The sequence below is a fragment of the Arthrobacter sp. P1_C12_2 genome, assembly GCF_056406415.1.
Map to the genome: position 1 here is coordinate 1 of NZ_JBFUAF010000027.1, position 52,172 is coordinate 52,172.

Here is a 52,172-nt window from a genome sequence, read left to right on the forward strand (position 1 = left end):
GCTGCGGAACTGCTGGGCCGCTGCCAGTCCAAAGGCCTCTCGATCGGCGAGATCATGTTCGTCAACGAGCGCGCCTCCCGCACCGAAGAAGAGATCCGCGAAGGCCTGCTGCACATCTACTCCGTGATGGGCTGCGGAACTGCTGGGCCGCTGCCAGTCCAAAGGCCTCTCGATCGGCGAGATCATGTTCGTCAACGAGCGCGCCTCCCGCACCGAAGAAGAGATCCGCGAAGGCCTGCTGCACATCTACTCCGTGATGGAAGGCTGCGTCGAGGTCAGCCTCAAACGCACCGGGCTGCTGCCCGGCGGACTCAAGGTCCGCCGCCGTGCGCCCGACTGGCACGAACGCCTCATGAAAGAGGACAAGGACCGGGACCCGAAGTACTGGCAGGAATGGGTCAACCTGATCGCGCTGGCCGTGAACGAGGAAAACGCCTCCGGCGGCCGCGTGGTCACCGCCCCCACCAACGGTGCCGCCGGGATCATCCCCGCCGTGCTCTACTACGCCCTGCACTTCGCCCCCGGCATGGACAAGGCGACCCAGGCCGACCGCGACGACGTCGTGGTCAAGTTCCTGCTGACCGCGGCCGCGATCGGGGTGCTCTACAAGGAGCAGGCCTCGATCTCCGGCGCTGAAGTCGGCTGCCAGGGCGAGGTCGGCTCGGCGTCCTCGATGGCCGCCGCAGCCCTGGCCGAAGTCATGGGCGGCACGCCCCAGCAGGTGGAGAACGCCGCGGAAATCGCGATGGAGCACAACCTCGGGCTGACCTGCGATCCGATCGGCGGGCTCGTCCAGGTTCCGTGCATCGAACGCAACGCGATCGCCGCCGCCAAGGCCATCAACGCCGCCAAAATGGCGCTCTGGGGCGACGGCACGCACCGCGTGTCCCTCGACGAAGTCATCGTGACCATGCGGGAGACCGGCAGGGACATGTCCTCCAAATACAAGGAAACCGCAATGGGCGGCCTCGCCGTCAACGTCGTGGAGTGCTGACGTCAGCCGTCGGCAGGCGCCGCGGATTGCCTTGCAGGTCCATGGCTTCATGGATCTGCAGGGCAAACCAGAGTTGCGCCAGCGTGGAGGTTTCGGTCATATCGAGGCCTGTCAGCTCACTGATTTTCCGGATGCGATAGATGATGGTCTGCCGATGCGCGAACAGGGCGGCCGCCGTTTTCTGCCAGGACCGTTGCATGTCAAGGAACGTCTTTAGCGTGACGATGAGGTCCCCGTTTTCGCTCTGTTCGTATTCGAAAATGGGTCCGAGGAGCCGCTGGACCAGTGCGTTGCCTTCCTCATAGCTGGTGAGCCCCAGCCACGAGGGTCCCTCGGCATAGCGGACCAACCGCTCGCCGGTGCTCGATGCCGTCCCAAGCGCCCACATCGATTCCTGCAAAGCTCGCTGCGTTCCAGCGGCTGCGGAAGGCCGGCTGATCCCGATCTTCACGTCCATGGGGACGGCATGCCGCAGAAGATCGTCGGTGCAGTCTGAAGCGACAGCCAAGTGCAGTGTATTGAACCTGCGCTGGCACGCCGTCGGATAGCCGTGTCGCCAAAGATCAACGTGGATCCCCGCCAGGCGCTCACCGTCCTCGCTCGACATGGAGATGATGAGGAATTCCCGTGTCGAAATCCCGAACTCAGGGAGCCGGCTTTCGATGTCGGCGATGCCCAGGCGCCCGTCGAAGGCCTGCAAAAGGAACTCCGCCCCCAGCCGGCGCTGGTTCTCGAGGGACAGCACCGTCCGCGACAGCTCCAGTCCAAGGACTGTGGCCGCATGGAGCAGTACCACCGCATCCGGGTGCGGTTCGGATTTCGGCAGCACCACCAGAAGCGCATTGGCGTGAGTCGGAATATCCATCATGAGAAGGTGGCTGTCCCCCAAACGGTGCCACTGGAACTTCTTGCTGGCGACCGGTGACTTGCTGGTCAGCGGTTCAAGATGCTGCCTTAGGTCCGGCGGCAGCGACTGGCCTCCGTGATGCCAGGCATGCAGGCACCGTCGATCAACCACGAAGAGGCTGGCGTCGAGTTCGGCTTCGATGCCCAGGATCAGGCTTAGCCATTGGTTCTCAGATGGCCCCGCCAGCCGCAGCAGGTCATAGATACGGGCCGTCTGGCGCAGCCTGCGGGACTCCTCAAGCAATGAAGACTCAGCGACCGAACGTGCAATGGCGATGAACGGCAGCGGGTAGGGGATGTTGATGACCGGCAACGGCAGGCGGTCACAGGCTTCCAGGAACTGGGGCAGGAGCTCAGGGGCATGCATCTGCGCGCCGATCGCCAGGGCACTGGCACCTGCATTGACCAGTGCCTCGGCCAGCTCAACCTGCCCGTCGGGATCCGCCGGAATGGAGAGCCCGTTGGTCATCATGAGCTCGCCGCCGGTGATCCATTCCCACAAGCGCGGGAGGTCGGAGGTGTGGGCCCAGGTGACCCGGTTGCCCAGGCCTGCGGAGCCCGCCAGAAGGGTCAGGCCCAGCTGGGGTTCGGCCAGCAGTTCGGCCACGGTGATCGCCATGTGTGGTTCCTGTTCATAAGTCCGGAGGCAACCCCCAAGCCGCTTATACACATGTATAAGCCCCTCGGTTATTTGTAGTCAATCGGCGCATGTACCGCGTGACGCCGATCACTAATAGTTAAGGCATAGACCTCAACCGGCGCAGAAGCACAGCTCAGAGAAGAACCTGCCAGGCCGGCTGAACCCAAGCAACTGGAGGATCCCTGTCATGACCACGCACAAGCCAATCGGCCCCGTCGACGCAACAAAAGTCCCTCGCTACGCGGGCCTGGGCACCTTCGCCCGGCTTCCTCAAATCGACCGTGTCCCGGACTATGACATTGCGATTGTCGGTGTCCCGTTCGACGGCGGTACCTCCTTCCGCCCCGGCGCCCGCTTCGGTCCGGCCGCTGTCCGTGAAGCGTCGCGGCTCCTGCGCCCCGGCTACCACCCGGAGCTCGACGTCGAGCCTGTATACGAAGCCCAGGTTGTCGACGCCGGCGACATCGCCTGCACCCCCTACGACATCTCCCGCGCAGTCCGCGAAATCGAGGAGCAGGCCCTCCCGCTCCTCGGCGAGGCAGGCTCCGGCAAGAGGCTCATCTCCATCGGCGGCGACCACACCATCGCGCTCCCGATGCTGCGGGCCTTGAACAAGGTCCACGGCCCGGTGGCCCTGCTCCACTTCGACGCACACCTGGACACCTGGGACACCTACTTCGACCAGCCGGTCACGCACGGAACCATCTTCCGCCGGGCCTTCGAAGAGGGCCTCCTCGTCGAGGACAAGTCGATGCACGTGGGCATCCGCGGCCCGGTTTATGACCGCAACGACTTCCTCCGCGACCACGAGTTCGGCTTCCAGATCATCCGCTGCTCGGACCTGGACGTCATCGGGGTTCCGGCCGCGATCCAGCGCGTCAAGGAGCGGCTGGGCGACACTCCCGTCTATGTCTCCATCGACATCGATGTCCTCGACCCGTCCTACGCGCCGGGCACCGGCACCCCGGAAATGGGCGGGCTCCACTCCCGCGAACTGCTGGCCCTGCTCCGCGGACTGGACGGCATCAATATCGTTGGCGCCGACGTCGTCGAGGTCGCTCCGGCCTACGACCACGCAGACATCACCACACTCGCCGCGGCGACCCTGGTCTTCGACCTGCTCGCCCTGATGGTGAACCGCAGCAAGGCCTCCGCCAACGTCGCCCAAGAGCTGCAAGCCGCCACCGTTTGACCCGCAAGGGCTGGGCATCGCGCCTGCTTTGTACATATGTATGAACAGGTCTACGGCGTCTATTCAATCGCCGGATTTCCACTGTGACAAAAGTCACGAATGATTGATACATCAGATCCCGTGCCCGACGAAGCGCCGGGACAGAACAAAGAGGTTCCCATGAACTCCCGGAACGCATCATGAGCACGCACCCCACTCACGCCGTCGCGGCCGAGGTGCCCCGGCTCGAAGACAAGACCATTCAGCCCATCCCCGCCGACGAACGCCACGGCAAAGCACGGGACCTTTTCACCATCTGGTTCGGTTCCAACATCATGATCATGACCATCGTGACCGGGGGACTCGCGACCACGGTGTTCGGGCTCAGCTTTGTGCCCGCCGTCGTCGGAATCATCATTGGAAACCTTGTCGGTGGCATCTTCATGGCACTTCATTCGGCCCAAGGTCCGCAGCTGGGTGTGGCGCAGATGATTCAGACCCGCGGCCAGTTCGGTTCGTACGGGGCGCTGCTGATCGTGGTCATCGTGGTGGTCATGTACGTCGGGTTCTTTGCGGCGAACCTCGTCTTTGGCGGCCAAGCGCTGGCCGCAGTCACCCCTGGCATCAGTGTTGATGCAGGCATCATTGTCATTGGCGTCGTGAGCGTCGTGGCCACCATTTTCGGCTACCGGCTCATCCACGCCTATGCACGCTTCTTGAGCATCGTGGCCGGTCTGGCGCTGGTGCTGGCCTTCGTCTGGATCCTGGCCGTCCACGGATTGCCGGCCAGCTTCCTGGACCAGGGAACCTTCAACTGGGTCGGCTTCATGGCCACGATCTCCGTCTCCGCCCTCTGGCAGCTCGCCTACGCTCCCTACGTCTCGGACTACTCCCGCTACATGCCTCAGGGCACCGGCTCGGCCCCGGCGTTCTGGGCATCCTACTCAGGCTGCGTCCTGGGAACACTCTTCCCGATGGTCTTGGGTGCCCTGGTGGGAACGCTCGCATTGGCACTGATCAACGATGGCAGCAATGTCGAAATAGTCGGGAGCCTGGGAGCCATGCTCGGGCCATGGACCATGGTGATCATCGGAATCTTCTGCCTCGGCGTTGCGGCGTCGAACGCCATGAACCTCTACTGCGGGGTCCTGTGCACCCTCACCATTGGGCAGACGTTCAGGCCGGCCTGGTTGCCCCACGCCAAGACCCGGACCATTGCGGCGATCCTCCTCTTCACCCTCGCCCTCTCGATCGCACTGTTCGCCCGCGACAATTTCATCTTCTTCTACACGAACTTCCTCTCCTTCCTGATGTACGTCCTGGTTCCCTGGACGGCCATCAACCTGGTCGACTACTACCTCCTGCGGCACGGCGACTACAAGGTCGAAGACTTCTTCAAGCGCGATGGCGGGATGTACGGAAGGTTCAACTGGGTTGCAATCGGAGCCTATGTTGCCGGCGCACTGATCCAGGTTCCGTTCTCCGCAACAGCGATGTTCACCGGCCCTATTGCCGCCGCGATGAACGGCGTGGACCTCTCCTGGATTGCTGGCCTGGTGGTCGTTGCACCCCTGTACTACTTTGCGGCGCGGGTGTTCCGGAAGAAGGCAGCAGCAGCAGCCCCCTTTCAGTCGCCTGCCTTCGCAACTGACCTGATTGAGGCGCCGCGGGCATAACGCCCGCCCCGGGCATGCACCGCCCACCGCGGGCATACCGCCCGCCCCCAACACAAACTCCCGACGCCGAGACCGGCGCAGAAAGCAAAGGCTAAATACCATGACCCTCACCAACCTCGAGCAGTTCACCGTCCGACGCTCTTCCGCGGAGCAAAGCTGCGCCAGCGTCTTGCCTCCGACGGGGCACTTCATCGGTGGAGCATTTGTTCCCGGTTCCTCGACCCGGCTCATCGACGTCGTAGATCCCACCACGGAGCAGGTCATCGCGTCGGTGCAGGCAGGCACAGCCTCGGATGTGGACGTTGCGGTTGAGGCGGCCGTGGCGGCCCAGAAGTCCTGGGGCGCCACGACACCGAAGGAACGGTCCGAGGTGCTCTCCCTGATCGCCAACATCATTGAAGCCAACCGTGAAGCGTTCGAAATCATCGAGTCCGCCAACACCGGTAAACCGCGGACCGTCGCGGAGGACGATGTCTCCAGCACCATCGACACCTTCCGATTCATGGCCGGAGCTTCCCGCACACTGACTTCCATGGCTGGTGGCGATTACGCCACCGGACACACCTCGGTCATCCTCAGGGAACCCGTCGGCGTCGTAGGCGTCATCACTCCCTGGAACTACCCGCTGCTGATGGCGGCGTGGAAGATCGCGCCCATCCTGGCCGCCGGAAACAGCATCGTCCTCAAGCCCTCGGAACAGACTCCGCTGTCGACGCTGAAGCTGGCAGAACTTGTCGCCGGACGCATCCCCGACGGCATTCTCAACGTCGTGACCGGAAAAGGCCGAACCGTCGGGCAGCGGCTCTCCGAACACCCTGATGTCGCCCTCGTTGCGTTGACGGGGAGCGTCGTCAGCGGACAGGCAGTGGCGGAGACCGCGGCCAGGTCCGTCAAGCGCGTGCATCTGGAACTCGGCGGCAAGGCCCCGGTTGTTGTCTTCCCCGACGCCGACCTCCGCGCGGCCGCCGCCGGCGTGCGAAACGCCGGCTTCTGGAATGCCGGCCAGGACTGCGGCGCCGCCTGCCGCGTGCTGGTCCACGAGTCCGTGGCCGAGGAGTTCACCGAGCACCTGGTACGTGAAGTCGGCACGCTCGTCGTCGGCGCCCCGGGTGCAGGGGACGACGTCGAAATCGGTCCCATGATTTCGCGCCCGCACTTCGAACGCGTGAAGGAATCGCTTGAGGAGGCAAAGGCTGCCGGTCTTCAGGTGGCCATCGGCGGCTCTGCCCTGGAAGGCCCCGGCTACTTCATCGAACCCACAGTGATCAGCAACGTGCCGGCCGGGGCGCATATTGCTACCCACGAAATCTTTGGCCCCGTCGTCACCGTCGAGTCCTTCAGCTCCACCGACGAGGCCATTACCCGGGCCAATGAGAGCCCCTACGGCCTTTCCGCCTCGGTATGGACCCGGGATTCGAGCCTCTCGCTCAGGGTTCCGAAGCAGCTCGATTTCGGCACCGTCTGGGTCAATTCACACCTGGTGTTGGCCTGTGAGGTTCCGTGGGGCGGATTCAAGGGATCCGGCTACGGCCGCGACCTGTCGCTGTATGCCTTGGACGATTACTCCCGGACCAAGCACGTCATGATCAACCACGGCGCATGAGCCTTAAGACCAGGATCGGAGCTCAGCAATGACCACCACGAATCATCCCAACCCCGCGTCGTCGGCGCGCGCCGCTACCCCGTCCGCTCCCTTCGGGACAGACGTAACCTGGACCAACTGGGGCGGCAACCAGAGCGCCACGCCGGCCTTCACCGTCCGGCCGCGGAACGAACAGGAGGCGCTCGACGCCGTCCGGTTCGCCATCCGCGAAGGCCTGCCCGTACGCGCAGTCGGCTCAGGGCACTCGTCCTCTCCGCTTGTCCAGACGGGCGGCGTCCTGATGGACATGTCCGCGCTCTCGGCCATCACCGGAACCGACCTCATGCGGCGCCGTGCCAGGGCCCTGGCCGGCACCACCATCAACGCCTTTGGCGATCCGCTGTGGGACCAGGGGCTGGCACTGGGCAACCAGGGCGACATCGACAAACAGCAGATCGCCGGGGCACTAGCGACCAGCACCCACGGCTCCGGAAAGAACCTCGGCAGCTTCTCATCAGCACTGCGTTGGGTCCGGCTGATCAACGGCTACGGCGAAATCGTCGAAATCGGTGAAGGGCAGCTCCGCGAACTCCGGGCCGCCCAGGTCGCCCTGGGGACGCTCGGAATCTTCCTGGAGGTCGAACTGGCTGTCGAGGACCGCTATTACCTGCAGGAGGAGATTACCTACCCCACGTGGGCCGAGACCGCGGCAACCTGGCAGGCCGACATCGACGGGAACCGGCACTACTCGTTCCTCTGGTGCCCGGATGACGATTCATGCGAGCTCCTGGACCTGCCCGGATCGCCCGGCCAGAGCATGGCAAACCGCAGCTACACCAAGCGCTACAACATCGCCCAGGTCACGGACGAGCGTGAAATTTCCCGCACGGAAGGTGCCCGGCTGGACCGCTCGTACCGCATCTACCCGGGCGGATTCACCACACCGTTCCATGAACTCGAGTACTTCGTTCCCAGCCAACACGGCCTGGCGGCCGTCGAGGCTGTCCAGGAGCTGATCCGCACCAGGCATTCCGACCAAAAGTACCCCGTTGAGGTCCGCTGGGTGAAAGCCGACGAAGGCTACATGTCCCAGTTCCAAGGACGCGACACCACCGTCATTACCCTGACCACCGAACCTGGGACCGACTACTGGCCCTTCTTCCGGGACGCGGATGCGGTGCTGCAGGAATTCGAGCCACGCGCACACTGGGGCAAGATCCACTTCATGACGAGGAGCCGGCTGGAGCGTCTCTACCCGGAGCTCGACACCTTCATCCAGGTCCGCCGGGAGTTCGACCCCCGCGGCATGTTCCTCAACGACCACACGCGGGCCCTCGTCGGCTAAATCAGCTGTCCAGGCTAAACCGGCAATTCCGGCGTACGCCCCCAACTCGTGACCGGGGGCATACTGCCCGCCCTGCCACAACCAATGCTGGAAGAGAAGATATGAGCCATTTTCAGGACAAGGCCTACCTCGTCACCGGAGCCAGCTCCGGCATCGGTCTCGCGACCACTCGAGCCCTTCTGGCGCAAGGGGCGAAGGTCGCCGCCGTCGGGCTCCCGGACCGGTTGCTTGAAGACGCACGACGCCAACTGTCGGGTGCTGTGATCTTCCTCGAAGCCGACGTGTCGGAGTCCCTGCAGGTCGACAACGCATTCGCCCAGGCGGAAGCAGAACTTGGACCACTGAGAGGAGCCTTCAACGCCGCAGGAATCTCCAGTGTTGCGCCCATCGCCGAAACGTCCGACGAGCTGTGGCAGAGGTTGATCCGGGTGAACCTGACCGGTACTTTCCACTTCGCCCGGGCAGCGGCCCGAACGCTCACATCCAACGGCGGCGGCTCGCTCGTGTGCACTGCCAGCGAGCTATCACTCGTCGGCCAGGCAGGCTACACGGCATACACCGCGACCAAGGGCGGCGTGCTTTCAATGATGCGGTCTTTGGCCGCCGAACTCGCACCGGCCGGCGTCCGGGTCAACGCACTGTCGCCGGGCACGACAGATACCCCGATGCTTGCGGCCGAGTTCGCGAACGAAGAAGAACGCGCCAGAGACGAAGCTTCCGTACCACTTGGCCGATTCGCCCTGCCGGAGGAGATTGCAGCCGCTGCGCTGTGGCTACTGGGGCCTGAATCCTCATATGTCACGGGAACAAACCTTGTTGTCGACGGTGGTCGAACGACGACCTTCCCCCTTGGGCATTGAAGCCCACATCCAACGCATGCACTGAAAGGCAAAATCACATGAGCTCTGTACTGGTCACAGGTGGTGCCGGATTCACCGGACGCCACATAGTCAACGAACTCGCCGACGCCGGCCATCAAACGGTCAGCTACAACCGGGATTTCATCGACGCGCCACGCCCCGATGTCGTTTCCGTCCAGGGTGAACTGTTCGATATCCCTCGTCTCCTTGAGGTATTCAAGGAGCACGACGTCGACACCATCGTCCATACCGCCGCCATATCCCACCCGACCTATTCCCTGAGCTTTCCCCTGGCGACGTTTGCCGCCAACGTCGAGGGAACGGTGGCGGTTTTCGAGGCGGCCCGACTCCACGGCGTCAAACGGATCATCAACTTCTCTTCGGAGTGCGTGTACGGCAAGACCTCAGCACCGGTAGTTCTCGAATCGGAGCCAGTAAATCCGACGACGCCTTACGCCGTGACGAAGGTTACCGGGGAATGGCTCGGACAGGTCTACGGCGACAGGTATGGAATCGACGTCATCTCCCTGCGCATCGGCCAGGTTTACGGACCCGGAAACCGCATGGATGAAGTCATGCGGGATATTATGCGCGGCGTCGTCCGCGACGGTTCATTCTCACAGGACCACGGGGCCGACCACCGCTACAACCTGGTCTACGTCCGCGACGTCGCACTAGCCATACTGGCGGCAGTCCAGGCACCAGAAACGGCCTCGGCCAGGCCCCTGGCCTACAACATCTCCGGCAGCGAGTACTGGACACTCAGCGACGTCGTCAAAGAAGTTCGAATCGCATTCCCGGACGCCACCGTGGAGATCGGGCCCGGGACGGATCCAACCCTGGACTTGCAGGGACACTTCAGCATCGCTTCCGCAGCCGCGGATCTCGGCTACGAATCGGCTTGGCCGCTGCAGCGGGCCCTCGGCGATTATGCCGACTGGCTCTCCACCCATGACTTCTGAGCCATTCCTTCGGACCCATAGGGGCGAACATGACCTTCGATAAAAGCGGCTGGAGGCAGGGGGCGGCGTGCGTTGCCGCGTTGACCTTCGACGTCGACGCCGAGTCCCCCATCCTGGCCGCCGGCCGCCGCTATGCCGACAATGCGATGGCGATGACTCACCAGGCGTTCGGACCCAAGGTGGGTGTTCCCCGGATTCTGCAGATGTTGAAGGATGTGCAGCAGCCGGCGACATTCTTCATTCCAGGCGTCACCGCGGAGCGATATCCCCACATGGTGGAACAGGTCCTGGAATCGGGTCATGAGATCGCACACCACTCACACACTCACCGCACGGCGGTGAACATGAGTTTCGACGACGAACGCGCTGACTTCGATCTGGCGCTTGCCGCACTCGGGCGTTTCGGCATTTCTCCAAAGGGGCATCGCGCCGCAATGTGGGAGCCCTCGTGGCAGACGCCGTCGCTGGTAGCTGAATACGGGTTGAAATACGATTCCAGCCTGATGGATGCGGACGTCCCGTATCTCATTGAAACCCCCGCAGGGACAGTCGCGGAGCTCCCTCCACATTGGAGTCTGGATGACTGGGAGCAGTATGCCTTCCTTCCGGAACCCAAGATCGGGGAAATCATCCAGTCGCCACTTGTCGTGGCGGACATGTGGATTCACGAGATCGACGCAATGCGACGGCATGGTGCTCTATTCATGCTCACCTGCCACCCGTTCCTCACTGGGCGGGCAGGACGGCTGGAGGCGCTGCGGACCGTTATCGAAACTGCGCTTGAGCGAGGCGACGTCCGCTTCTCGACGTGCGAGGCGCTCGCGGAAGCGGCACTCGGTGACCCTGCATTGATTGCCGAGCCCCTCAATCCAGTGACAGCGTCCGCGGAGCTCTATCCGGACTACTGAATCCGGACTACTGAGCCGTGCAACACGGCGAACATTGGTGATCCCAAAACACAACAGGCCAAGGGCGAAGCCCTTGGCCGCTCATCAGCCACGCCCGCCGCGCGCTGTGATGCTCCAACCCTAAGACCGTCCCAGCGAAAGAAGGCTCATTGCAATGAACTCCCCGTCCCAGCTGTTGTCGGACGTACCTGGTCCCACACAGACGCCTAATCCTGAATCCCTCCAACTCAAACGGGAGATGGGGTTCTGGTCCTCCTTCTCTTTGGCGTTTGCCTTCATGTCGCCCATCATCGGCCTGTACGGAGTATTTGGCCTGGCCCTGATGGCCGCAGGACCGGCCTTCTGGTGGGGTCTGTTGGTGGTCCTCTTGGGCCAGGCCCTGGTAGCAGCCGTCCTTGCCGAGCTCGCTTCACGTTGGCCTGTTGCCGGCGGGGTCTGCCTTTGGTCCAGGTCCCTTCTCGGGCACACCTACAGCTGGTACGCAGGATGGGCCTACATCTGGACCCTCATCATCACCGTTGCCGCTGTAGCCTTCGGTGGAGGCACATTTCTGGCCTCACTGCTTGGCATAGAACAGCCTGACACCACGACGAAAATCGTGCTGGGTGCCGTCATCCTCTTGGCGAGTACCATAGCCAACTCCGCCGGACGGAAGTGGCTGAGTCTGCTGGTGACCGTGAGCATCGTGTGCGAGGTCATCGCCAGCCTGGGAGTCGGGTTGGTGCTCATCATCTTCCATCGCCGAAATTCCCTCAGCACGATCCTGGAGTCTTTCGGAACCGCGCCGGACACCACCGCCTATGTCTTTGGGCCTTTCCTTGCCGCGGTGGCAATCATCGGATGGTCGTTCGTGGGATTTGAAAGTGCGGGCGCAATTGCCGAGGAAGTCCGATCTCCCGAACGCAAAGTGCCGCGGGCAGTGCTGACGTCCCTGATCACGGTGGCATCAGTCATTACGTTTTCTTGCCTGGCCCTGCTCCTCGCAATCCCGGATATTGGTGCCGCCATGTCGGGGGCAGACCCGGACCCGATTACCACAACCCTCACCGCCAATCTTGGCGAGGGAATCACCAAACCTCTCCTGGTGACCATCGTCCTGGGATTCATCGCCGGGACGGTGGCGCTCCAGGCAGCAGTATCGCGATCGATTTTCGCATTCGCCAGGCTGGATGCCCTGCCTGCGGCCAAGGTTCTGAAGCGTCTCAGCAAGACCGACCGGCTGCCCATCAACGCCCTCCTGGTCTCCGCGGTCGCTTCAATGATTGTTCTTGCCCTGTCGGCATCTCAGGTGTACGGCGCACTAATTGCCTTCGCAACGGCGGGCTTCTACGTGGCCTTCATATTCCCAGTGCTGGCCGCGCTGATAGTCCGGCTGAAAGGAGCGTGGAAGGCCGGACCCTTCAGCCTGGGAGTTCTTGGCCCAGTCGTGAACATGGCGGCGCTGCTGTGGTTGGGTTTTGAGATCGTCAATATCGCATGGCCGCGGCAGCCGGAAGCGCCCTGGTACCAGAACTACGCAGTGATTGTGGTTTTCGTGATCCTTGGCCTGGCGGGTTTTGCGGTGGAGAGGCATCTGCGTCGGCGCAATGGCGCGCAGTTGGCGACGGAGGCAGAGACAGCGACCGAGACCGAGACAGACCCGGAACTGCTGAACGTCGGGCCGTGAGGCCCCACGAACCCCTCCTTCCCGGTGATTTTGCGGGGGAGGAGGGGTTTTTCACGCCCGGAAATGGGGCGCGGCTGGCCGGAGCCGGGAACTCAGATGCAGGACTTGTTGTAGTCGAAGCCGCCCGAGATGTACTGGGCCATGGTGACTTTGCCGCCGCCTGTCAGCGGCGCTGCTGAACACATGCTGCTGGCGTTTTGGAGGGAGCTCGCGCCGGCGAGCCAGCTTCGCTGGGCGTAAAGGCTGCTGGTCGAGGGCACCGCGCCGACGATCTGTGCCCATTGGTAGCCGGTCGAGTAGAGCCCTGTTTTGGCGCCGATGCTGGCAAAGTAGGCGGCCATGCCCTCTAGATCGGCTCTGTTGGCGGCCTTGTTCGTTGACCAGGTGTTGTCGGTCTCGACGTCCAGCCACCAGGTGTAGGAGGCCGGGTTCTTGACCCCGCGGATGTTGGCGTCGTCGTAGGCCTTGGCGTATCCGTACATATAGGAGCACGCCGAGCCGACCGAGCCCTTGGTGCACTGGCCGTAGGGGTTGGTCACGGTCTTCCCGGCATAGGTGTTGCTGGTGGGCCACCAGGAGCCGGCGGTCCCGGGGTTTCCGGTGTTTACGTACAGGGCGACGAGGGGCTGGCCGGTCCCGCCGGTGGACGTGGCGGCCCAGGACAGCTGGGTGGCCAGGCACGAGTTGGTGTTGTTCGCCAGGCCGTTGTTCACACCGATGATCGCGAAGCTCTGACCCTTGGGCAGGGGTTTGCCGCACTGCGGCCAGGACACATCGACGCCGGGTCCCGCGGGCGTGACTGCTGCTGTGCCGGCCGAAGTCTTCGCGGCGGTGGTGTAGCCGGCCTTCGTTCCGGTGACGGTGACGGTGATGGCCTTGCCGGCCTGCGCTGCGGCCAGTTTGTAGGTGGCGGCGGTCGCTCCGACGATGACGACACCGTTGGCCCTCCACTGATACTTCAGGCTGACGGGTGCCGGCCCCCATATGCCCGGGACCGCGGTCAGTGTGTAGCCGGCTTTTGTCATGCCGGTGATCGTCGGCACCGGGGCCGGCCCGAGCGAGCCGGCGGCGATGGCTGCGGTGGGGGCGGAGGTCTTCGAGGCGGTGGTGTAGCCGGCCTTCGTTCCCGTGACGGTGACGGTGACGGCCTTGCCGGCCTGCGCTGCGGCCAGTTTGTAGGTGGCGGCGGTCGCTCCGACGATGACGACGCCGTTGGCCTTCCACTGATACGTCAGGCTGACGGGTGCCGGCCCCCATGTGCCCGGTACCGCGGTCAGGGTGTAGCCGACTTTTGTTTTGCCCGTGACCGCCGGCACCGGGGTCGTCTTCAACGGCGCGGCGGACGCTGCAAGTACCGCCGTCGTCGTACCCGGCGCGGCGGATGCTGGGGCAAGCGGTGCCAGTGAAAGCATCATGACCACAACCAGGAACAACGGAATTGATAGAGTCCGGACGCGGTCGAATAGCAGCATAAAAATTTCCCCCAAATTGCCGCGCCCGGAACAGGCTGCGCTAGAGCCCGCAGAATTGCAGACAGCGTGAATCTAGCACGGGGAGGTGTTCCTCAACGAGCAATTGCAGCTTTGCGGGCGACGGACGCACGCAAAAACCCGCCGGCTCCGGGCTCGCCCGGGCCGGCGGGTCCTTGCCGCGAGGCTACTCCGGAACCACCAGTGCGGGAGTGTCCTTCCGGATGGTCTCGCCGCGGAAGAAGCCCGGATGCAGTTTCGCGGCAACCAGCATGATCACGAGGCCGAGGGCCAGGATGCCGATGCCCAGGATGAACACCAGGCCCACCCCGAAGACCTCCGAGCCGCTGCCGAATTCCGGTGCCCAGCTGTCCACGGCGGTCTGGAAGAAGACCACGGTGAGGACCAGGCCGCCCAGCACCGGGAACAGCAGCCGCATGAAGAAGTTGCGGACGCTGGAGAACAGGCTGTGCCGGAAGTACCAGGTGCAGGCGAATGCCGTGAGGCCGTAGTAGAAGCAGATCATGAGGCCCAGGGCCATGATGGTGTCGTTGAGGACGTTCTCGCTGATCACCTTCATGACGGCATAGAAGCCGCCGGAGATCACACCGGCAATCACCGTGGCGAAACCGGGGGATCCGAAGCGCTTGCTGACGGATGCGAAGCGCGGCGGCAGGGCGCCGTAGTGGCCCATCGCCAGCAGGCTGCGGGCGGGGGAGGCCATGGTGGACTGCAGGGAGGACGCGGTGCCGGAGAGCACGGCCAAGGACATCAGGATGGCCAGCGGGCCCATGACGGGGGAGGCCAGTGCTGCAAAGATGTTCGACTGGTTGTCCGGGTTGTTCAGGCCGATGCCGTCGGTTCCGGTGCCGGCCACCATCATGGTGGCCACGATTGCGACGAGGTAGAGGGCCAGGACGGCGACCGCCGTCGTGGTTCCTGCCCGGCCGGCGGTTCCTTTGCCACCCTTTGTTTCCTCGTTTACGGTGAGGCAGACGTCCCAGCCCCAGTAGACGAAGACGGCCAGTGACATACCGGCGGTGAACTGCTCGAAGCTACCGATCTTCATCGGGTTGAACCAGTCCCAGCTGAAGGCGATCGAGGTGCCCGAGTCGCCCGACGCGGCGTGGGTGAGTGCCATGACGACGAAGATGCCCAGGACGAGTACCTGGAATCCGACCATGGTGTACTGCACGAGCTTGGTGGCGTGCAGGCCGCGGTAGCTGACCCAGACGGCGAGTGCCACGAACACCAGGCACGTGACAATGTTCAGGGCGGTGTTGGAGGTCAGGTCCGCGAGCTCGGGGTTGTTGAACACCTGGGCCAGGAAGAGGTAGAAGAAATCCACCGCGACGCCGGCCAGGTTGGACAGCACGATGATGTTGGCGGCCAGCAGCCCCCAGCCGCCCATCCAGCCGACGAACGGCCCGAACGCCTTCGTGGCCCACGTGAAGGTGGTGCCGCTGTCCGGGGAGTCGGCGTTGAGCTCGCGGTAGGCGAACGCCACCAGGATCATGGGAATGAACGCGACAATGAAGATCGCCGGCAGCTGCACGCCCACGGCGCCGACGGCGGGTCCCAGCGAACTGGTCAGGCTGTAGGCGGGCGCCACGGAGGAGATGCCCAGGACGACGACGGCGAGCAGGCCCAGCTGGCCGCCCTTGAGCCCTTTGCCCGTGATGCCGTGTTTCGAACCGGCCGGATCGACCGCGTCCTGGGTGGTGGCGCCGTTTTCGCGGCCGATTGTCTGACTCATGGCTGACCTGTCTTCTGGGGGACGGACGGTTGCTGTTGGGTGATGCAATGGATGCCGCCGCCGCGGGCGAAGAGCTCGCGGGCGTCGATGCCGACCACCTTGCGGCCGGGGTAGGCGTCGCCGAGGATGCCCAAGGCTTTTTCGTCCATCCGGTCGCCGAACGTGCAGGCGATGACCCCGCCGTTGACCACCAGGTGGTTGATGTAGCTGTAGTCGACGAAGCCGTCCTCATCCGTCAGGGTTTCCGGGGCGGGGACCTCGATGATGTTCCATTCGCGGCCGGCCGCGTCCCGGGTGGTGGCGAGGTGGCTGATGATGTCCCTGCTGACTTGGAAATCGGGGTGTGCCGGGTTCTGCTGGGAGTGGACCAGCACGGTGCCCGGGGACGGGATAGCCGCTACGATGTCGACGTGGCCGCGCGTGCCGAACCGTTCCGAGTCCCGGGTCAGCCCGCGCGGAAGCCAGACGACGTGGCTGACCCCGAGAGTCCGGGCCAGTTCGGCCTCGACGTCTGCCTTGCTGAGCCCGGGGTTGCGGCCCGGATCGAGCTGGACCGTCTCGGTGACGAGGACCGTGCCTTCGCCGTCGACGTGGATTCCGCCGCCCTCGTTCACCAGCGGCGAGACGAGGTGGCTGGCCCCCGAGCGTGCCGCGACGGCCGCTCCCACGAGCGAGTCCTTGTCCCAGGCGGCCCAGTCCTGGCCGCCCCAGCCGTTGAAGACCCAGTCGACGGCGCCGAGCCGGCCGCCGTCGTCGAGGACGAATGTGGGGCCGATGTCCCGCATCCAGGCGTCGTTCAGCGCGGCGGTGACCACCTCGATGTCCGGGTGGAGGTAGGCCGCCGCGGTCTCCGCATCCGCCGGCGCCACCAGCATGGTGACCGGTTCGAATTCCACGACGGCGTTCGCGACGGCGGCCCAGACGGAGCGGGCGGCGTGGGCTTCTGCCGCTGTTTCCCCCAGGGTGTACCCGCCGGTGGGGAACGCCATCCAGACACGGTCCTGGGGCGCCGTTTCGGACGGCATCCGCCAGGCGCTCATGCGGTGGCCTTCTGTGCGTTGAGGCCGAGCGGGGCGTCCGGGCGGACCGGTTCGGTCAGCCGCGCGTAGGTGTCCGGGCGGCGGGTGGCCAGGAAGGGGAATAGCGTGAGCCAGTCCCGTCGCTGACCGAGGTCGAGGTCCGCGACAATCACCGCGGATTCGTCCCGCGGTGCCTGGGCGAGGATCCGGCCGTAGGGATCGGAGATGAAGGACGAGCCGTAGAAGTTCAGCGTGCCTTCGCTGCCCCAGCGGTTGGGGACTACCATGAACAGCCCGTTGGCGATGCCGTTGCCCACAATGACCTGCTGCCACAACGGCTGGGTGTCGAAGTTCGGGTGGTCCGGCTCGGAGCCGATGGCGGTGGGGTAGACCAGGAGTTCTGCGCCGCCGAGGGAGTAAATCCGCGCCAGCTCGGGGAACCACTCGTCCCAGCAGGTAGGCATGCCCAAGCGTGCGCCGCCGAGTTCGGCGGGGGAATGGACCTCGTAGGCATCATCGCCGTTCGGGCCCTGGCGGAAGAACTTGTCCTCGTAGTAGCCGGCCGTGACGGGAATGTGGAGCTTGTGGGTGCGGGCCAGGAGTTCGCCCCCGGGGGAGACCAGGATGGCGGTGTTCAGGCCCAGGCCGTCGTCAGGGCCGTCGGGGTTCTCCGCCTTCTGGTACAGCGACGCATGGACACGGATTCCGTGCCTGCGGGCAGCGTCCGCCGCGAAGCGGAACGTGGGGCCGGTGAACAGGTCCTCTGCGATGTCCGAGGGCCGCGGGCGCGCGGTCCCGCCCCGGGCGGCGTCATTTTCGGGAAGCGTGTCCGCGGGGTAGCGGGACAGCGTGAGCTCGGGGAGGAAGACGACGGCGGCTCCCAGCCGGGCGGCCCGCCCGATGCCTTCGTCCAGTTCTGCGTGCAGGGCCGCGGCGTCAGCATGCCAGCGGTGCTGCACGACGCCGACCCGCAGCGCCGGCCGGCTGGACTGAGTTGTGCTGGACGGCGCGGTGCGGGCCAGGGAGGGCAGGGTGTCGAGGGACAAGATTTCGATCATGGCTACTCCAGTGAGACGGGCGTCACATAAATGAACGTTGTTCATTTAGTATTGGGGTGATGGCCGCGCGGGGCAAGGCCTAATATGAATAAAGTTCATTTATTTATTCGCGGTTTCCCGGCGCGGCCGGCAGGGGCCCCGGGGACAGGGGCTGGGCCGGCGCACCCCGCGGGCGCGGGCCGTAAGGCCCTAGACCGCGAATTGGACCCGGCAGAGTCTGGGCGTATGACTCAAACGAACCCCGCGCCGGATCCGGACATCAAGGCCGCCCAACTCAACGAACAGCCCACGGCGGTGGTGCATGAGACTGTCCCGATGAATGCGTTAGGGGACTTTTTCGGCCGCGCCTTCGGCGCCGTCATGGGTGCGGTGCAGGCGCAGCATGTCCAGCTGGCCGGACCCCCGTTCGCGCTGTACCGCGGCAAACCAACCGACGTCGTCGACGTCGAGGCGGGGTTCCCCCTCGCCGCACCTTTCACGAACCCGGGCGGCGCGGACACGGCAGTCACCGCCGGGACCCTCCCCGCAGGCCGGGCCTACGAAGCGATGCACATCGGTCCCTACGACTCACTGCAGCGGACCTACGGCGCGATCATGGCGCGGATGCGGCATGACGGCGCGAGCCCGGGGGCGGCAATGTGGGAGTACTACCTCACGGATCCCGGCGTCGAACCCGACCCGGCGAAATGGCAGACCCTTGTGGTCTGGCCGGTCGCCTGAAGTGCCGCACCTGAACTGCCCGCCCAAAGGGCGCGGCCGGGTCCGGCTGGGGGCGTTGCCCGGGTTTCCGCGCCCCGTCCGACTCATTGTGTCTGATAGGCCACACTATTCCTCAACTCCATGCATAATGTCCTAAACTGCTTCACTGAGGTGCCTGAAATGGCGCTGCGCAGCAACGAAAGTGAACCCCGATATGGCTACCGATTACGACGCCCCACGCAAGACAGAAGAAGAATCTCCCGCTGAGTCGCTGGAGGCCCTTCAGGCGTCCCGCGGCGGCGGCGCGCAGACTGCTGTGATCGACGTCGATGAGAACGACACCGCTGAAGGCATCGATCTTCCGGGTGCGGATCTGTCCGGCGAAGAGCTGACGGTCGTAGTTGTTCCGGAGCAGTCCGACGAATTCACCTGCTCCTCTTGCTTCCTGGTCCGTCACAGGTCCCAGGTGGCCCTTGAAAAAAACGGCATGAAGTACTGCCGCGACTGCGAAGGCTAAGAACCGTCCAGCAACTGCAAGGCCGAACGAAGCGCCGGACCCGCGAGGGTGCCGGCGCTTCGCCGTTTCCGGCATGGCCTTCGGCTCCGCGTGTTATCCGTTCGTGAAGGAAAGTCGCGAAATGGGTCCGTGAAATCCGTCCGTGACCGGCAACTGGCCACGCTAACGGTTGGGCGCCGAAACGGTCGGGGGCCTCGCCCGCCGGTTCGGGACCGCCTACGCTGAAAGCGTCTGACCTGCGCTGACGCTTCCGCCAGCCCACGGGCTCAGGAAGTACCAGGGGGTGGCGGGGTTGAAAATGACACAGTTGAAAATGACACAGTTGAAGAGGATCCACGCGTTGCTCGCGGCAGTGCTGATGGCCGCCGGTCTTGGGGTGCTTGCGCCGGCGCCGGCCGCTGCGGACCCATACTGCGGACAGGTCTGGGGTTCGCTGAGCAAAACGGATCCGGCCATGAGCCAGGCCAAGGTGGTGAACGTCCGGACCGGTCAGCATTACTGTTTTGACCGGCTGGTCATCGACCTCAACGGCCCCGTGGCCGGCTACACCATCCGCTACGTTCCCGAGGTGGTGCAGGACGGGTCCGGCCTGCCGGTCCCGCTGCGGGGCCAGGCCTTCATTCAGCTCACCATCAATGCGCCTGCCTATGACGACGCCGGCAATCCCACCTACAACCCGGCGAACAAGAGCGAACTGACGGACGTGACCGGCTACCAGACGTTCCGGCAGGTGGCGTGGGCGGGCAGCTTCGAAGGCTACAGCAGCCTCGGCCTGGGGGTCCGCGCGCGGCTGCCGTTCCGGGTCCAGACCGTGTCCGGGCCGGGCACCGGGTCGCGGCTCGTGGTGGACGTGGCGCACTTCTGGTGAGGCTCGTGAGGCGCTGAGCCGGGCTGCGCGCCCTGCCGGGCGGGTTGGCTAGGACAGGCGGATTGGCTAGAGCGAGTTGAGCTCGGCCCGGAGCGGGAAGTCCCGGCCGTCCAGCACCAGCTGGGTGCAGCGTCCCGTGCCGCGGTTGAGAACGATCGGCGCCATGAGGTTGACCGTCGTGGAGCCGGGGGAGTGGTTGACCACGATCAGCACCTGGGGTGCCTCCCGCTCGTCGAGTTCCAGGGCCTCCAGCGATGCTGCCGGGATCGGCGGGGCGTAGCTCGGCGCAAACACGGCGGCGTCGGCCAGGAACAGCCGCACCGGGCTGGAACCGGCCTCCAGGGCGTACAGTCCGGCCGCGCCCTCGACGCTCCGAAGCACGAAATCGTGCAGATCCTCGAAGCCCGGCATGGGTGAGGTGAAAGTGAGTGGCTGGCTGGTGACCGGGGTGTCCATGACTGGGGTGCTCACCGCAGGAAGTCCATCAGGGTGGGCTGAAGCACTTTAGCCGTGGCGGCCAGGGCCACCTGGTAGTTGGTTTCCTGCAGTTTCAGGTCCATGATCACGCTGCCAAGGTCTGCCGTCTCAATGCCGGTCTTCTGTGCGTCCAAGGTGGCCTCCAATTCTGTGTTGGCGCTGCCAGCCCGATCCAGCCGCGCCTGGCGTGTTCCAATTTCCGAACGGCCGTTGACGATGTTCTTGAATGCAGTGTCGACGGCCGCCACGCGCGGCGAAATGTCCGTGCCCGTCCGCAAATCGGCCGCCATCTTGCTGACGATATCGAAGACCGAGCCGTTACCGCTACCGAAGATCGCAGCGCCATCGGCGTCGACGCGGACGGATTCGGTGGCGCTGATGCGACGCTCCACAGGGCTCTTGGGCAGACCGTCGAGCGCGGGAGGGGTGCCGGTGAAGGCACTGGCGGCATCCGAGCTGCCGGCAAAGATGTTTCGGCCCAGATGCTTGCTGTTGGCGATCGAAACCAGGTCCTTGTTCAAGGAGTCAAGCTCGTTGGCGATTGCGTCTTTGCCGGATTGGTTGAGCGAGCCGTTGCCGGCCAGGACCGTGAGGTCTTTGATCCGGTGCATTACGTTGGTGGCCTGTTCGAGGGCGGAATCCGCCGCCGTGAGCCACGTGTTGCCATCGTCAATGTTGCGGCCGTACTGAGCGTTGGCGGCGAGGAGCGCGCGGGTTTCGAGGGCCTGCGCGATGGCGGCCGGATCGTCCGACGGGCGCGATATCTTCTTGAGCGTGGTCGCTTTTTCCTGCAGCTCTGCCAACCTGGACTGCTGGGTCTGCAGCGTACGTTGGGCGTTCGCGCTCATGGTCAGGTTAGTTACCCGGTTCAGCATGCGACTACCTTCCTACCAGTCCGGTGCGGTTGATCAGGACGTCCAGGGCTTCGTCGACGGCGGTCATTACCCGGGCCGCGGCCTGGTAGGCGTGCTGGTTGGTGAGCAGGCTGACGTTTTCCTCATCCAGGCTCACAGACGCCTGGGATGACCGGCTTGTCAGTGCTGATACCTGGGCAGCATCGGTGAGTGATTCGTGCTGCTGGGCTCCGCGGGACTGAACGCCGATGCTTGTGACAATGCCTGACCAGGCCTTGTCCGGTGAGGTCGGACCGGCGCCGAGTTGCGAGATCTTGTCCGCGATGCTGGTGTCAAGGGCGCCGCCAGTCGATGCCTTCAGGGCGATGTCGGCGGTGTTTGCGGGTCCCTTGATATTCAACGCGGCGGGGCCCGGGCCGGCGGTGGTGAAGAAACCGACGCCGGTGGCGCCGGTGGCCGTGACTCCAGTCGCGTGGATGGGGTTCACGGCCGTGACGAGGGCCATGGCGAAGTTGTTGTACTTCTCGGCGGCCTCGGCGATGGCGCCACCGGAGCCAGCAGCGGATGGCGGTGTGGCGGCGGGCGCCAGCACCGACAATGCTCCGGCGATTTCGCCGCCGTCAGGGGTTGCGACTCCAGCCGGGTTCTTCCACACCAACTGCACAGACGATCCCATCCGATCAGATGAAGAACCCGAGAGGGCGAGTGTCCGGACTGAGCCGCCGGTGACCAGGGCATTGCCGCCGACAAGGACGTCGACTGTGCCGTCGGATTGCTCGCGGACAGTGCCCCCGACGAGGCCGGCAATCTTGTCCGTGAGCTTGGCCCGTGCATCGATCAGTTCATTGGCAGATCCGCCGGCAGCGAGGGCGGAACGGATAGTTGTGTTGTACGAAGCGACCTGGGCGGCGGCCGCGTTGACGGCGTCGACGCTGTCAGAGGCCTCGGCGCGGGTTCGGCTCCACTGCGCGTCCAGGGCCTGGTACGCCGAGGAGATCTTGTCCGTCACGGAGTTGGCGGCGTTCAGCAGGAGCCCTTTCGGGCCGTCCTCCGAGGGCTGATTGGCGGCGGCCTGCCACGCGGACCAAAAACCCTGCAGCGCGGTCGAGATACCGTTCTCGCCCGGTTCCTGAAGCACGCCCTCAATGCCCTGCAGGGCCGAGGAACGAACACTCGCGTAGCCGGCCTGGGCTCCGGCCGAGCGGACGGTGCCATCGAGGAAGCTGCTGCCGAGCCGTGCAATGGCGTCCACCGAAACACCTTGCCCGGGCTGCAGTGCGCCGCCGCTGAAGAGCCCGCGGGCAGGCGCGGCCAGCGAGGACTGTTCCACACGCTGACGGGTGTAGCCTTCGGTGGCGGCGTTGGCGATGTTCTGCCCTGCCACGTTCATGCCCTGCTGGGCGGCGGTCAGCCCACGGTATGCGGTGTTCAGGGCGCCGAAGGTGCTCATGGTCGCTTCCTTAGAATTGCTGGTCGAAGATGCGGGAGCCGGCGGATTGCCCGGTCTTGCCGTGGGCGTCGTAAGTGCCAGCCGCGGCCGCGGGGTTTAGGTCGGCGAGCGACTCCTGCGTGGAGCGGACGGCAGTGCGCAGGTACTGCTCGTTGGAGTCGCGCAGTTCCTTGATCAGCGCCGTTTGGCGCGTCAGTGCCGTCAGGTGCGCGCTGAGAACCTCGGCCCAGGCGCCTTCCGGGGCGGCAGCGGCCAGTTCGGCCAGGGAAGCATCCGTAGGGAGTCCCCAGACCTCGGCGACGACGGCGGCCTCGATGGTGCGCGCCAGGCTCGCCTGGGAGAGGTGGCCCAGCACCTGCTCCACTTCCTTGGTGCCGTGGGGCAGCCAGCGGGACTTGCCCGAGGTCAGCAAGAGCTGCTCTTCCTCGAGCTTGAAAGTCAGAACGTCCAGGAGTTCACGCTCCCGCCACAGCAGGGCTGAAAGTTCGTGGATGGCCATGGTCCGGACGGCTCCCTCATGTGTGAATGGTGCAGGTGACAGGTGCGGTGGTGCCGAGGCGTCTATTTCATCGTGCGGACGATGCAGCCATCAGCTGGGTTCGTAGAAACTATCGGCGGGGCCCGGGGATCCGTTAGCGGAAATAAGACTGATAACACGCGGAACTTGGCGCGGGGGAAAATCCGAAAACAATTTTGGAATTCTCCTTACCTGTGCTTCCCGAATGGCGATAACTACTCGTGAAGGCCCACGGATGGGCCATCGCTTACAGTCCCACTCACGGAGGAAATACCATGGGCTTCGTTATTAACAACAACCTCGCGGCGAACAGCTCGTACCGCAACCTCAACGCCACGCAGACCGACCTCTCCAAGTCCTTGGAGAAGCTGTCCACCGGCCTGCGCATCAACCGCGCCGGCGATGACGCAGCAGGCCTGTCCATCTCCGAAGGCCTGAAGGCCCAGGTCTCCGGTTCAGCCCAGGCCGCCCGCAACGCCCAGGACGGCATCTCGGTCATCCAGACCGCTGAAGGCGCTCTGACCGAGGTCCACTCGATCCTGCAGCGTATGCGCGACCTCGCTGTCCAGGGCTCGAGCGACACGAACAACGCGGATGCCCGTACGGCCATCAAGACCGAAGCTGACCAGCTCGGTTCGGAACTGTCTCGGATCTCGGAGTCGACCAACTTCGGCGGTATCAACCTCTTCCAGGCCGGCTCCACCGCCGGTCCGGCCACGCTGGCCATCCAGGTTGGCGCGGCCGGCGATGCTACGTCGCAGATCACCATCAAGAATGCGGATCTCAAGACGGATCTGGCGGATGTTGTGACACTGGTTGGTGGAACCGTGGGAACGGCTGCGGCTGGCTTCGATGAGACGGACGCAACCTCGTTCCAGACCACCATCAAGAACATCGACAAGGCGATCAAGAACATCTCCACGTCGCGTGCGGATCTCGGCGCTTCGCAGAACCGTCTCGAGCACACGATCAAGACTCTGAACGTTGCCGGTGAAAACCTGCAGGCTGCTCAGTCGCGCATCGCCGACGTCGACATGGCTTCGGAAATGGTCAAGTTCACCAAGGCCAACATCCTGTCCCAGGCCGGCACCGCCATGCTGGCTCAGGCAAACCAGTCGAGCCAGGGTGTTCTTTCCCTCCTGCGCTAGACCGGTTCCGGCAGTCCGGTAGTCGAGAAATGAGGCTGCCACCCTGATCGGACGAAGACACAATCCCGATCAATACGCTGCGGAAGGGCCGGACGATGCCACAAACATCGTCCGGCCCTTACGCGCAACATCCGTAGTTCCGAAACTCAGCAGGCAAGAATTGGCAGCAGCAAGGAGAGGCAGCGATGGGAATCTCACTCGACGGTTTGGCCAGCGGGCTGGATACCACCGCGCTCATCAGTTCCGTGATGCAGGTCGACGCCATCCCCCAGACCCTGCTCAAGAACAAGTCGTCCGACATCCAGTCCATGGTGTCTGCGCTGCAGGGGCTCAACAGCAAAGTCGCTGCACTCGCGACGCAGGCAACAGCCGCGGCCAAACCTGGCGCCATGGACCTCTACGCGGCGACGACGACTAGCGACAAAGTTGCTGCTACGACAACCTCGACGGCAAAAGCTGGTTCGATCGATTTTCAGGTGACTCAGCTCGCGCAGACTCAGGTCACGGTGACACCCAAGGTGAACGCCGTCGTGGGATGGCCCTACACCACTATGACTATCAACAGCGGGGGCAAGGACTATACGATCGAGCCGCTCGGGAGCAACCTCGACGACGTCGTTACCGCAGTGAACGCCGCTGGCGCCGGCGTCACCGCCAGCAAGGTGGCTGTCGGCGGCGGGGACTTCCGAATCCAGTTCACCGCGACGAAGTCCGGCGAGGCCGGTAAGTTCACCGTCACCGATCCAGTTGGAGTTTTCTCCAATGTCACGGCTCCGCAGGACGCTCAGATTGTGCTCTGGCCGACGAGCTCAATCGACATCCAGACCCCCATCAAGTCTTCGACCAACACCTTCACGGATCTTCTGCCTGGCGTGTCCGTAACCGCCAAGGAAGTAACCGCGACTCCGGTTGTACTCACGGTTGCCCGTGACAACGCGGGAATCACCAAGCTTGCCTCGGATCTCGTCTCAGGTGCTAACGGCATCTTCTCCCTCGTGGCGAGCAGGACCGCGGTGAGCACCACGACCAACACCAGCGGCACCACCACGAGCGCGGGGATCTTTGCCGGGGACAGCACCGTGCGTTCGGTCAACCAAAGTATCCTCTCTGCCGCGTCCCTGCCGGTCGGCACCCCGCCGCGCTCGCCGTCGGAAATTGGCATCAGCATCACCAAGACCGGCAGCATGGAATTCGACGCCACCAAGTTTGCTGCCGCCCTCGCTGCCGATCCCGCGGGGACTGCCGCCAAGGTGCAGGAGATCGCCGGGCGCATCGCCACCGCGGCCACTGCGGCGTCGGACAAGTACAACGGCACGCTGACCACCACCATCACCGGCCAGCAGTCCGAAGTCCGAGACCTGGCCGACCGGATCAGCGACTGGGACACTCGCCTCGCCTCACGCAAAGCAACGCTCCAGCGCACTTACTCCGGCCTCGAAGTGGCGCTAAGCAACATGAAAGCCCAGCAGTCCTGGCTTACCTCCCAGCTCGCCGGCCTCTCCTCAGGAAGTAGTTCATCATGACCATCAATGCCTACGGCAATGGTTACGGCGCAGGTGGGTTCGGAAGCGCTGCCCAGCGTAACCAGTACCTCGAAGACTCCGTCCTCTCGGCCCCGCCGGCGCGCCTGCTCACCATGCTCTACGACCGCCTCCTCCTGGACCTTGGCCGGGCGGAAACAGCGCAGCAGGGAGCCAACTGGCCCGTCGCTTCGGAAAACCTCCTGCACGCGCAGGCCATTATTGCCGAGCTCGTCTCGTCCTTGAAGACCGATTCCTGGGATGGCGCCGACGGGCTGATCGGCCTCTATAACTACGCCTTTACGGCCCTGGTCAACGCCAACATCCAGCGCGACCAGGCCTTGACCCGCGAAGCCATCGAACTGCTGGAACCGCTGCGCCAGGCCTGGCACGAGGCCGCGGCTGCCGTCCCGGCGCCTGCCGCCGCACGTCACGGAACCGCAGCAGCGTTCCCCGCACCAGCCCCCGCCGCCTTCTCGGCAGCCGGGGCGTGGAGCACCCAGGGCGGAACAGGCGGCGGGAGTCTCGGTTTTGGCTGAGCAGCCTGACTCGGATATCGGCCTAGGGCGGGCCGGTTCCAACCACACCGCATCAAACCTGACCGAGTCAGCGGCCGTTGACACAGCCCTGGCGGCCTGGATGGCTGTCCTGGATGTGTTCGAAATGGCGGTTCAGGCCGCCGAACGTACCTTGAAGGATCCGCTGGGCCCGCTGTCCGCCGCATCCCACAACCACGTGGCGCCGCTGCCCGTGGAACGCTGGACGCCGCCCACCCGGCCCGGACCGCTGCCGGCTGCTGCGCGGCGTCGCGCGGCCGCCCTGGCCGCCGCCCAGGAACGCGTTGCCCTCCGGCTCGATGAAGCCCGTCTGGACGTGGCCCGTCAGCTCCAGGCGGTGTCCTCGATACCTGGCGTGGGGGAGTCTTCCGCCGCCATCTACCTCGACGTCAACGGCTGAAGTCTCCTCTGCTCAAATCTTCGAAAGAACTGTTGCATTTTCGCCTAACGCGGCGCTGACCAGTGCCGATAACCACTGTAAGAGCACGGATCGCTCGTTTACCGGCCACGGATCGGCCACCCCCACCTTCCCAGGCAGGACTCTGTGCTCGAATCCGTGACTTCCGCCGCCTTGGCCAGTGCCATGGACGGGCTGGCATTGCGCCAGCGGACCATCGCGAACAACATCGCGAACGTCAACACGCCGAATTACCACGCGAAGCGCGTCAGCTTTGAGGATGCCCTCGCGGCATCGGTGAAGTCCGGGGACGGCCACATCCAGGCAACCACGGCGGAATCCCTGGAGCCCACCCAGCTCAACGGCAACAACGTCAACCTGGACACCGAGACCCTGTCCAACATCGACACCGTGCTGCGGTTCCAATTCGCCGCCCGCGCCGCCGGCAACGAGTTCACCGCCGTTCGTTCCGCCCTGAGGACCAGCTGATGACCTTCGACATGATCGGCATCGCCGGTTCCGCCCTCACCGTCCACCGCAAGTGGCTCGATGCCGTCTCGGACAACCTCGCCAACATGAACAACGCCTCCGCCACGTCCGGCCCTGCCTTCCGGGCCCGCTACGTCGAGGCCACAGAAGGGTCGGAGGGCACCGGCGTGTACGTCAAGAGCACTCAGCTCGGCAACGCCGAGGGCAGGATCGTCTACCAGCCCGACCACCCGCTGGCTGACGCCAACGGCAACGTGAAGTACCCGGATATCGACATGGCCGAACAGATGGGTGCGCTCATCATCGCCCAACGCGGCTACCAGGCCAACGCGCAGGTTGTGGACCGCGCCCGCGAAACTTACATGGCTGCCCTTGAGATTGGACGCTCCTAATGACTGTCACCCCCATCGCCCCCGTCCAGGGTGTCCTGCCGACAAACTATGTGACAGGCGCCGGAGCGGCCCCCGTTGCCGGCACGGACGGCTCCGCCTTTGCAACGTCCCTCACCGGGGCGGTGGATAACCTCCAGCAGCTGCAGTCGACGTCGAACCAGCTGGCTGTCTCTGCCGTGACCGGCAACCTGGACGACATCCACAACGCCACCCTTGCCGCTACCCGTGCCCAGGTGACGCTGGAACTCATGGCCACCGTGCGCAACAAGGGCGTTGACGCGTTCAACGAGATCATGAGGATGCAGGCCTGATGCCTCCGCAGATAACCGTCTTCTTCCAGCGCTTCGGCGCGAGCCTGAAGAGCTTCACCACCGGCCAGCGGACGTTGGCCGTGCTTGGCGCCGCCCTGCTGGTGGTGGGCATCGTGGCCTTGTCCGCCTGGCTCACCCGCCCGGTGCTCACCCCGCTGTTTTCCGGCCTGCAGACCACCGACGCCAACGGAATCGTCGAACAGCTCCGCAAGGACAACGTTCCGTACGAGCTCAGCGACGGCGGATCCACCATCATGGTGCCTCAGGACAAGGTCTACGACGAGCGCCTCAAGGCCGCGGCCGCGGGCCTGCCGACTGCCGCCGCCACCGGCTACTCCCTGCTGGACAAGATGGGCGTGACGTCCTCGGAGTTCCAGCAGTCCGTCACGTACAAACGCGCCCTCGAAGGCGAACTTGCCAGCACGATCTCCGCGATGGATGGCGTCAAGACCGCCGCCGTCCGGCTCGCCATCCCCGAAAAGACTGTGTTTGTGTCCAAGGCCCCGGACACCACCGCCTCGGTGTTCATCGAGACCGACGCCGGCGCCACCCTGTCCGGTGACAGGGTGCAGGCGATTGTCCACCTGACCTCTGCCGCCATCGAAAACCTCAAGCCCGCCAACGTCTCGGTGGTCGATTCCCAGGGCAATGTGCTCTCCACCGTTGGCGGCGGGGCCGCCGGATCGTCCACGAAGCAGGCCAGCGACTACCAGCTGCGCACCTCTGACGCCGTCAGGGCCGTCATGGACCGCGTGGTGGGCCCGGGCAACTCCACCGTGGCCGTCGCTGCCGACGTTACGGGCGAATCCGCGCAGCAGAAGAGCGAGACTTTCTCCAACACGGCCGGCGCCCTGCCGCTCAGTGAATCCTCCAAGACCGAGAAATACACGGGCACCGGCGGAGGTGCCGCGGGCGTACTCGGCCCGGACAACATCGCTGTGCCCGGCGGCACGGGAGGCAACGGCAACTTCGATTCCTCCACCGCGACCAAGAACAACGCCGTCAACAAGGTCACCGAGGACCGGGTCATCCCTGCCGGTGCCATCAAGCGGCAGACCATCTCCGTGGCCGTCAGCCAGGCGGCCGCCGGCGGCCTGAACCTTGCTTCGCTGAAGAATCTCATCACCTCCGCGGCCGGAGCCGACACCGCGCGCGGCGATGTGGTCACGGTTGAGGTTGTGCCGTTCAGCACCGCCGCCGCCGACGACGCCGCCAGAGCGCTCGCAGATGCGAAGGCCAACGCCGAAGCCGAAAAGCAGGCCGCGTTCTTCGGAACCCTCGTCACCGCGGGCAGCATCCTGCTCGGCCTGCTGATCCTGGCCCTGGTGGTCACGATCATCCTGCGGCGCCGCCAGAAGCGCGAGCCTGTGGACCTCGGCGAACGCCTGAACCTGGAGATCATGCCGGTGGCCCCGCCCGTTGTGGCCCTCCCGCCCGCGCCGGCGACATCGGCGATCCCGATCACCGCCCTGCCCCCGCTTCCGGGTCCGAGCACCGAGCAGTTGGAATCCGAGCGGCGCCGGTTTGAAATCGACAGCATGGTCGCCGCCAACCCGGAGCGGGCCGCCGATTACCTGCGCAGCCTCATGGATGACAGGCAACCGGCATGAAACCAGCCGATACGCTACTCACCGGCACCCAGCGCGCCGCCGTAGTCCTGATGCAGATGAGCCCTGAGAACGCCGCCAAGGTCATGGCCCAGTTCACGGACACCGAGGCGGAAGAGATTGCCGGGGAGATCGTCAAGCTCCGGAAGGTGGACTCTGACGTCACCGAGCAGATCATGAAGGACTTCCACCAGGCCGCGCTGACAACCACGCGCCAGGCCCGGGGCGGCCGGGAACTCGCCGAGGGCCTGCTGGAGGCGTCCTTCGGCTCGGAAAGGGCCGCCGGACTCATGAACCGCCTGACGGTCAACATGGCCGGCAAGTCCTTTGAGTTCCTCGAAGACATCGAACCCGTGCAGATCCTGGCCCTGATCGACGGCGAACTGCCGCAGACCATCGCCCTGGTCCTCGCCCACCTCAGCCCGCGCAAGGCCTCGGCAGTGATGTCCGGGCTGCCCGGCTCGCTGCGCGCCGACGTCGCCCTCAGCATCGCCACCATGGGATCCGGCGCGCCCGAGGCGATCGGAATCGTCGCGGACACCCTCAAACTCCGCGGCGGCGCCGCCGTGTCCCAGCAGGCCTCCAAGGTGGTCGGCGGCATCCAGCCGCTGCTGGAGATCATCAACCGGACCGACGCCGGCACGGAACGGTCCGTGCTGGACGGCCTGGACCTACTCGATCCAGACCTCGCGGTGGAGATCCGGGCACAGATGGTGACGTTCGACGACATCGTGAAACTGGAGCGCCGCGACGTGCAGCTGGTGCTGCGCGGACTGGACGCGGCCGTCCTGTCGATGGCCATGAAGGGTGCCTCCGAGCCGGTCCTGGAAACCATCACCACCAACGTCTCCGGGCGCAACCTGGAAATCCTCGAATCCGAGATCGCCGCCCTGGGGCCGCTGCGTGCCTCGCAGATCGAAGAGGCGCGTGCCGCCGTCGTCCGGTCCATCCGCGAGCTCGAGGCCGAAGGCCAGATCACCATCCAGCGCGGGGACGAGGAAGACTATGTCTACTGACAGCGGCGCTGCCCCTGCCCCGGCGCGGATCGTCTTTCCCTCGCTGCGGGCGAACGGCCCGGCCGCCGAGCAGGCCGGCTATACGGAAGGCCACGCCGCAGGCTATGCCGCCGGTGTGCGCGCCGCCGCGAAGGAACAGCGCCGCTGGCGGGACCGGATGGCCGCTGAACAGGCCGCCTCCCTGGCCGCCGGGCAACAGGACCTGGACCGTGCCGTGCGCGCCCTCGCCGTGGCCCGGACCGACTTCGCACACCGCAACGTGCAGGCCCTCCAGGACGCCGAAGAAATCCTGGCCCGCACGGCGCTGGAACTGGCCGAGGCCGTCCTCGGCTACGAACTGGCCGAAGGCACCCGGACCGCACGTGCCGCCCTGGCCCGCGCCCTCTCCGGAAACGACGCCGCCACGATGCTGGCCATCCGGCTCCATCCGGCGGACATCGAGGTCCTCAGCCGGGAAGGCCAGGAACTGCCCGCCGGGCTGCCGCTCATCGCGGACCCCTCCCTGGGCCGCGGCGACGCGAAGGTCGAATACCAGCACGGCTGGTTCGACGCCAGCCTCCGTACAGCCCTGGGGCGTGCCCGTGCGGCGCTGCTGGGCGACGCAGCGTTGGGAGACGCAGTGCCGGGAGATTCGCTGCTGGGAGAGTCCGGCCACGCCGAATTCGACGCCGGCGCCTACCGGGGCCGGGCATGATCGCCGGGTGGCGGCCGAAGGGGGCCGACTATGCCGCCGCGCTGGCCGCGGCTGCCCCGCAAAGGGTCGGCGTTGTCACCTCGGTCATCGGGCTGGGCCTGGAAGTGTCAGGACTGGACTGCGCGCTGGGCGACCTCGTGACCGTGGGGGAGAACCCGGGCCTCGACGCCGAAGTCGTCGCGGCGCTGGACGGCTCCGTGCGCTGCATGCCGCTGGGCCGGCTGGCCGGCGTGGCTGCCGGTGACCCGGTTCGCGCCAAGGGCAGCGCAGTGCTGGTTCCCACCGGGCGGGGCCTGTTCGGCCGGGTCCTTGACGGCCTGGGACGCCCGATCGACGGCAAGGGCCCACTGCTCAGCGGGCCGCGCGTGCCGATCGACAACGAGTCACCGAACGCCATGAAACGCGCCCGCATCGATACCGCGCTGCAGACCGGCGTGCGCGTCCTGGACACCATGACGACGCTGGGCAAGGGCCAGCGCATGGGTCTGTTTGCCGGCTCCGGCGTCGGCAAATCCTCCCTGCTCTCGATGATCGCCCGCGGTACCGACGCCGAGGTCTCGGTGATCGCCCTCGTCGGCGAACGCGGCCGCGAAGTCCGCGAGTTCCTCGAGGACGACCTCGGCGCCGCCGGCCTGGCGCGCTCCGTGGTGGTGGTCGCCACCTCCGACGAACCCGCCCTCATGCGCATGCGCGCAGCCTTCACCGCCACCCGGATCGCCGAGTCCTTCCGCGACCAGGGCCAGGACGTGGTCCTCATGATGGACTCCCTGACCCGGGTGGCCATGGCGCAGCGCGAGATCGGCCTCTCGGCCGGCGAGCCCCCGGCCACCCGCGGCTACCCGCCGTCGACCTTTTCCATCCTGGCGCGGCTGCTGGAGCGGGCCGGCACGGCCGAAACAGGCTCCGTCACCGGCATTTACACCGTCCTGGTGGACGGCGACGATCACAATGAGCCCATTGCCGACGCCGCCCGTTCCATCCTGGACGGCCACGTGGTCCTGGACCGCAAGCTTGCCGTCACGGGGCACTTCCCGTCCGTGGACGTGCTCGGATCCGTGTCCCGGGTGGCCAGCAAGGTCAATTCCCGGCCGCACCTGGAGTCCGCGGCCACACTCCGCCGGGTCCTCGCGGCCCGCAAGGCGGCGCAGGACCTGATCGACGTCGGCGCCTACCAGGCCGGGACCAACCCGCTGGTGGACGCAGCCCTGAACCACGAGCACGACGTCAGCGGTTTCCTGCAGCAGCCGATGGACGAATCCACGGCCCACCCCGAGTCCTGGCAGCGGCTCGGTTACCTCACTTCGATCCTGGGAGCAGCAGCATGAACCGCGAATTCTCACTGGCCGGCCTCCTGCGCCTCCGCCAGCTCCAGCAGGACCAGGCGGCGACCGGGCTGGCGCGCGCCCGCTCACGTTCCAGCTCCGTCCGGGTCCGCGAAGCCGCCGCCCGCCGCGAGCTGGCCGCCACGGATGACCCCATCTCCAGCTCGGCCTCCCTGCGCGCCGTGGCCGCCGCCCGGTCTTCCTCGCACAGCATGCTCGCGGACCTGCAAAACCTCACCCGCCTGGCCGAGGCCGAGGAAACCAAGGCTCGCGCCGAGTTCATCGCTGCCCGCACGCGGTCCGTGGGGCTGGAAAAACTGCAAGCCCGGCACGACGCCGAGGTCAACTCCGCGGACCTGCGCGCCGAACAGTCGGCCCTCGACGAGATCGCCTCGACGCTCTGGCACCGCGATGAGCAGCAGGTGAAGCCATGAGCATGACCGAAGCGATTGGCCGGATGCAGGGCATCCAGTCGATGATCGCGGAACTGAGCCGGCCCGCGGCCGCGGAAACCAGCGCTGCCGCGGCCAAGGCTGCAGCTGCGTCCTCGCTCGCGACCGCCACCGGCACAGGCGACTCCGCCACATTCACCCAGGCACTTGCCGCGGCACTGGGCGGCAGCGGCGCAACGGATGGCTCGTCCCTCACGGACGGCCTGGGGTTGGGCACGTCGCTGGGGTTGGGCGGCACGACGGCGGCCGGGACCGCCGCGCTCACCGGCGCCAAGGCAACGGGAACCGTCCACACGGGCGGTGCCGCGACGGGCAACGACGTGGTGGCCGTGGCGAAGAAGTACATCGGTGTTCCCTATGTGTGGGGCGGGACCAACCCGGCCACCGGCATGGACTGCTCCGGCTTCACCCAGCGGGTCTTCAAAGACCTCGGTGTGGAGATTCCCCGCGTGGTGAGCGACCAGATGCGCCAGGGCACCCCGGTGGCGTCCCTTGCCGAGGCCAAACCCGGCGACCTCCTGGTGAGCTTCGGCGGCAACCACATTTCCATCTACCTGGGCAACGGAAAGGCGATCGACGCTCCCGTGCCCGGCAAGACCATCCAGATCCGCAATGCCTGGGAACAGCAGTCCAATCTGACCTCCATCCGGCGCATCGTTCCCGCAGGGGCGGCATCATGAAGGCCGCGGCATCGGCGGATCTTGCGGCTGCGCTGGCAGCGCCGGTCCGGGCGACCCGACAGGGCGCGGACCCGCGGCCCGGCAACGAGAACGCAAACACGGCTGCCGCGTCCTTCGACGCGGTCCTCAACGACGTCCAAGACACAGCGGGCAACAGCACAGCAGGCAACAGCACAGCAGGCAAAAGCACCGCTGCAGAGGCGGGCGGTGCTGCCGGGCTGGCGGCCGATCCCGGGGCGGCGGAAATGCCGAAGCACGACGGCGGCACGGACAGTCCATCGACGGCCGGCACCCCCGCGAACCCTGCGCCGGCGGAAGTCGCTGCTTCCGGGGCCGCTCCGGGGACCGACGCCGCTTCGGCCGGCATCGCCAGCCTTGGGCCGGCCCAGTTTGCCCCAGCCGAGTTTTCGTCAGCCCAGTTTGTCTCCTTTGCACAGCTTGCACAGGCCGCGCCGGCCGGACAGGCAGCGCAGGCCGTTGCCCCGGCGTCTTACGGTCACGATGGTTCCCGTACTGCTGTGCAGGCCGCCACGGCCTCCGCAACAACGGCCGTTCTCAACGCGGAGGTGCCGGCCGCCGCAGCCCAGGCCACAGCCGCTGACACGGGATTGGCCGCCACGCGGCGCCAGACGGCCGTCGCCGTCCCCGCTGGGACCATGCCGGACGGTAAGTCGCGCGCCGGTGCGGCCTCGCGGACCGCGGGCGCAGTCCCGTTGGCCGGGCCCGATGCAGCAGCCGGCTGGCCGGTCGCTGGGCAGGATTCTGCCCTGACGGCTGCGCCGGCAGATGCCGTGGCCCCTGCACCGGTTTCTGTTGCGGCATCGCCGCCGGGCTCGCTGCCGGCCCCGACTGCCACCGGCGCCGCGGGGATCAGTCTTGCGCCTGGTCTCGCCCCGGTGCTCAGTGGGTCGCCCGAGTTTGCATCTGCCGGCGTGGCTCCGGCAGCCACGATGCAGGTCGCGGCCACAGCTTCGGCAGCGTCCGCGGCTCCGAGCGGGGCAGGGGCGGCACAGACCGTGCCGGGACTTGGCTCTGTGCATGGTGCTTCGCCAGCGGCCGCCGCCTCGGCCGTGTCCGGGCTCGCCGTCAACGGGGCGAGCGTCTCCGCCGTCGCTCCGTCCGCGCCCGGACAAGCGCCGACCGCCCCGACCCCGCCGTCCAGCAGCGCCCAGTCCGGCAGCATGTCTCCCGCCCCCGCACCGCCATCCGCATCCGCACCCGCAACGGCTCCCGCGCACGCCGACTTCCTGACGGACCCCGTCCCGGCACCGGCGCCCAACGCCGCACAGTCTCCGTCCGATCCGGAAAACGGAGCCCCGGCGGCGGGGGCACTACCCGCCCAGCCGGCTATGGCAGCGGCAACCGTGCCCCAGCCAGCTACCCAGACCGCTGCCCAGCCGGCGATCCAGTCTGCGTCCCCGCCGGCAGCCCATTTCGCGGCACCCCTCCAGCCCCAGCTGGCCAAACCGCTCTTCACCCTCGTAGGGGCGCCCCACGGCCAGCACATCATGACCCTCAAGATCAGCCCGGAAGATCTCGGTCCGCTGACGGTCCGGGCCCAGATCGACGCCGCGGGCGTCCGGATTGAGCTCTTCGCCCCGGGCGAGGCGGGACGTGAAGCGGTCCGCGGGATCCTGCCCGAACTCCGTAGGGAACTGCATGGCGCCGGATTCGGAGCCAGCCTCGACCTCTCCGACCACAGCGGCCCCGGTTTCGGACAGCACGGTGCCCAGCACGGCACGGGCCAGGACCGGGCCGGCGGCCAGCTCGCCGCCGGTCGTGACCCCGGCGGTAGCGGTTCCGGTCCGGGTGGCCGGAACGGTCCGGCCGAGCCGCGGCCCGGACACCGCTGGGACGCGCTGGCCGATGATCAAGCCATACGCACCGCCAGGATCTTGAACGGCCCCCAGACCACCCTCGACATTCTTGTCTGACACGAAGGAACGCGACTTATGACGATTCAGCCGATCGCACCCCAGCCGGTAGCGGCTGCGGGGGAGGCCGTCCAGGCTTCTGCCGTGCGGACACCCTCACAGACCATGGATGCCAACGTGTTCATGTCCCTGCTCGTGACGCAGCTCAAGAACCAGAACCCGAGCGCGCCCATGGACACCAACCAGATGATGAGCCAGACCCTCCAGCTCTCCATGATGGAAAAAATGACTGAACTGACCAGCAACAGCAAGGAGGGCTTCTCCCTCCAGATGCGGACGGCGGCGGCCCAGCTGATTGGCCACTCGGTTGGCTACACCCTCGCGGACGGCACCACCGGGACAGGCATTGCCAGTTCCGTCAGCTATGCAGGATCGGTCCCGTCCGTCACGATCGGCGACCTCTCCGTTCCCCTCGACTCCATCACCGGGCTCACTGCTCCGGCCGCTTCCTAACCACTTCTTCACCCGTAGAAAGGCAGTTCCCATGCTCCGCTCGCTGTACTCCGGAATCTCGGGCCTCCGCGCCCACCAGACCATGCTGGACGTCACTGGCAACAACATCGCCAACGTCAACACCGCCGGTTTCAAGGCCTCCTCCACCCAGTTCCAGGACACCCTGTCCCAGTTGCAGCAGGGTGCCACCGGCCCGCAGGCCCAGACCGGCGGCAGCAACCCCGCCCAGATTGGCCTGGGCGTCCGGGTGGCCGGTGTCACCACCAACTTCGCCCAGGGCTCCTCGCAGAGCACCGGCCGCGCCACCGACATGATGATTTCCGGCGACGGCTTCTTCGTGACCAGCAAGGGCGGCAGCCAGCTCTTCACGCGCGCCGGCGCTTTCAGCCCGGACGCGGCCAACCAGCTGGTCAGCCCCGACGGCGGAATCCTGCAGGGCTGGACCGCCACCAACGGCGTCATCAACGCTGGCTCCCCAGTCGGCGACATCACGCTGAACCCCAACACCATGGTGGCCAAGGCAACGGACACGGTGACGATGGATGGAAACCTGCCCAGCGACGCCCTCGTGACCGACGCTCCGTTGGACCGCGTCGTCAAGGTCTATGACGCCGCCGGCGCCGAGCGCAGCCTGAACGTGACCTTCGCCAAGAGCGCCACCGGCTGGAACGTCACTGCAAAGGACGGGGCAACGACGTCGAACATCACGCTCGCGCAGCAGCCGAACGGTCAGCTCACTCCCAGTGGGCCCCTGACGGTATCCGGCATCACGATCGATCTCTCCAAGGTCTCCGGTTATGCCTCCATGAGCTCCCTGACGGTTAGCGCCCAGAACGGTGCCGCTGTGGGCAAGCTTGAGTCCTACACGCTGGGCAACGACGGTTCGCTGGTAGGGTCCTTCAGCAACGGCATCAAGCAGGTCCTGGCCAAGATTGCACTCGCCAAGTTCACCAACCCGGTGGGTCTGGAGAAGGCCGGCGGTTCCTCCTACGTGGCCACGGGCAACTCCGGCGGGGTGCAGCTGGGTGCCGCGGGCGACCCCGGCATGGGCACCCTGACCAGCGGCTCGCTGGAAATGTCGAACGTGGACCTGTCCCAGGAATTCACCAACCTGATCGTTGCGCAGCGCGGGTTCCAGGCCAACGCCCGCATCATCACCACCTCGGATGAGGTTCTGCAGGAACTGACCCAGCTCAAGCGCTAACTCCTCTAGCCCCCGCCCTCCCCGTTGCCCTATCACTCACGGCTGTCATTCGGCCGGCAAAGCAGCCACAACTGATAGGGCAACGGGGCGGCTGGGGCCGGGGCGGACGGTCGCGCTCGCCGTCAGGCCGCCCGCCAGGACACGGGGAGCTGTTTCACTCCATAGACGATCGTGCTTTCCATCCGCTCCAGCTGCGCCCCGGGATCCACGGCCAGCCCGGGCAACCGGGAGAGCACGGCCTGCAGCGCGATCTTGGCCTCGAGCCGGGCCAGGGGAGCGCCGAGGCAGAAGTGGACGCCCTGCCCGAAAGCGAGATGACGGTTCGGTGAGCGTCCGACGTCGAACACGTCCGGGTGCGGGAACTGCTCCCCGTCACGGTTCGCCGAGCCGATCCAGGCCACGATCGGTGATCCCGCGGGGATCTGCAGGCCGCGCAGCGCCGTGTCGACGGCGGAGATCCGGTACATGGACTGGACAGGGGAGCGGTACCGCAGCACCTCTTCGATCGCCTGCGGGAGCAGGGCTGGCTCGGCGATCAGGCGCTCCGCCGTGCCCGGCACTTCGGTGAAGCACAGCACCGCATTGCCGATCAGGTTGGTGGTGGTCTCGTTGCCGGCAACCAGCAGCAGGCTGCAGAATCCGAGCAGCTCGATGACGCTGAGCTTCTGCCCGTCGATCTCGGCCCCGAGGAGGGCGCTGATGAGGTCATGGCCCGGGCGACGCCGCCGCTGCTCGATCATGCCCATGAAGTACTCCGCCATTTCCCGGTGTGCGGCCGTGTGGCCGGACTCGTCGGCGCCCGGGCGGGTCTGGCTCACGATCACGTCGGACCACTGCTTGAAGCGGTCCCGGTCCGCGGCCGGGATGCCCATCAGTTCGGCGATCACAATGACCGGCAGCGGATAGGCCAGCTGGTCGATCAGGTCCGCGGCGCCGGCAGCAACTGCCGGGTCCAGCAACTCGTCGGTGAGTTCCGAGATGCGCGGGCCGAGCGCTTCCACCGACCGTGGCGTGAACGCCTGGGACACCAGGGAACGCAACTGGCGGTGCCTGGGCGGGTCCGTGTTGATCAGGCTGGCGGCGAAGAGCTGGCCCGTTTCGGTGGGGTTGTCCCCGCCGATCCGGGAAGAAAACGTGGCGTGCTCGGACAGGACCCGCTGCACGTCGTCGTAGCGGAACACATGCCACACGCCGGTCTCCTGATCCTGGAAAACGGGCTCACCGTGCCGCATGGCTTCGTAGCGGGGAAACGGGTTTAACGGCTGCTCCAGAGCCGGAAATGGCGCCATGGCTGGCCTTCCTGACGAGGCGGACGGCCGTCACTTCCTGGCAATGGACCAACTGCTTGGGAGGAACTGCAACAGAGCAGACGTCCAACGGGGCGGGCCGCGTGGCCCCATCAGCTCCCACGCTAATACCGCGCCACAGCCTTGGCACGGGCCATCTGGCCCACGTAGGCCGCCCCCGCGGAACCGGCACGTCACCAAGGCGCCTAACGAAGGGGCCGGTCCTGCCGACAGTACGGAGGAGAACACCCTTCCCCTCACAGAGCAGAATCGGCCCATGATCGTCGTCACACGCCTCAACGGAACGCGCTTCGCGGTCAATCCGGACCTTATTGAGCGCATCCACGAGAGCCCGGATACGCATTTGGTGACGCTCGACGGCGCAGCCTACGTGGTGCTGGAAAGCCTCGCGGAAGTTGTCGAGCTCATCGCCGACTACCGGGCGTACATCCTGAGCAAGGCCCGGGACTTTCCGGCCATCACCGGTTATCCGCTAAGCCTGGTCCGGACCGACGATCCGGATGAGGACCCCTACGACGACGGCGCCGGTCCCACGGCGCCCGCGCAACCCAGAAAGTAACGATGGATCCCGCAACAGTCATAGGACTGCTCCTCGCCTTTGGCTCCGTTATCGCCATGGTGACCATGGAAGGCGGCAGCGTCACCTCGCTCCTGCTGCCGGCCCCCATGGTCCTGGTCTTCGGTGCCACCCTCGCCGTCGGGATCGCAGGCAACACCCTCAAAGACGTCATTCAGGCCTTCAAGGCCCTCCCCAACATGTTCGTAGGCAAGACGTCTAAACCGCAGGAAAGCATCGACCAAGTGGTCCGGTTCGCGGAAAAAGCGCGCAGCGAGGGCCTGCTGTCCCTGGAGGAGGAAGCCGCCAGCGTTAAGGATCCTTTCCTGACGCGCGCCTTGCAGAACATTGCCGACGGCACCGACGCCGAAGAACTCCGGATACTGATGGAGGACGAGATCGACTCGAAGTCCCGCAGCGACCACTCCACCACGAAATTCTTCGCCAGCCTCGGCGGTTACGCACCCACCGTCGGCATCATCGGCACCGTGGTGTCCCTGACCCACGTCCTGGAAAATCTCTCCACCCCGGACGAGCTCGGGCCCATGATTGCGTCAGCATTCGTCGCCACGCTCTGGGGCCTGTTGTCCGCCAACTTCCTCTGGCTTCCCTTCAGCGGCCGTCTTGCCAGGCTGTCGGAGCTGGACGTCGAACGAATGACCCTGCTGATGGAGGGCATGCTGGCCGTTCAGGCCGGCGCCCAGCCCCTGCTGCTCGCCGAAAGGCTGCGCTCCATGGTTCCTGAACACCAGCTCAAAAGCAGCGGCAGCAAGAAGGCCGGCGGCAAGGACAACTCCGACACGCTGGACCAGGCCGCGTGAGTTCCAGGCGGCGCGGGCGGAAGAAACCGGAAGAGCACCACGTCGACGAGCGCTGGATGGCGTCTTACATGGACATGGTCACCGTGCTGATGTGCATGTTCATCGTCCTGTACGCCATGTCCAGCGTGGACGCCAACAAATTTGAAAAGCTCCGCAACTCCCTGGCCACCGGCTTCGGCGCGGTCGCGTCGGAAACTGTGGACACGGCGTCGGGCACGGTGGTGCCGCCGGACCTCGTCGACAAAAACCTCGAGGCGTTCGCCGCCGTCAAGGGCCCGGCAACCGCGTCCCCCGAGAACATGGCCGAGGCGATCAAGGAAGTGGACAAGCTCAAGGCGCTGCAGGCGAAAATGCAGGCCGGACTGGCCGCCGCCGGGCTGAGCGAGAACGTCGAGTTCCAGATCGATCAGCGCGGCCTGACGGTCAAACTCGTCGGATCACAGGCCTTCTTCGAACCCGACCGGCCCGAGCTCACCTCCCGGGCAACGCGGGTGCTGCAGGTCATCTCTCCGGTCCTGAAGCCGGCGAGCATGGAAATCATGGTCGAGGGCCACGCGGCGAACGGCATCACGGCCTACCCCTCCACCTGGGAACTGTCCTCGGCGCGCGCCGTCAACGTCCTGCGGTACATGGTAGACAACGGCCGCATTGCCCCCGGCACCATCGGCGCCGTCGCGTTCGGATCCGCCCGGCAGGTCAACGACGACTCCACCCCGGCGCTCATGGAGCGGAACCGCCGGGTGGACATCGTCGTCCTTTCCGACAAGCCCGACAGCATCCGGGCGCTGATTCCGGAGGCGCTGAAGCTGAGCAAGAAATAGGCGTCCAGTGCTGACGGCGTATCGCCGGCTGTGGATTGCTTAGGGCGTACTGCTTACGCCGCCCGTTCCCTTGCCGATAGTGGCAACCGTGAGTGTTCTGGATGAGCGGGAAGTGGCACGGGAGCGGACCGTCAGCGTCTATGACTTCCGCCGTCCCGCGACGCTCGCGCGCGAACACAGCCGTGTGCTGGAGCTCGCCTTCGAAACCTTCGCCCGCCAGTGGGGCACCCAGCTCACCGCCAAGGTCCGCGTCAAGTCCGTGGTGCGCCTGGAAGACGTCAGCATGCTCAGCTACGACGAGTACGCCGCCTCGCTGCCCGCCGTCACCGCCATGGTCCTGTGCACCGTGGAGGCCCACGATTCCAAGCTCGTGGTGCAGTTCCCCGGCCCGGCCGCTCTCGGCTGGGTCAACCGCATGCTCGGCGCCTCCAACGATTCGCCCATGCCGGACCGCAAATTCACGCAGATCGAACAGGCGCTGATCAAGGGCCTCATGGACGAGGCCCTCGAAGACCTCGGCTATTCCCTGGGCCCGCTGCTCAGCGAGGCCGTCCGGGTGGACACAATCCAGTACAACTCCCAGTTCGCCCAGGCCGCCGCGCCGAGCGAACTGATGATCGTCGCCTCCTTCACCATGAGCGTCGGCGACATCAACGCCCCCGCCACCCTGGCCGTTCCGGCCAGCATCCTGCTGGGACGGCTCAAGAAGGTCAACCCGACCGACTCCCGCGACGACGCCGCCGCGCGCATCAGCGCCCAACTGGAGCAGGTGCCGGTGGAACTGTCGGTACGGCTCTCGACGTCGTTCGTTACCCCGAGCCAGGTCCTGGGTCTCGCCGTCGGCGACGTCCTGACCCTGCCGCACCTGGAAAACCGGCCCTTTGACCTCACCCTGGACGGAACCCGGCTGGCCACTGCCGCCCCGGCCCGCAACGGCTCCCGCGCGGCCGCAGTAATTGTCACAATCGAGGAGAACCAACGATGAGCATCACCCTGACCAAGCACGAATTGTCGGCGGAACGGCTCGTCGAGGAGCTGCCGAGCCCGGTGGCCCTGAAGGTTGTCGCCCTGGTGCCTGCCCGGTCCGCTGCGGCCTACGCCCGGCAAGCGGTCACGGCGACCTTCGTCGGCGCGGTGACCGCCGACCTCGCCCTCATGCTCAGCGACCGCACCTTCCTTGACGAGGCCGCCGGGGCAGGATCCCAGCTGGGGCACGTCTCCGTGACCGATGTGCTGCGCCCCGCGATGGAAAGCGCCAGCTCAGTCTTCGGGGCCGGTGTCCTGTCCGACCTGCGGGAATCCGACGTCTCCGGGCTCCTCTCGGATCCCGACACGGCTGTCTTTGAACTCTCCGACGGCAGCAACGCCGCGGCCTGGTTTGCCGTCCGGCTCCGCGAACACGGCAACAGCCAGGACCGCGCCGGGGACTTGTTCGCCGGCGGCGACACGGTGGCCGGCCGGCTCGGCCGCATCAACAACATTGAAATGGCCCTGACCGTGGAGATCGGGCGCACCCGGATGTCGGTCCGGGACGTGCTGTCGCTGGAGCCGGGCAAGATCATCGAGCTGGACCGCTCCGCCGGCGCCCCGGCCGACGTCCTGCTCAACGGCCGCCTGATCGCCCACGGCGAAGTTGTGGTCCTCGACCAGGACTACGCGGTGCGGATCACCCGGATCCTCGATGTCGCCGAGGGGCTCAGCTGAATGGACGCACTGATCCTCGGGCTGCGGGTACTCGTGGCCCTGGGCGCGGTGCTTGGCCTCATGTGGTTCCTCCAGCGCCGGCTGGGCCAAGGCGCCGGGCGGCGCCGGGCTGACCGCGCCTTGACCATCGTCAGCCGGCAGAGCCTCGGACAAAAAGCCTCCGTGGTGGTAGTGGACGCCGCCGGGCAGCGCTTCCTCCTGGGCGTCACCGAGCACGCCGTCAACGTCCTGCACACCGGGGACGTCCCGCCCGAACCCGAAGAAGTCCCGGTCCCCGGCACCAGCCGCGGCCTCGGAGATTTCGCCCGGATCCTCGCTGAAGCCAGCCCGCTCGCCGGCAACCAGTTCAGCCGCCAGCCAGCCACGCCGGCAGGTGATGGCGCCGACGACGCCGACGATTTCGCCGACGGCCCGGACGGCGGCAGGGACCTGCCGCCGTCCCGCCGCAGCTCCCTGCACGGGAGCTCCCATGCCCGCGGCCCCGCCGGCCGCGGCGCCAGCGGCGCTTCCGGCCATCCGCCGCTGCACGGCTCCATCCTGGCCGGCTCCACCTGGAAGCAGGCTGCCGCAGCACTCAGGAGCGGACGCCGCAATTGATCTTCCCGCTCGCCACCGGCACCACCCGCCCGCGAACCGCAGGCGCACGATCCCTCAGGCTCCTGGCCCTGGGGCTCGCCGTCGTGCTCTTTGCCGTCCTCCTGCTGTGGCTCACTGCCACGGCGGGCCACGCCGCACCCATCGACCCGGTACCGCCGGCGCCGCCGACCGATCCTGCCAATCCCGGCGGCGGGAACGTCAACATCCAGATCAACGGGGCGGACGGCAAACCCTCCACCGCAGTCCTGACCCTGATCGGGATCACGCTCCTGGCCGTTGCGCCCTCGCTGCTGCTGATGATGACGTCCTTCACCAAGATCTTTGTGGTCCTGGCAATGACCCGCAACGCGCTCTCCCTGCCGTCCATCCCACCAAACCAGGTCCTGGCCGGGCTGGCCCTGTTCCTCTCGATATTTGTCATGTGGCCCGTCATCAACGAGATGAACAGCCTCGGAATCCAGCCCTATCTCAACGGCAAGCTGGACTTCAACGGTGCCGTCAGCGCCGCGTCGGGTCCGCTGCAGCACTTCATGCTCGCCCACACGCGCGAAGAGGACATCGCCCTGATGTCCCGCGCCGCCGGGGCCGAGAACCCGGCCACTCCTGAGGCCGTCCCGCTGCAGACCCTCATCCCGGCGTTCATGATCTCCGAACTCCGTGCCGCGTTCATCATCGGCTTCGTCATCTTCATCCCGTTCCTCGTGATCGACCTCGTCGTGTCCGCCGCCCTGATGTCCATGGGCATGATGATGCTCCCGCCGGTGATGATCTCGCTGCCCTTCAAGATCCTCCTGTTCGTGCTCGTGGACGGCTGGGGCCTGATCATCACCGCGCTCGTCCAGAGCTATGCGGGTTCAGGATGAACGCCAACGCGGTCCTGGACATCTGCCTCCAGGCCATGATTGTGGCCGCGAAGCTCGCCGCACCGGTGCTGGTCACGGCGCTGGTGGTGGGCCTGGCCATCTCCCTGCTGCAGTCCATCACGCAGCTGCAGGAAGCCACCCTGTCCTTCGTGCCCAAGGCGGCCGCGGTGGCAGTGGCCCTGATCGTCTGCGGACACTGGATGATTTCGGAGATGGTCTCGTTCACCAACGACCTGTTCGCGAAGATCCCGTCCCTGCTCGGAGGCCTGTGAGGTGGGCATCCCCATCGACCCGACCTGGCTGGAAGTTCTGCTGCTGGCCACGGTCCGGATGACCGCCTTCCTGATCGTGGCACCGCCCTTCTCGCACCAGGCCTTCCCGGGGCGGGTGAAGGCCATGCTGGGGCTGGGGCTGGGCCTGGCGGTGACGCAGCGCGTGGTCGGCGGCTACACCCCCCGCGACACCGCCGCGTTCGTCACCGGTGTGGTCCTGGAGCTCGTCACCGGGCTGGTCCTGGGGTTCCTGGTCCTGGTGATCTTCTCGGCCATCCAGTCCGCCGGCAGCCTGATCGACCTTTTCAGCGGGTTCCAGATGGCCCAGGCCTACGATCCCCAAATGATGGTCAACGGTGCACAGTTCACCCGGCTTCTGCAGATGGCGGCGCTGGCCCTGTTGTTCGCCTCCGACGGCTACCAACTGGTCATCACGGGCCTGACCGGCAGCTTTGCCGCCCTGCCCCTGGCCGGGGGGATCGATCTGGCCCAGCCGGTGCAGGCCATCATCACGGCAGTGTCCGGCATGTTCCTCGCCGCCGTGCAGATCGCAGGGCCCCTCCTGGTGGTCCTGTTCCTTGCCGACGTCGGGCTCGGCCTGCTGACCCGCGTGGCGCCGGCGCTGAACGCCTTCTCGCTCGGCTTCCCACTCAAGATCCTTCTCACCCTGACGCTGGCCGGCTTCATGTTCCTGGCCCTGCCGCGGATCGTTTCCAGTCTCGCGGGGCAGGCGGCCAAAGCCGTGCTGGGGGTGGGCTGATGGCGGATTCACAGGAAAAAACCGAGCAAGCCACCGACAAACGGATGCGGGAGGTCCGCTCCAAGGGCCAGCTGTCCCGTTCCCAGGACCTCACCGCATGGCTCGGCGTCGGCGCCGCCGCGCTCATGCTGCCCAGCACGGTGGACCGGGCCGCCAACGCCGCCACGGACCAGCTCTTCAGCGTCCGCGGGATCATGTCCGCCCCCGACCCCGGCAAAGCCGTCCGGGCGCTGGAAGCCGGGTTCGCGTCCATCGCCGGGATCATCGGGCCCCTGCTGATCGTCGTGTTCCTGGCCGTCCTCGCCGGCTCGGCCCTCCAAGGCGGTGTGCACCTGAAGAAATTCAGGCTCGAGTTCGAACACTTCAACCTGCTCGGCGGTGTCAAGCGGCTCTTCGGCGCCCAGGCGGTGTGGGGCGGCCTCAAGGCGTTGCTGAAGGCCGGCGTGGTGGGGCTGGTGCTCTACACCGTCGTGCAGGGACTGGTTCCGGTGCTGCTGACCGCCGGCGGGCTGCCGGTCGCCGGGGTGGTGCAGGCCGCCGCCGGCGGCATTTCCGCCCTGGTCCAGTTCGCGGTGGCCGCCGGAATCGTGCTGGCCGCGGCCGACTTCTTCGTCGTGATGCGGCGCAACCGCAAGAAGACGCGGATGTCCAAGAAGGAAGTCCAGGACGAGAACAAGAGCAGTGAGGGCGATCCACTCATCCGGTCCCAGCGCCGGGCACGCCAGATGGCGATGAGCCGCAACCGGATGATCGCGGCGATCGGGGACGCCGACGTCGTCCTGGTCAACCCCACGCACGTGGCGGTGGCCCTCAAGTACGAGCCCGGCAAGTCCGCGCCCCGCGTGGTGGCCAAGGGCTCCGGCCATGTGGCTGCGAGGATCAGGGAAGAGGCCGAGGAAAAGAACGTGCCCATGGTCCAGGACGTCCCGTTGGCCAGGGCCCTCCACGGGGCCTGTGAGCTGGGGGACGAGATCCCGGTGGATTTCTACCGGGCGGTGGCCGGCGTCCTCGCGTTCGTCATGGCGCTCAAGGCCCGGGGCGCCGCCGCCGGGATGCACCGCATGACCGGCACGGTCGCCACCGTATGAAACACGTTGCGCAACGCGCGAAACACAGCGTGAAACACGGCATGGGACACATCGTGGCGCACGGCATGAAAACTTTGGGAATCAGCGTCTGTGAAAGGACAGCACCATGAACAACAGGCTGAACCGGCTGGTGGTGCCCATCGGCATCGTGGGGATCGTGCTCCTGCTGGTGGTTCCCGTTCCCGCGCCGCTGCTCGACTTTCTCATCGTCTGCAACATCCTGCTGGCACTGCTGGTCCTGCTGACCAGCATGTTCGTCAAAAAGCCGCTGGACTTCTCCGTGTTCCCGTCCCTGCTGCTCGTGGCCACGCTGTTCCGGCTCGGCCTCAACGTCGCCTCCACCCGCCTGGTCCTGGGCAACGGGTACGCCGGGCAGGTCATTGAAGCCTTCGGCAAGGTGACGGTGGGCGGCTCCATGATCATCGGCGCCGTCGTGTTCCTCATCCTCGTGGTGATCCAGTTCGTCGTGGTCACCAAGGGCGCCGAGCGCGTGGCCGAGGTGGGCGCGCGCTTCACGCTCGATGCCATGCCCGGCAAGCAGATGGCGATCGACGCCGACCTCAACGCCGGGCTCCTCACCGACACCCAGGCGCGGGAGCGGCGGGCTGAAGTCTCAGCCGAGGCAGACTTTTACGGCGCCATGGACGGCGCCTCGAAGTTCGTCAAGGGCGACGCCATCGCGGGCATCATTATTATCATCATCAACTTCGTTGGCGGCATCGCCATCGGCATGGTGCAGCGCGGCCTGGAAATCGGCGACGCCCTGAACACCTACGGGCTGCTGACCATGGGCGACGGGCTCGTCACCCAGATCCCGGCGCTGCTCATGGCCGTCTCCACCGGCATGATCGTGACCCGGTCCAACGCCGAGTCGGACATGGGCCGGACGGCGTCCACGCAGCTGCTGCAGTCACCGAACGCGCTCATGATCGCCGGCGTCGCCGCCCTCGCCATGGCCATGATCCCCGGCATGCCGCCGATCCCGTTCGTCGTCGTCGGAGTCGGCCTGATCATCGCCTCCCGCCGGACCGCGGCCAGCCAGCAGCTTGCGGAGACGGCCCGGGAGGCTGAGTCGACCGCGCTGAACTTCCCGGAACAGGATCCCAACGAGAAACTCCTGGAAGACATGCGCATCCACCCCGTGGAGATCCTGCTGGCACCGGACCTTGTGGACATGGTCTCCGGCGCCTCCGATGATCTCCTGGCCAGGGTCCGGTCGCTCCGGCACAAGATCGCCATGGAACTCGGCCTCGTCATCCCGCCCGTGCGGACGCGGGACAGCGTTGACCTGCCGCCGGCCACCTATGCCATCCGGATTGCCGGCGTGGAAGCCGGCCGCGGTACGGCCCCCGGCGGCCAAATGCTCGCCCTGGGCGACAACCTGGATTCGCTCCCGGGCCCGGCGATGATCGAGCCCGTCTTCGGGCTCGCCGGGAAATGGATTCCGGGGGAGATGCGCCACAATGCCGAAATGACGGGTGCCACGGTGATCGACAGGGTCTCCGTCCTGGTCACCCACCTGTCTTCGATCGTTGCGGCCAACGCTGCCCGGCTGCTGTCCCGCGAGGACGTCCGCGTGCTGACCGAGGGCGTGCGCAAGCAGAGCCCCTCCGCCGTCGACGAATTGACCCCCGCCCTGCTCTCCCTCGCCGAACTGCAGCGCGTCCTCCAAGGCCTGTTGGATGAGCAGGTGCCCATCAACGACCTCGCCCGGATCTACGAGGCCCTCACGCTCCGCGCCAAGATTTCCACGGATCCGGAATCGCTCGTGGAAGCCGCCCGGCAGGCCCTGGGACCTGCCCTCACGGCCAAGTTCATGGACGGCCCGGTGCTCAACGTCATCATGATCGACCCCGTCCTGGAACAACACATGCTCGAGGACATGCGGCCCGCGGAGGGCGGCAGCCAGATCGTCATGGGGCAGGACAGGCTCGACGCCGTGCTGCGCTCGGTGCGGTCCGCCGTCGACGCCGCGGCCGCCGCCAACCGCCAGGCCGTGCTGGTGTGCGCACCGGCGCTCCGGCCCGCCATCCACCGCCTCGTCGGCGCGCAGCCGGGATCCGTTCCCGTGTTGTCCTACCGCGAGGTGACCTCCGCCAACGTCCAGATCGAAACAGTAGGAGTGGTGCGCCATGCCGAACCGCTATCGGCTTAAGGGAGCCTCGCTCGAGGAAATTCGCAGCAAGGCAGAACAGCTGTACGGTCCTGCGGCCCGGATCGTATCGGCCGAACGCGTCATCAGCCCCGGAATCGCCGGGCTCTTCGCCCAGGACCGCTACGAGGCCATGATCGAGATCCAGTCCCAGCACGAGGTCGTCACCGGCGAGGTTGTGCCCGACGCCGACATCCTGGCCGGGACCGAGCCGGGCACGGCCGCCGGTGCTCCCGCGGGCGCTGCTCCCGCCGGGGAGACCGACGCCGGGCCGTCCCATCACCTTCAGGGCGCGGCCATCGCCGCACTCCTGAAGGAAGCCGACGCCGTTGAGCTGAGCCTGCACCGGCCCGCAAGCGCCGGCGTGTCCACCGAGTCGCCTGATTTCGCCCACCTTCTGGAACAGCTCGGCACCGGGCTCCGGACCCCGGCGGAACCGCCCTCCGCCTTCGTTAGCTCCCGGTTCCCGGCCCCCGCGCCGGCCCCCGCCATCTGGACCCCGGCGGAAATGCCTCCCGCTGCCGGGCCTCCCGCGGCCAGCAACCCCGCGCGGCCTGCCGCCGCCGCGCCGGCCAGCGCTGCGGGTGCCCCGGCCCCGGCTCCGCTGTCCGGCGTCGGCGATCTCGTGGTCCTGGTCGGGCTGGGCGAGGACGCCATGGATACCGCCCTGGCCATGTCCACGGCAGCCGGCGGCGCCGATGTGCGGACCGCCGGCGAGCTCTCCGCCTATGGCCACCTTCACCTCGACGGGCGCCAAAGCGCCACGGCCGCGCGCGCCCACGCTGTGTTGACGGAGCGCACCGTCCTGGCGGCGTTCGGACTCGGCAAGGCCCGCAATGCCCTGGCCCGGGTGCAGTCCGTGGCCGCGCTCTCCGCCGACCAGGTCTGGGTGGTGGTCGACGCCGGACGCAAACATGAGGACACGGCGCGCTGGGTCGGCGTGCTGTCCGCCCAGCTCAACGTGACCGCAGTGGCGGTGGTCGGCGCCTCCGAGACCGGGTCACCTGACAGCGTCAACGGCCTGGGACTCCCTGTGGGCTGGATCGACGGGCGCCCCGCCGGACCGGAACCGACATGGCAGAACCGGCGGGAATCGTACGACGCCTCCCGGGCTGAAGGGTAGATTGAGAGGATGCTGGTACTTACACGCAAGCCGGGCGAACAGATCATGATCGGCGACGGCATCGTCATCACTGTTCTGGAAGGCCGCGGCGACGGTGTTCGGATAGGCATCGAGGCGCCCCGTGGTGTTCCCATCCAGCGCCGGGAAGTCATCGAAGCCATCGCGGCGGCAAACCTCGCGGCGGCGGAAGCGGGCCCGGACACCGAGGACGCGTTGCGCGGGCTCATGCCGCCGCGTGCCACTCCCGCCGACGGCTGAGGACCCGCACCGGATCAGATCTGGTCCCCTCCCAGATACTGGGTCAGTAGCGGCTGGGCTGAACGTCGGACCACGGCCAGGGACCGCTCCAGGTTTCCGCCGGTGGTCAGCTGATCCAGCAGCCCGGCCGTGCCCGCCGCGCCGGGGCGTTCCGGCAGCGGGAAGGTCCGCAGCGCCTCCTCGTTCACGCGGACGGCCTCGCCCAGCCTGGCCAGGAGTGCGTGGAGGGCGTCCAGATGCTCGCGCAGGATCTCGGACCACGGCCCGGCGGGTGCGGCCGCAATCAGTTCGACGAGCGTGGTCTGTGCCGGCAGGCCCCACTGGGCCGCCACGGCAGCAGATTCAACACTCCGGGCCAGGGCTTCGAAGCGCAGGCGGTCCAGTACGGTTTCAATCTCGGAGGCCATGAAGTTCAGCCATTCCAGATTCCCCGCCACGACGTGCAGACGCTGCGTTTCCAGCCTGAAAAGGAGCAGATCCAGATGCCGCCGCTCCTGCCACAGTGCTGCGGAGAGATCACTTGCGCTCATGGGCCCCATTCCCTTTTCCGCCCCGTGAATCACAGCAACAGGGCGGTCACCGCATTTTTTGCCAAGCATTTCCCTGAGGGTACACGCAGATCTTGGATCAGGTGATAGGTTTCCACCATGGGTGCTGCGCCCTACTTGCGAACGCTGACTCCAATGGGGGAGCACCGGTCGGTTTGGGTGCGGCTCTCGGTGTTTTAAAGGGTCTAGGACCCTTCGGATCAGGTCTCATGGGGGGACACAGTATTGAATCGCGTGGAACGCAACGAGATGGTCACGCAGCACCTTCCGCTGGTGGGGTATCTCGTCTCAGATTTGTGCTCGAAAGCGTCACACCTTTCTCGCGATGACTTGGCCTCAGCCGGGGCTATAGCCCTGATCACGTCGGCCGATTCGTTCGACTCGGACCTCGGGGTGCCGTTCGGCGCGTTCGCGCGCCGGCGCATTCTTGGCGCCTTCGCGGACGAGATGCGGGCCAGCGACTGGGCCACCCGCTCCGCCCGCCGGCGGATCAAGGAAACCATGTCCGTGCAGGAAACCTTGGCGTCCGCCCTGGGCCGCACCCCCACAGTGGACGAGATCGCTTCCGCCCTGGGCGTCCAGCAAAGCGTTGTGGAGGCCGCGCTCGCGGACGCCTCGCGCACGCTGACGCCCCTCGATGAGGCCGTGGTGGACACCCTCGCCGCCGAAACCCTCACACCGGAACACTCCGTGCTCGCGGACGAACGGCTCCAGTACCTGCGGGCTGCCGTGAAATCTCTCCCGGACCGGATGCGCTACGTGGTGGAGGAGATCTACTTCGGCGACCGGACGGTCAAAGACCTGGCCGCGGAACTCGGATCCACGCACGCCGCGGTGTCCCAGCAGCGTTCGGAGGCCATCCGGCTCATGCGCGACGGACTTACCGCCCACTACGCCGACGACCCCGGGCAGCCGTTCGAACCCCAGTCCAGGATCACCCCGCGGCGCCGCAACGACTACCTCACGCAGCTCTCCGACTCCACCTCGGGCGGCATCACACGGCCCGTGTTCCCACGGGGGCCGCTCCTTAACGAGGCCGTCTAAGCCTCCCCGAAACGGTTAGTAAGCCGACTTAGTAAGCTGACCGAGAAATTCCTCCCCGAACCGTCGCGGCCCATCGCTGCCCTGCGGTAGCGTCGGAAGCATCGGCCGCAGTGCCAGCAAGTGGCGCGCGTGGCCCGCACGGTACCGGTTCTATCGAGGAGGATGCATGAAAGCAACACCTACACTGACGGCCAACCTGCAGGCGGTTCTGGTGGACCTGATCGAACTCCACGTTCAGGGCAAGCAGGCGCACTGGAACATCGTCGGGACCAACTTCCGGGACCTTCACCTCCAGCTGGATGAGATCGTCGACGCCGCCCGGGAATTCGCGGACGACCTCGCCGAGCGCATGCGTGCCCTCCACGCACTGCCGGATGGCCGCAGTTCCACGGTTTCCAAGTCCACGGCACTCGCCGAGTTCCCCGCGGGCCTGATCAACACGAAGGACGCCATCGAACGGATTGTCGCGGCCCTCGAGGCGGCCGTCGGCACCATGCGCAAGGTCCATGATGAAGTGGATGAGGAAGACCCCACCACCGCGGATCTCCTGCACGCGTTCATTGCCAAGCTTGAGCAGTATGCCTGGATGGTGAATGCCGAGACCATGCGGGCAAACGCCAGCGTGACCACTCCGGACAAAAAGTAGGGACCGGCTCCACCAGTCCGCCCTTAAAACAGCAGCGTCCGG

Annotated in this window: 54 protein-coding genes and 1 pseudogene; 43 read left to right on the forward strand and 12 right to left on the reverse strand. The window is 66.3% G+C overall.

Features of this window, described 5'->3' with window-relative positions:
* A partial coding sequence (locus AC1DZQ_RS20855) for a hypothetical protein (RefSeq protein ID WP_476965294.1) occupies positions 1 to 195 on the reverse strand: 195 nt, incomplete at its 3' end.
* On the opposite strand from AC1DZQ_RS20855, the pseudogene AC1DZQ_RS20860 reads away from it, so the two are divergent.
* Positions 131 to 994: pseudogene (locus AC1DZQ_RS20860) on the forward strand (L-serine ammonia-lyase); the annotation flags it as partial. The gene AC1DZQ_RS20855 and the pseudogene AC1DZQ_RS20860 sit on opposite strands and share 65 nt — an antisense overlap.
* Here AC1DZQ_RS20860 and AC1DZQ_RS20865 read toward each other — a convergent pair.
* Positions 975 to 2,519, reverse strand: coding sequence for a PucR family transcriptional regulator (locus AC1DZQ_RS20865; RefSeq protein ID WP_476965295.1), 1,545 nt, complete (start codon positions 2,517 to 2,519; stop codon positions 975 to 977). The pseudogene AC1DZQ_RS20860 and the gene AC1DZQ_RS20865 sit on opposite strands and share 20 nt — an antisense overlap.
* 208 nt (positions 2,520 to 2,727) lie before the next feature.
* Here AC1DZQ_RS20865 and speB point away from each other — a divergent pair, with 208 nt between their 5' ends.
* The 8 genes from speB to AC1DZQ_RS20905 all read left to right on the forward strand — a co-directional run bounded on the left by speB (position 2,728) and on the right by AC1DZQ_RS20905 (position 12,710).
* On the forward strand, positions 2,728 to 3,732 hold the full coding sequence (gene speB, locus AC1DZQ_RS20870; protein ID WP_476965296.1) for an agmatinase: 1,005 nt from the start codon (positions 2,728 to 2,730) through the stop codon (positions 3,730 to 3,732).
* Positions 3,733 to 3,911: 179 nt separating this feature from the next.
* Positions 3,912 to 5,387 (forward strand): purine-cytosine permease family protein, encoded by a 1,476-nt coding sequence (locus AC1DZQ_RS20875; protein WP_476965297.1) that lies wholly within the window; start codon positions 3,912 to 3,914, stop codon positions 5,385 to 5,387.
* 100 nt (positions 5,388 to 5,487) lie between these two features.
* The gene (locus AC1DZQ_RS20880) at positions 5,488 to 6,990 is read left to right on the forward strand and encodes an aminobutyraldehyde dehydrogenase (protein ID WP_476965298.1); all 1,503 of its coding nucleotides are present in this window, start codon (positions 5,488 to 5,490) and stop codon (positions 6,988 to 6,990) included.
* A gap of 28 nt (positions 6,991 to 7,018) precedes the next feature.
* Entirely contained in the window at positions 7,019 to 8,314 is a 1,296-nt protein-coding gene (locus AC1DZQ_RS20885; RefSeq protein WP_476965299.1) for a D-arabinono-1,4-lactone oxidase, read from the forward strand.
* Positions 8,315 to 8,415: 101 nt separating this feature from the next.
* The gene (locus tag AC1DZQ_RS20890) at positions 8,416 to 9,174 is read left to right on the forward strand and encodes an SDR family NAD(P)-dependent oxidoreductase (RefSeq protein ID WP_476965300.1); all 759 of its coding nucleotides are present in this window, start codon (positions 8,416 to 8,418) and stop codon (positions 9,172 to 9,174) included.
* Between the two features lie 38 nt (positions 9,175 to 9,212).
* The gene (locus AC1DZQ_RS20895) at positions 9,213 to 10,136 is read left to right on the forward strand and encodes an NAD-dependent epimerase/dehydratase family protein (protein WP_476965301.1); all 924 of its coding nucleotides are present in this window, start codon (positions 9,213 to 9,215) and stop codon (positions 10,134 to 10,136) included.
* A 29-nt stretch (positions 10,137 to 10,165) separates the two neighbouring features.
* Positions 10,166 to 11,044: a polysaccharide deacetylase family protein gene (locus AC1DZQ_RS20900; protein ID WP_476965302.1), complete on the forward strand. Its 879-nt coding sequence runs from the start codon at positions 10,166 to 10,168 to the stop codon at positions 11,042 to 11,044.
* A 154-nt stretch (positions 11,045 to 11,198) separates the two neighbouring features.
* Entirely contained in the window at positions 11,199 to 12,710 is a 1,512-nt protein-coding gene (locus tag AC1DZQ_RS20905; protein ID WP_476965303.1) for an APC family permease, read from the forward strand.
* Between the two features lie 92 nt (positions 12,711 to 12,802).
* Here the strand turns inward: AC1DZQ_RS20905 and AC1DZQ_RS20910 are convergent, their stop codons facing one another.
* The 4 genes from AC1DZQ_RS20910 to AC1DZQ_RS20925 all read right to left on the reverse strand — a co-directional run bounded on the left by AC1DZQ_RS20910 (position 12,803) and on the right by AC1DZQ_RS20925 (position 18,012).
* Positions 12,803 to 14,125 (reverse strand): hypothetical protein, encoded by a 1,323-nt coding sequence (locus tag AC1DZQ_RS20910; protein WP_476965304.1) that lies wholly within the window; start codon positions 14,123 to 14,125, stop codon positions 12,803 to 12,805.
* A 241-nt stretch (positions 14,126 to 14,366) separates the two neighbouring features.
* Positions 14,367 to 15,935 (reverse strand): APC family permease, encoded by a 1,569-nt coding sequence (locus AC1DZQ_RS20915; RefSeq protein ID WP_476965305.1) that lies wholly within the window; start codon positions 15,933 to 15,935, stop codon positions 14,367 to 14,369.
* Positions 15,932 to 16,975 (reverse strand): agmatine deiminase family protein, encoded by a 1,044-nt coding sequence (locus AC1DZQ_RS20920; RefSeq protein WP_476965306.1) that lies wholly within the window; start codon positions 16,973 to 16,975, stop codon positions 15,932 to 15,934. The genes AC1DZQ_RS20915 and AC1DZQ_RS20920 overlap by 4 nt, the downstream gene beginning before the upstream one ends.
* Positions 16,972 to 18,012, reverse strand: a complete 1,041-nt coding sequence (locus AC1DZQ_RS20925) for a nitrilase-related carbon-nitrogen hydrolase (RefSeq protein WP_476965307.1) — start codon at positions 18,010 to 18,012, stop codon at positions 16,972 to 16,974. The genes AC1DZQ_RS20920 and AC1DZQ_RS20925 overlap by 4 nt, the downstream gene beginning before the upstream one ends.
* 225 nt (positions 18,013 to 18,237) lie before the next feature.
* Here AC1DZQ_RS20925 and AC1DZQ_RS20930 point away from each other — a divergent pair, with 225 nt between their 5' ends.
* The 3 genes from AC1DZQ_RS20930 to AC1DZQ_RS20940 all read left to right on the forward strand — a co-directional run bounded on the left by AC1DZQ_RS20930 (position 18,238) and on the right by AC1DZQ_RS20940 (position 20,096).
* Positions 18,238 to 18,732: a GyrI-like domain-containing protein gene (locus AC1DZQ_RS20930; protein ID WP_476965308.1), complete on the forward strand. Its 495-nt coding sequence runs from the start codon at positions 18,238 to 18,240 to the stop codon at positions 18,730 to 18,732.
* A gap of 193 nt (positions 18,733 to 18,925) precedes the next feature.
* The gene (locus tag AC1DZQ_RS20935; RefSeq protein ID WP_476965309.1) at positions 18,926 to 19,228 is read left to right on the forward strand and encodes a DUF4193 domain-containing protein; all 303 of its coding nucleotides are present in this window, start codon (positions 18,926 to 18,928) and stop codon (positions 19,226 to 19,228) included.
* Between the two features lie 313 nt (positions 19,229 to 19,541).
* Entirely contained in the window at positions 19,542 to 20,096 is a 555-nt protein-coding gene (locus tag AC1DZQ_RS20940; RefSeq protein ID WP_476965310.1) for an AMIN-like domain-containing (lipo)protein, read from the forward strand.
* A 66-nt stretch (positions 20,097 to 20,162) separates the two neighbouring features.
* On the opposite strand, the gene fliW is transcribed toward AC1DZQ_RS20940, so the two are convergent.
* Genes fliW through AC1DZQ_RS20960 form a run of 4 tightly spaced genes read right to left on the reverse strand, consistent with a single transcriptional unit; the run spans position 20,163 to position 23,376 of the window.
* Positions 20,163 to 20,567 carry a flagellar assembly protein FliW gene (gene fliW, locus AC1DZQ_RS20945; protein WP_476965311.1) on the reverse strand — a complete coding sequence of 135 codons (405 nt, stop codon included), beginning with the start codon at positions 20,565 to 20,567 and terminating at the stop codon, positions 20,163 to 20,165.
* Positions 20,564 to 21,448, reverse strand: a complete 885-nt coding sequence (gene flgL, locus AC1DZQ_RS20950) for a flagellar hook-associated protein FlgL (RefSeq protein ID WP_476965312.1) — start codon at positions 21,446 to 21,448, stop codon at positions 20,564 to 20,566. The genes fliW and flgL overlap by 4 nt, the downstream gene beginning before the upstream one ends.
* A 4-nt stretch (positions 21,449 to 21,452) precedes the next feature.
* Positions 21,453 to 22,877, reverse strand: a complete 1,425-nt coding sequence (flgK, locus tag AC1DZQ_RS20955; protein WP_476965313.1) for a flagellar hook-associated protein FlgK — start codon at positions 22,875 to 22,877, stop codon at positions 21,453 to 21,455.
* Between the two features lie 10 nt (positions 22,878 to 22,887).
* Positions 22,888 to 23,376, reverse strand: a complete 489-nt coding sequence (locus AC1DZQ_RS20960) for a flagellar protein FlgN (RefSeq protein WP_476965314.1) — start codon at positions 23,374 to 23,376, stop codon at positions 22,888 to 22,890.
* Positions 23,377 to 23,669: 293 nt separating this feature from the next.
* On the opposite strand from AC1DZQ_RS20960, the gene AC1DZQ_RS20965 reads away from it, so the two are divergent.
* From AC1DZQ_RS20965 to AC1DZQ_RS21040, 16 genes are all read left to right on the forward strand, one after another.
* Positions 23,670 to 24,542, forward strand: a complete 873-nt coding sequence (locus AC1DZQ_RS20965; RefSeq protein ID WP_476965315.1) for a flagellin N-terminal helical domain-containing protein — start codon at positions 23,670 to 23,672, stop codon at positions 24,540 to 24,542.
* A gap of 185 nt (positions 24,543 to 24,727) precedes the next feature.
* Positions 24,728 to 26,065 carry a flagellar filament capping protein FliD gene (gene fliD, locus AC1DZQ_RS20970; RefSeq protein WP_476965316.1) on the forward strand — a complete coding sequence of 446 codons (1,338 nt, stop codon included), beginning with the start codon at positions 24,728 to 24,730 and terminating at the stop codon, positions 26,063 to 26,065.
* Positions 26,062 to 26,601, forward strand: coding sequence for a flagellar export chaperone FliS (gene fliS, locus AC1DZQ_RS20975; RefSeq protein ID WP_476965317.1), 540 nt, complete (start codon positions 26,062 to 26,064; stop codon positions 26,599 to 26,601). The genes fliD and fliS overlap by 4 nt, the downstream gene beginning before the upstream one ends.
* A complete protein-coding gene (locus AC1DZQ_RS20980) occupies positions 26,594 to 27,019 on the forward strand; it encodes a hypothetical protein (RefSeq protein ID WP_476965318.1) in 426 nt (141 codons plus the stop codon). Before fliS ends, AC1DZQ_RS20980 begins: the two co-directional genes overlap by 8 nt.
* A 144-nt stretch (positions 27,020 to 27,163) precedes the next feature.
* On the forward strand, positions 27,164 to 27,505 hold the full coding sequence (flgB, locus tag AC1DZQ_RS20985) for a flagellar basal body rod protein FlgB (protein ID WP_476965319.1): 342 nt from the start codon (positions 27,164 to 27,166) through the stop codon (positions 27,503 to 27,505).
* The gene (locus tag AC1DZQ_RS20990) at positions 27,505 to 27,897 is read left to right on the forward strand and encodes a flagellar basal body rod protein FlgC (protein WP_476965320.1); all 393 of its coding nucleotides are present in this window, start codon (positions 27,505 to 27,507) and stop codon (positions 27,895 to 27,897) included. Before flgB ends, AC1DZQ_RS20990 begins: the two co-directional genes overlap by 1 nt.
* Positions 27,897 to 28,208, forward strand: coding sequence for a flagellar hook-basal body complex protein FliE (fliE, locus tag AC1DZQ_RS20995; RefSeq protein WP_476965321.1), 312 nt, complete (start codon positions 27,897 to 27,899; stop codon positions 28,206 to 28,208). Before AC1DZQ_RS20990 ends, fliE begins: the two co-directional genes overlap by 1 nt.
* The gene (gene fliF / locus AC1DZQ_RS21000; RefSeq protein ID WP_476965322.1) at positions 28,208 to 29,818 is read left to right on the forward strand and encodes a flagellar basal-body MS-ring/collar protein FliF; all 1,611 of its coding nucleotides are present in this window, start codon (positions 28,208 to 28,210) and stop codon (positions 29,816 to 29,818) included. Before fliE ends, fliF begins: the two co-directional genes overlap by 1 nt.
* Positions 29,815 to 30,831, forward strand: coding sequence for a flagellar motor switch protein FliG (fliG, locus tag AC1DZQ_RS21005; protein WP_476965323.1), 1,017 nt, complete (start codon positions 29,815 to 29,817; stop codon positions 30,829 to 30,831). Before fliF ends, fliG begins: the two co-directional genes overlap by 4 nt.
* The gene (locus tag AC1DZQ_RS21010) at positions 30,821 to 31,525 is read left to right on the forward strand and encodes a FliH/SctL family protein (protein ID WP_476965324.1); all 705 of its coding nucleotides are present in this window, start codon (positions 30,821 to 30,823) and stop codon (positions 31,523 to 31,525) included. The genes fliG and AC1DZQ_RS21010 overlap by 11 nt, the downstream gene beginning before the upstream one ends.
* Positions 31,522 to 32,850: a FliI/YscN family ATPase gene (locus AC1DZQ_RS21015; RefSeq protein ID WP_476965325.1), complete on the forward strand. Its 1,329-nt coding sequence runs from the start codon at positions 31,522 to 31,524 to the stop codon at positions 32,848 to 32,850. Before AC1DZQ_RS21010 ends, AC1DZQ_RS21015 begins: the two co-directional genes overlap by 4 nt.
* Complete coding sequence (locus AC1DZQ_RS21020) at positions 32,847 to 33,281, forward strand: flagellar FliJ family protein (protein WP_476965326.1); 435 nt, start codon at positions 32,847 to 32,849, stop codon at positions 33,279 to 33,281. The genes AC1DZQ_RS21015 and AC1DZQ_RS21020 overlap by 4 nt, the downstream gene beginning before the upstream one ends.
* Positions 33,278 to 33,979 carry a C40 family peptidase gene (locus AC1DZQ_RS21025; RefSeq protein WP_476965327.1) on the forward strand — a complete coding sequence of 234 codons (702 nt, stop codon included), beginning with the start codon at positions 33,278 to 33,280 and terminating at the stop codon, positions 33,977 to 33,979. Before AC1DZQ_RS21020 ends, AC1DZQ_RS21025 begins: the two co-directional genes overlap by 4 nt.
* Positions 33,976 to 35,913 (forward strand): flagellar hook-length control protein FliK, encoded by a 1,938-nt coding sequence (locus AC1DZQ_RS21030; protein WP_476965328.1) that lies wholly within the window; start codon positions 33,976 to 33,978, stop codon positions 35,911 to 35,913. Before AC1DZQ_RS21025 ends, AC1DZQ_RS21030 begins: the two co-directional genes overlap by 4 nt.
* A gap of 18 nt (positions 35,914 to 35,931) precedes the next feature.
* Entirely contained in the window at positions 35,932 to 36,366 is a 435-nt protein-coding gene (locus tag AC1DZQ_RS21035) for a flagellar hook assembly protein FlgD (RefSeq protein ID WP_476965329.1), read from the forward strand.
* Between the two features lie 31 nt (positions 36,367 to 36,397).
* The gene (locus tag AC1DZQ_RS21040) at positions 36,398 to 37,570 is read left to right on the forward strand and encodes a flagellar hook protein FlgE (RefSeq protein ID WP_476965330.1); all 1,173 of its coding nucleotides are present in this window, start codon (positions 36,398 to 36,400) and stop codon (positions 37,568 to 37,570) included.
* Positions 37,571 to 37,692: 122 nt separating this feature from the next.
* Here the strand turns inward: AC1DZQ_RS21040 and AC1DZQ_RS21045 are convergent, their stop codons facing one another.
* Complete coding sequence (locus AC1DZQ_RS21045) at positions 37,693 to 38,859, reverse strand: cytochrome P450 (protein ID WP_476965331.1); 1,167 nt, start codon at positions 38,857 to 38,859, stop codon at positions 37,693 to 37,695.
* A 274-nt stretch (positions 38,860 to 39,133) separates the two neighbouring features.
* On the opposite strand from AC1DZQ_RS21045, the gene AC1DZQ_RS21050 reads away from it, so the two are divergent.
* The 13 genes from AC1DZQ_RS21050 (at position 39,134) to AC1DZQ_RS21110 (ending at position 49,892) form a co-directional block, all read left to right on the forward strand.
* The gene (locus AC1DZQ_RS21050; RefSeq protein WP_090582763.1) at positions 39,134 to 39,436 is read left to right on the forward strand and encodes a flagellar FlbD family protein; all 303 of its coding nucleotides are present in this window, start codon (positions 39,134 to 39,136) and stop codon (positions 39,434 to 39,436) included.
* Between the two features lie 2 nt (positions 39,437 to 39,438).
* On the forward strand, positions 39,439 to 40,254 hold the full coding sequence (locus tag AC1DZQ_RS21055) for a motility protein A (protein ID WP_476965332.1): 816 nt from the start codon (positions 39,439 to 39,441) through the stop codon (positions 40,252 to 40,254).
* Positions 40,251 to 41,075, forward strand: a complete 825-nt coding sequence (locus AC1DZQ_RS21060; RefSeq protein ID WP_476965333.1) for an OmpA/MotB family protein — start codon at positions 40,251 to 40,253, stop codon at positions 41,073 to 41,075. The genes AC1DZQ_RS21055 and AC1DZQ_RS21060 overlap by 4 nt, the downstream gene beginning before the upstream one ends.
* 88 nt (positions 41,076 to 41,163) lie before the next feature.
* A complete protein-coding gene (locus AC1DZQ_RS21065) occupies positions 41,164 to 42,060 on the forward strand; it encodes a flagellar motor switch protein FliM (RefSeq protein ID WP_476965334.1) in 897 nt (298 codons plus the stop codon).
* Positions 42,057 to 42,779, forward strand: a complete 723-nt coding sequence (gene fliN, locus AC1DZQ_RS21070) for a flagellar motor switch protein FliN (protein WP_277527758.1) — start codon at positions 42,057 to 42,059, stop codon at positions 42,777 to 42,779. Before AC1DZQ_RS21065 ends, fliN begins: the two co-directional genes overlap by 4 nt.
* Positions 42,780 to 43,376 carry a flagellar biosynthetic protein FliO gene (gene fliO, locus AC1DZQ_RS21075; protein ID WP_476965335.1) on the forward strand — a complete coding sequence of 199 codons (597 nt, stop codon included), beginning with the start codon at positions 42,780 to 42,782 and terminating at the stop codon, positions 43,374 to 43,376.
* Positions 43,373 to 44,239 (forward strand): flagellar type III secretion system pore protein FliP, encoded by an 867-nt coding sequence (gene fliP, locus AC1DZQ_RS21080; protein ID WP_476965336.1) that lies wholly within the window; start codon positions 43,373 to 43,375, stop codon positions 44,237 to 44,239. Before fliO ends, fliP begins: the two co-directional genes overlap by 4 nt.
* Complete coding sequence (gene fliQ, locus AC1DZQ_RS21085) at positions 44,236 to 44,511, forward strand: flagellar biosynthesis protein FliQ (RefSeq protein ID WP_090582752.1); 276 nt, start codon at positions 44,236 to 44,238, stop codon at positions 44,509 to 44,511. The genes fliP and fliQ overlap by 4 nt, the downstream gene beginning before the upstream one ends.
* 1 nt (position 44,512) lies before the next feature.
* The gene (locus AC1DZQ_RS21090; RefSeq protein WP_476965337.1) at positions 44,513 to 45,271 is read left to right on the forward strand and encodes a flagellar biosynthetic protein FliR; all 759 of its coding nucleotides are present in this window, start codon (positions 44,513 to 44,515) and stop codon (positions 45,269 to 45,271) included.
* Positions 45,271 to 46,359, forward strand: coding sequence for an EscU/YscU/HrcU family type III secretion system export apparatus switch protein (locus tag AC1DZQ_RS21095; RefSeq protein ID WP_476965338.1), 1,089 nt, complete (start codon positions 45,271 to 45,273; stop codon positions 46,357 to 46,359). Before AC1DZQ_RS21090 ends, AC1DZQ_RS21095 begins: the two co-directional genes overlap by 1 nt.
* A gap of 106 nt (positions 46,360 to 46,465) precedes the next feature.
* A complete protein-coding gene (locus AC1DZQ_RS21100; RefSeq protein WP_476965339.1) occupies positions 46,466 to 48,514 on the forward strand; it encodes a flagellar biosynthesis protein FlhA in 2,049 nt (682 codons plus the stop codon).
* Positions 48,492 to 49,634, forward strand: a complete 1,143-nt coding sequence (locus tag AC1DZQ_RS21105; protein WP_476965340.1) for a hypothetical protein — start codon at positions 48,492 to 48,494, stop codon at positions 49,632 to 49,634. The genes AC1DZQ_RS21100 and AC1DZQ_RS21105 overlap by 23 nt, the downstream gene beginning before the upstream one ends.
* A gap of 9 nt (positions 49,635 to 49,643) precedes the next feature.
* Positions 49,644 to 49,892 carry a carbon storage regulator gene (locus AC1DZQ_RS21110; RefSeq protein WP_476965341.1) on the forward strand — a complete coding sequence of 83 codons (249 nt, stop codon included), beginning with the start codon at positions 49,644 to 49,646 and terminating at the stop codon, positions 49,890 to 49,892.
* Between the two features lie 14 nt (positions 49,893 to 49,906).
* On the opposite strand, the gene flgN is transcribed toward AC1DZQ_RS21110, so the two are convergent.
* Complete coding sequence (flgN, locus tag AC1DZQ_RS21115; protein WP_476965342.1) at positions 49,907 to 50,422, reverse strand: flagellar export chaperone FlgN; 516 nt, start codon at positions 50,420 to 50,422, stop codon at positions 49,907 to 49,909.
* 243 nt (positions 50,423 to 50,665) lie between these two features.
* Between flgN and AC1DZQ_RS21120 the strand changes: the two genes are divergently transcribed.
* Both AC1DZQ_RS21120 and AC1DZQ_RS21125 read left to right on the forward strand, forming a co-directional pair.
* Entirely contained in the window at positions 50,666 to 51,484 is an 819-nt protein-coding gene (locus tag AC1DZQ_RS21120; protein ID WP_476965343.1) for a sigma-70 family RNA polymerase sigma factor, read from the forward strand.
* A 166-nt stretch (positions 51,485 to 51,650) separates the two neighbouring features.
* Complete coding sequence (locus tag AC1DZQ_RS21125; RefSeq protein ID WP_476965344.1) at positions 51,651 to 52,130, forward strand: Dps family protein; 480 nt, start codon at positions 51,651 to 51,653, stop codon at positions 52,128 to 52,130.
* Positions 52,131 to 52,172: the final 42 nt, after the last annotated feature.

Coding starts and splice junctions, on each gene's coding strand:
- AC1DZQ_RS20895 (WP_476965301.1), top strand. CDS start 9,213: ATGAGCTCTGTACTGGTCACAGGTGGTGCCGGATTCACCGGACGCCAC.
- AC1DZQ_RS21025 (WP_476965327.1), top strand. CDS start 33,278: ATGAGCATGACCGAAGCGATTGGCCGGATGCAGGGCATCCAGTCGATG.
- AC1DZQ_RS20920 (WP_476965306.1), bottom strand. CDS start 16,975: ATGAGCGCCTGGCGGATGCCGTCCGAAACGGCGCCCCAGGACCGTGTC.
- flgK (WP_476965313.1), bottom strand. CDS start 22,877: ATGAGCACCTTCGGCGCCCTGAACACCGCATACCGTGGGCTGACCGCC.
- AC1DZQ_RS20925 (WP_476965307.1), bottom strand. CDS start 18,012: ATGATCGAAATCTTGTCCCTCGACACCCTGCCCTCCCTGGCCCGCACC.
- AC1DZQ_RS21095 (WP_476965338.1), top strand. CDS start 45,271: ATGGCGGATTCACAGGAAAAAACCGAGCAAGCCACCGACAAACGGATG.
- fliO (WP_476965335.1), top strand. CDS start 42,780: ATGGACGCACTGATCCTCGGGCTGCGGGTACTCGTGGCCCTGGGCGCG.
- AC1DZQ_RS20885 (WP_476965299.1), top strand. CDS start 7,019: ATGACCACCACGAATCATCCCAACCCCGCGTCGTCGGCGCGCGCCGCT.
- AC1DZQ_RS20965 (WP_476965315.1), top strand. CDS start 23,670: ATGGGCTTCGTTATTAACAACAACCTCGCGGCGAACAGCTCGTACCGC.
- AC1DZQ_RS21045 (WP_476965331.1), bottom strand. CDS start 38,859: ATGGCGCCATTTCCGGCTCTGGAGCAGCCGTTAAACCCGTTTCCCCGC.
- AC1DZQ_RS20935 (WP_476965309.1), top strand. CDS start 18,926: ATGGCTACCGATTACGACGCCCCACGCAAGACAGAAGAAGAATCTCCC.
- AC1DZQ_RS20915 (WP_476965305.1), bottom strand. CDS start 15,935: ATGAGTCAGACAATCGGCCGCGAAAACGGCGCCACCACCCAGGACGCG.
- fliF (WP_476965322.1), top strand. CDS start 28,208: ATGCCTCCGCAGATAACCGTCTTCTTCCAGCGCTTCGGCGCGAGCCTG.
- AC1DZQ_RS21100 (WP_476965339.1), top strand. CDS start 46,466: ATGAACAACAGGCTGAACCGGCTGGTGGTGCCCATCGGCATCGTGGGG.
- AC1DZQ_RS21020 (WP_476965326.1), top strand. CDS start 32,847: ATGAACCGCGAATTCTCACTGGCCGGCCTCCTGCGCCTCCGCCAGCTC.
- AC1DZQ_RS21030 (WP_476965328.1), top strand. CDS start 33,976: ATGAAGGCCGCGGCATCGGCGGATCTTGCGGCTGCGCTGGCAGCGCCG.
- AC1DZQ_RS20960 (WP_476965314.1), bottom strand. CDS start 23,376: ATGGCCATCCACGAACTTTCAGCCCTGCTGTGGCGGGAGCGTGAACTC.
- AC1DZQ_RS21110 (WP_476965341.1), top strand. CDS start 49,644: ATGCTGGTACTTACACGCAAGCCGGGCGAACAGATCATGATCGGCGAC.
- fliG (WP_476965323.1), top strand. CDS start 29,815: ATGAAACCAGCCGATACGCTACTCACCGGCACCCAGCGCGCCGCCGTA.
- AC1DZQ_RS20910 (WP_476965304.1), bottom strand. CDS start 14,125: ATGATGCTTTCACTGGCACCGCTTGCCCCAGCATCCGCCGCGCCGGGT.
- AC1DZQ_RS20905 (WP_476965303.1), top strand. CDS start 11,199: ATGAACTCCCCGTCCCAGCTGTTGTCGGACGTACCTGGTCCCACACAG.
- fliE (WP_476965321.1), top strand. CDS start 27,897: ATGACTGTCACCCCCATCGCCCCCGTCCAGGGTGTCCTGCCGACAAAC.
- AC1DZQ_RS21010 (WP_476965324.1), top strand. CDS start 30,821: ATGTCTACTGACAGCGGCGCTGCCCCTGCCCCGGCGCGGATCGTCTTT.
- AC1DZQ_RS20900 (WP_476965302.1), top strand. CDS start 10,166: ATGACCTTCGATAAAAGCGGCTGGAGGCAGGGGGCGGCGTGCGTTGCC.
- speB (WP_476965296.1), top strand. CDS start 2,728: ATGACCACGCACAAGCCAATCGGCCCCGTCGACGCAACAAAAGTCCCT.
- AC1DZQ_RS21035 (WP_476965329.1), top strand. CDS start 35,932: ATGACGATTCAGCCGATCGCACCCCAGCCGGTAGCGGCTGCGGGGGAG.
- flgN (WP_476965342.1), bottom strand. CDS start 50,422: ATGAGCGCAAGTGATCTCTCCGCAGCACTGTGGCAGGAGCGGCGGCAT.
- AC1DZQ_RS20940 (WP_476965310.1), top strand. CDS start 19,542: ATGACACAGTTGAAGAGGATCCACGCGTTGCTCGCGGCAGTGCTGATG.
- fliS (WP_476965317.1), top strand. CDS start 26,062: ATGACCATCAATGCCTACGGCAATGGTTACGGCGCAGGTGGGTTCGGA.
- AC1DZQ_RS21105 (WP_476965340.1), top strand. CDS start 48,492: ATGCCGAACCGCTATCGGCTTAAGGGAGCCTCGCTCGAGGAAATTCGC.
- AC1DZQ_RS20990 (WP_476965320.1), top strand. CDS start 27,505: ATGACCTTCGACATGATCGGCATCGCCGGTTCCGCCCTCACCGTCCAC.
- AC1DZQ_RS21015 (WP_476965325.1), top strand. CDS start 31,522: ATGATCGCCGGGTGGCGGCCGAAGGGGGCCGACTATGCCGCCGCGCTG.
- AC1DZQ_RS20865 (WP_476965295.1), bottom strand. CDS start 2,519: ATGGCGATCACCGTGGCCGAACTGCTGGCCGAACCCCAGCTGGGCCTG.
- AC1DZQ_RS21050 (WP_090582763.1), top strand. CDS start 39,134: ATGATCGTCGTCACACGCCTCAACGGAACGCGCTTCGCGGTCAATCCG.
- AC1DZQ_RS20880 (WP_476965298.1), top strand. CDS start 5,488: ATGACCCTCACCAACCTCGAGCAGTTCACCGTCCGACGCTCTTCCGCG.
- AC1DZQ_RS20875 (WP_476965297.1), top strand. CDS start 3,912: ATGAGCACGCACCCCACTCACGCCGTCGCGGCCGAGGTGCCCCGGCTC.
- AC1DZQ_RS21055 (WP_476965332.1), top strand. CDS start 39,439: ATGGATCCCGCAACAGTCATAGGACTGCTCCTCGCCTTTGGCTCCGTT.
- flgL (WP_476965312.1), bottom strand. CDS start 21,448: ATGCTGAACCGGGTAACTAACCTGACCATGAGCGCGAACGCCCAACGT.
- AC1DZQ_RS21040 (WP_476965330.1), top strand. CDS start 36,398: ATGCTCCGCTCGCTGTACTCCGGAATCTCGGGCCTCCGCGCCCACCAG.
- AC1DZQ_RS20890 (WP_476965300.1), top strand. CDS start 8,416: ATGAGCCATTTTCAGGACAAGGCCTACCTCGTCACCGGAGCCAGCTCC.
- fliQ (WP_090582752.1), top strand. CDS start 44,236: ATGAACGCCAACGCGGTCCTGGACATCTGCCTCCAGGCCATGATTGTG.
- fliD (WP_476965316.1), top strand. CDS start 24,728: ATGGGAATCTCACTCGACGGTTTGGCCAGCGGGCTGGATACCACCGCG.
- fliN (WP_277527758.1), top strand. CDS start 42,057: ATGAGCATCACCCTGACCAAGCACGAATTGTCGGCGGAACGGCTCGTC.
- AC1DZQ_RS20930 (WP_476965308.1), top strand. CDS start 18,238: ATGACTCAAACGAACCCCGCGCCGGATCCGGACATCAAGGCCGCCCAA.
- AC1DZQ_RS21125 (WP_476965344.1), top strand. CDS start 51,651: ATGAAAGCAACACCTACACTGACGGCCAACCTGCAGGCGGTTCTGGTG.